The organism is Muriicola sp. (genome assembly GCF_049669965.1).
In the GTDB taxonomy this organism is placed as follows: Bacteria; Bacteroidota; Bacteroidia; order Flavobacteriales; family Flavobacteriaceae; genus Muriicola.
On the sequence record NZ_JBATLB010000083.1, the window covers coordinates 1 to 43,680 of the forward strand.

The 43,680-nt window shown below is 41.9% G+C and carries 38 protein-coding genes; 22 read left to right on the top strand and 16 right to left on the bottom strand.

Going from position 1 to position 43,680, the window contains the following annotated elements; all coding sequences use genetic code 11:
• From WBM49_RS04465 to abc-f, 4 genes are all read right to left on the bottom strand, one after another.
• A partial coding sequence (locus WBM49_RS04465; RefSeq protein WP_424370864.1) for an efflux RND transporter permease subunit occupies positions 1-2,894 on the bottom strand: 2,894 nt, incomplete at its 3' end.
• A 1-nt stretch (position 2,895) separates the two neighbouring features.
• Complete coding sequence (locus WBM49_RS04470) at positions 2,896-4,047, bottom strand: efflux RND transporter periplasmic adaptor subunit (protein ID WP_424370865.1); 1,152 nt, start codon at positions 4,045-4,047, stop codon at positions 2,896-2,898.
• 165 nt (positions 4,048-4,212) lie between these two features.
• Complete coding sequence (locus WBM49_RS04475; RefSeq protein ID WP_424370866.1) at positions 4,213-5,109, bottom strand: leucine-rich repeat domain-containing protein; 897 nt, start codon at positions 5,107-5,109, stop codon at positions 4,213-4,215.
• Positions 5,110-5,298: 189 nt separating this feature from the next.
• Positions 5,299-7,206, bottom strand: coding sequence for a ribosomal protection-like ABC-F family protein (gene abc-f / locus WBM49_RS04480; RefSeq protein WP_424370867.1), 1,908 nt, complete (start codon positions 7,204-7,206; stop codon positions 5,299-5,301).
• Positions 7,207-7,270: 64 nt separating this feature from the next.
• Between abc-f and WBM49_RS04485 the strand changes: the two genes are divergently transcribed.
• Positions 7,271-7,654: a DUF983 domain-containing protein gene (locus WBM49_RS04485; protein ID WP_424370868.1), complete on the top strand. Its 384-nt coding sequence runs from the start codon at positions 7,271-7,273 to the stop codon at positions 7,652-7,654.
• Here the strand turns inward: WBM49_RS04485 and WBM49_RS04490 are convergent.
• The 8 genes from WBM49_RS04490 to WBM49_RS04525 form a co-directional block, all read right to left on the bottom strand.
• Positions 7,651-8,706 (bottom strand): NAD(P)/FAD-dependent oxidoreductase, encoded by a 1,056-nt coding sequence (locus WBM49_RS04490; RefSeq protein ID WP_424370869.1) that lies wholly within the window; start codon positions 8,704-8,706, stop codon positions 7,651-7,653. The genes WBM49_RS04485 and WBM49_RS04490 overlap by 4 nt on opposite strands.
• Positions 8,707-8,784: 78 nt before the next feature.
• Positions 8,785-9,687: a gliding motility protein GldN gene (gldN, locus tag WBM49_RS04495; RefSeq protein WP_424370870.1), complete on the bottom strand. Its 903-nt coding sequence runs from the start codon at positions 9,685-9,687 to the stop codon at positions 8,785-8,787.
• Between the two features lie 24 nt (positions 9,688-9,711).
• A complete protein-coding gene (gene gldM, locus WBM49_RS04500; protein WP_424370871.1) occupies positions 9,712-11,280 on the bottom strand; it encodes a gliding motility protein GldM in 1,569 nt (522 codons plus the stop codon).
• Positions 11,281-11,336: 56 nt separating this feature from the next.
• The gene (gldL, locus tag WBM49_RS04505) at positions 11,337-11,981 is read right to left on the bottom strand and encodes a gliding motility protein GldL (RefSeq protein WP_424370872.1); all 645 of its coding nucleotides are present in this window, start codon (positions 11,979-11,981) and stop codon (positions 11,337-11,339) included.
• A gap of 67 nt (positions 11,982-12,048) precedes the next feature.
• Complete coding sequence (gene gldK, locus WBM49_RS04510; RefSeq protein WP_424370873.1) at positions 12,049-13,404, bottom strand: gliding motility lipoprotein GldK; 1,356 nt, start codon at positions 13,402-13,404, stop codon at positions 12,049-12,051.
• Between the two features lie 117 nt (positions 13,405-13,521).
• Complete coding sequence (locus tag WBM49_RS04515) at positions 13,522-14,679, bottom strand: formimidoylglutamase (RefSeq protein WP_424370874.1); 1,158 nt, start codon at positions 14,677-14,679, stop codon at positions 13,522-13,524.
• Positions 14,680-14,699: 20 nt separating this feature from the next.
• Complete coding sequence (gene topA, locus WBM49_RS04520) at positions 14,700-17,168, bottom strand: type I DNA topoisomerase (RefSeq protein ID WP_424370875.1); 2,469 nt, start codon at positions 17,166-17,168, stop codon at positions 14,700-14,702.
• Between the two features lie 119 nt (positions 17,169-17,287).
• On the bottom strand, positions 17,288-18,520 hold the full coding sequence (locus WBM49_RS04525; RefSeq protein WP_424370876.1) for an LVIVD repeat-containing protein: 1,233 nt from the start codon (positions 18,518-18,520) through the stop codon (positions 17,288-17,290).
• Between the two features lie 156 nt (positions 18,521-18,676).
• On the opposite strand from WBM49_RS04525, the gene miaB reads away from it, so the two are divergent.
• The 7 genes from miaB (at position 18,677) to groL (ending at position 25,316) form a co-directional block, all read left to right on the top strand.
• A complete protein-coding gene (miaB, locus tag WBM49_RS04530; protein ID WP_424370877.1) occupies positions 18,677-20,122 on the top strand; it encodes a tRNA (N6-isopentenyl adenosine(37)-C2)-methylthiotransferase MiaB in 1,446 nt (481 codons plus the stop codon).
• Positions 20,123-20,124: 2 nt separating this feature from the next.
• A complete protein-coding gene (locus tag WBM49_RS04535) occupies positions 20,125-21,387 on the top strand; it encodes a sigma-54 interaction domain-containing protein (protein ID WP_424370878.1) in 1,263 nt (420 codons plus the stop codon).
• Positions 21,387-21,908, top strand: coding sequence for an LPS assembly lipoprotein LptE (gene lptE, locus WBM49_RS04540; RefSeq protein WP_424370879.1), 522 nt, complete (start codon positions 21,387-21,389; stop codon positions 21,906-21,908). Before WBM49_RS04535 ends, lptE begins: the two co-directional genes overlap by 1 nt.
• Positions 21,886-22,842 carry a hypothetical protein gene (locus tag WBM49_RS04545; protein ID WP_424370880.1) on the top strand — a complete coding sequence of 319 codons (957 nt, stop codon included), beginning with the start codon at positions 21,886-21,888 and terminating at the stop codon, positions 22,840-22,842. The genes lptE and WBM49_RS04545 overlap by 23 nt, the downstream gene beginning before the upstream one ends.
• Position 22,843: 1 nt before the next feature.
• Entirely contained in the window at positions 22,844-23,200 is a 357-nt protein-coding gene (gene secG / locus WBM49_RS04550) for a preprotein translocase subunit SecG (protein ID WP_424370881.1), read from the top strand.
• Positions 23,201-23,339: 139 nt separating this feature from the next.
• Positions 23,340-23,618: a co-chaperone GroES gene (locus WBM49_RS04555; RefSeq protein WP_424370882.1), complete on the top strand. Its 279-nt coding sequence runs from the start codon at positions 23,340-23,342 to the stop codon at positions 23,616-23,618.
• 66 nt (positions 23,619-23,684) lie between these two features.
• Positions 23,685-25,316: a chaperonin GroEL gene (gene groL / locus WBM49_RS04560; RefSeq protein WP_424370883.1), complete on the top strand. Its 1,632-nt coding sequence runs from the start codon at positions 23,685-23,687 to the stop codon at positions 25,314-25,316.
• 80 nt (positions 25,317-25,396) lie between these two features.
• Here the strand turns inward: groL and WBM49_RS04565 are convergent, their stop codons facing one another.
• Positions 25,397-25,750 carry a heavy-metal-associated domain-containing protein gene (locus WBM49_RS04565; protein WP_424370884.1) on the bottom strand — a complete coding sequence of 118 codons (354 nt, stop codon included), beginning with the start codon at positions 25,748-25,750 and terminating at the stop codon, positions 25,397-25,399.
• Between the two features lie 31 nt (positions 25,751-25,781).
• Positions 25,782-28,031, bottom strand: a complete 2,250-nt coding sequence (locus WBM49_RS04570; protein WP_424370885.1) for a TonB-dependent receptor — start codon at positions 28,029-28,031, stop codon at positions 25,782-25,784.
• Positions 28,032-28,170: 139 nt separating this feature from the next.
• Between WBM49_RS04570 and WBM49_RS04575 the strand changes: the two genes are divergently transcribed.
• From WBM49_RS04575 to rodA, 7 genes are all read left to right on the top strand, one after another.
• A complete protein-coding gene (locus tag WBM49_RS04575) occupies positions 28,171-28,623 on the top strand; it encodes a GAF domain-containing protein (RefSeq protein WP_424370886.1) in 453 nt (150 codons plus the stop codon).
• Between the two features lie 91 nt (positions 28,624-28,714).
• Positions 28,715-30,247 (top strand): bifunctional phosphoribosylaminoimidazolecarboxamide formyltransferase/IMP cyclohydrolase, encoded by a 1,533-nt coding sequence (purH, locus tag WBM49_RS04580; protein ID WP_424370887.1) that lies wholly within the window; start codon positions 28,715-28,717, stop codon positions 30,245-30,247.
• 59 nt (positions 30,248-30,306) lie between these two features.
• Entirely contained in the window at positions 30,307-31,335 is a 1,029-nt protein-coding gene (locus WBM49_RS04585; RefSeq protein ID WP_424370888.1) for a rod shape-determining protein, read from the top strand.
• A gap of 76 nt (positions 31,336-31,411) precedes the next feature.
• A complete protein-coding gene (gene mreC, locus WBM49_RS04590; RefSeq protein ID WP_424370889.1) occupies positions 31,412-32,230 on the top strand; it encodes a rod shape-determining protein MreC in 819 nt (272 codons plus the stop codon).
• Positions 32,220-32,729 (top strand): rod shape-determining protein MreD, encoded by a 510-nt coding sequence (locus tag WBM49_RS04595; protein WP_424370890.1) that lies wholly within the window; start codon positions 32,220-32,222, stop codon positions 32,727-32,729. The genes mreC and WBM49_RS04595 overlap by 11 nt, the downstream gene beginning before the upstream one ends.
• Complete coding sequence (gene mrdA / locus WBM49_RS04600; protein ID WP_424370891.1) at positions 32,726-34,594, top strand: penicillin-binding protein 2; 1,869 nt, start codon at positions 32,726-32,728, stop codon at positions 34,592-34,594. The genes WBM49_RS04595 and mrdA overlap by 4 nt, the downstream gene beginning before the upstream one ends.
• Positions 34,584-35,870, top strand: a complete 1,287-nt coding sequence (gene rodA / locus WBM49_RS04605; protein ID WP_424370892.1) for a rod shape-determining protein RodA — start codon at positions 34,584-34,586, stop codon at positions 35,868-35,870. The genes mrdA and rodA overlap by 11 nt, the downstream gene beginning before the upstream one ends.
• On the opposite strand, the gene WBM49_RS04610 is transcribed toward rodA, so the two are convergent.
• Entirely contained in the window at positions 35,867-36,676 is an 810-nt protein-coding gene (locus WBM49_RS04610; RefSeq protein ID WP_424370893.1) for a DNA/RNA non-specific endonuclease, read from the bottom strand. The genes rodA and WBM49_RS04610 overlap by 4 nt on opposite strands.
• Positions 36,677-36,822: 146 nt before the next feature.
• On the opposite strand from WBM49_RS04610, the gene msrB reads away from it, so the two are divergent.
• Complete coding sequence (msrB, locus tag WBM49_RS04615) at positions 36,823-37,284, top strand: peptide-methionine (R)-S-oxide reductase MsrB (RefSeq protein ID WP_424370894.1); 462 nt, start codon at positions 36,823-36,825, stop codon at positions 37,282-37,284.
• Complete coding sequence (msrA, locus tag WBM49_RS04620; protein ID WP_424370895.1) at positions 37,277-37,822, top strand: peptide-methionine (S)-S-oxide reductase MsrA; 546 nt, start codon at positions 37,277-37,279, stop codon at positions 37,820-37,822. The genes msrB and msrA overlap by 8 nt, the downstream gene beginning before the upstream one ends.
• Before the next feature lie 67 nt (positions 37,823-37,889).
• Here the strand turns inward: msrA and WBM49_RS04625 are convergent, their stop codons facing one another.
• Entirely contained in the window at positions 37,890-40,019 is a 2,130-nt protein-coding gene (locus WBM49_RS04625; RefSeq protein WP_424370896.1) for a carboxy terminal-processing peptidase, read from the bottom strand.
• A 193-nt stretch (positions 40,020-40,212) separates the two neighbouring features.
• Between WBM49_RS04625 and surE the strand changes: the two genes are divergently transcribed.
• The 5 genes from surE to WBM49_RS04650 form a co-directional block, all read left to right on the top strand.
• Positions 40,213-40,995 (top strand): 5'/3'-nucleotidase SurE, encoded by a 783-nt coding sequence (gene surE / locus WBM49_RS04630; protein WP_424370897.1) that lies wholly within the window; start codon positions 40,213-40,215, stop codon positions 40,993-40,995.
• Positions 40,985-41,269 (top strand): hypothetical protein, encoded by a 285-nt coding sequence (locus WBM49_RS04635; RefSeq protein ID WP_424370898.1) that lies wholly within the window; start codon positions 40,985-40,987, stop codon positions 41,267-41,269. Before surE ends, WBM49_RS04635 begins: the two co-directional genes overlap by 11 nt.
• Position 41,270: 1 nt before the next feature.
• Complete coding sequence (lpxB, locus tag WBM49_RS04640) at positions 41,271-42,395, top strand: lipid-A-disaccharide synthase (RefSeq protein ID WP_424370899.1); 1,125 nt, start codon at positions 41,271-41,273, stop codon at positions 42,393-42,395.
• 118 nt (positions 42,396-42,513) lie between these two features.
• A complete protein-coding gene (locus WBM49_RS04645; RefSeq protein ID WP_424370900.1) occupies positions 42,514-43,089 on the top strand; it encodes a C40 family peptidase in 576 nt (191 codons plus the stop codon).
• Between the two features lies 1 nt (position 43,090).
• Positions 43,091-43,680 (top strand): DUF4131 domain-containing protein (locus WBM49_RS04650; protein ID WP_424370901.1); only part of this gene is annotated, 590 nt, incomplete at its 3' end.

The window sequence follows — 43,680 nt, forward strand, 5'->3', positions numbered from 1 at the left end:
AGTGCATCATCAAATTTCATCCCTTGCCTTAAATAGGAATTAAATTTCCCAATCAAAACCAATCCATCATTTACCATAATACCTATCAAGGCTATAATACCCAGTGCGGATAAGACGTTGATCGGAAATCCATGAATATAATGGCCCCACCCCACACCTATAATACTAAACGGAATCATAGACAGCAAGATCACAGGCTGGCTATACGATCTGAAGGTAAAGGCGATTACTGCGAATATCAGGAATAGTATTACCGGAAATACGGCGTTGGCGGATCTCGATAATTTCTGAGCTTCCCTGTTTTGGCCTTCATAAGAAACAGATAGGCTTGGATACTTGGCCAGCAGGTCCGGAATAAAATTGGTTTGTACATCCAGAAGAATATCGGTTGCACTTTCATTTGGATTTTCGAGATCTGCTTCAATCCGTATTTCTCGCTGCCCGTCCAGGTGGGAGATCGATTCATCTCCTCTTGCGATAGAATATGAAGCAATTTCAGAAAATGGCACCCGCTGTCCTGTGGGGGTTAGGATCCGCATGTCATCCAGGTCCGAAATAGAAGATCGGTTAGACTTATCATAACGCACCCAAACACGGATCTCATCTTGCCCGCGCTGAAAGCGTTGTGCCTGTGCACCAAAGAACCCGGCACGAACCTGACTCATTACCTGTTGCAAGTTGAGGCCAAGAGCATATGCATTCTCCTTGAGTTCAATATCCAGTTCCTTGATCCCTTCCGGATCTGTATCTGTTACATCGCGCAGTTTAGGATCGTTCTCTAAATAGGTTCTGAGTTCATCCTTTGCTTTTTCTAATTGCTCGTTGTCATTACCAAGCAGAGCAATAGAGACAGGACTACCCCCAAAGTTACCTCCAGAGCCAAATGTTAAACGTTCTACCCCATAGACTTCGCCTACTTCTGCTCTGATGGCGTTTGTAATATCCGGGGAAGGAAAATCGCGTTCCTCTCCAGGCAGTAAATTAACCCTAAGGGATGCTTTGTTATTCCCGGGACCCACTCTTTTAATGATATTTTGTACTACCTGTAAATTACCTGTTTGCCTGGCAGTGAAATCTTCATTTACTCTCCAGGCGGCAGCTTCTACCTTGGTGATCAATTCGTCCGTGATCTCGGGATTGGTCCCTTCCGGCATTAATAGTTCAATACTTACCTGATCACTGGCCACACTTGGGAAAATAGTTACACGCACAACCCCGGACATGATAGAGGCAATGGTGATCACTAAGAGTCCCGTAAATATTGAAAAGCTGATAAAACGATGATTAAGCACAAAATGAAGCGCCGGACTGTAAAGTCGATCTCTCAAATAGCTCATTACCTGGTCTCCAATCTTGTTGAACACCCTGAGTTTTGTCATAAATTTATCGATCCCCTTTTGCTTGTCTAATGATTCCTGATCCTGTCTTACCAAGGCCTTGGAGTGCGCTATATGCGCGGGCAGGATGATCAGGGCTTCAAAGAGGGATACCGTTAAGGTTAGGATCACCACTGTAGATACCTCTCCAAAAAATTCCCCTATTCTGCTATCAAGGAACAGGAAGGTAGAAAAGGCAAGAATTGTGGTGATAATGGCCGACAAAATTGGAGGGATCACCTCAATGGTTCCGTCAATGGCAGCCTGCACCGGCGATTTTCCCATTTCGTAGTGTTGGTAAATGTTTTCCGAGATCACAATCCCGTCATCTACCAGTATACCAATTACAATGATCATTCCGAAGAGTGAAAGGATATTGATGGTTACACCAAACATTCCAGCAAAAATGAACATCCCTAAAAAAGAGATTGGAAGCCCAAAGGCTACCCAAAAAGCTAATCGTGTGTTAAGAAAGAAAGAGAGGAACAAGAGGACCAGTAAGATCCCGATAGCGCCGTTCTCAATTAATAATGCAGTACGTTGTTTTAGAGAAATAGAAGCATCTGAGACTACATCTAGTTTTACATTGTTATGAGTTGCATTGTACTGCTCTACATATGCGTTTATCTTTTCCGCCGTTGGGATGAGGTCTTCGTTGTTTGTATTACTTACCTGTACATTTACCGATAGGTTCCCATTAAAGTAGGACACATTGGGGTTTTCAGAGAATCGATCTCTTACCTCTGCTATATCGCTCAACCGGATAATATTTCCGCTGGCATCTGATCGGACCACCAGGTTATTCAATTCATCGCCGTAGTAGGAGCGATTTTTTGCGCGAATAAGATAATCTTCCTGCTCCGTTTTAATCTCTCCTCCGGTGGTTAAAATATTTGTTTGCCCTACTGCTGTGGCCACTTCCTCAAAACTCAGATTGTATGCCAGGAGGTCGCGTTCTCTTACAGCAATCTCTATTTCTTCTTCCGGATAACCAGAGATCTCTATCTGTGAGATCCCTTCCATGGCCCGCAGGTCATATTCTATTTTCCGGGTAATCTGTTTTAAATTGGCCAGGGAAATTCCTTTTCCATTTACCGCAAAACTTATGGTAGGACGAATAGACTCTTGTTTGGCCACTACCAATGGTTCCATGCCCCCTGGAAAGTTCGGCACCCTGTCTACTGCATTTTTTACTTCAGTGATTAGCACATCTATATCCTCATCCGCATCAATCTCAACCGTAATACTGCCTCCGTTCTCCCTGGAAGTAGAGGTCACCCTTTCAATACCTACCAGGCCTTTTAGATTATCCTCAATCTTTAGGACCACGCCTTCCTCTATCTCTAACGGAGCCGCCCCTGGGTAATTTATACTTATAGTGATGATCTGGGAATCGATCAAGGGAAAGAACGAAGATCGCATCCTAAGGGCACCCAATATCCCAAAAACCACAAAGGCGAGGATGATCACATTCACTGCAACATCGAACCTTATAAAATAACCAATGATCTTTCGCATCTTATGGGAGTTGTTTTATATTGGTTGCTTCAGCAATATTGGTGGTATCTCTATAGGTTTTTACGGTCATCCCTGCGTAAGCTCCGGGAACCGGCCGTGCCAGTATTACGGTTCCGTCTGCAATACCTCTGATGACGGCTGTTTTATCTGAAAAGTATACGGGCCTAACACTCAATATATCTAAGACACTATCTCGAACGATAAAAAGTTCTTTCTGATCATTTAGGAGTTTACGAGATATCTCAAAAGCGTTTTCCTCACTTCTTCCTTCGATCTGTGCCTGGAGATACATCCCTTCCTTAACGCGTTCGTCCTGTACATCGATGAACACTGAAACGGTCTGGGATTGCTGGTTTACCGATGCATTGATCCTCGCGACCATCCCTGTAAATTCCTGAGTGCCTTCCAGGTTTTGGAGTTTTACGGCCTCCCCCACTTTTAGAAAATCACTGTACGACTTATTTACGGCTACTTCCAATTCATAGATGGAAGGATTGATGTATGCTCCTAATTTCTGACCGGGTCTAACCAGGCTGCCTTCGGTTACCAAAGCTTCCGTGAGTACGCCATTAAAAGGTGCCCTGATAACATATTTGTAAAGTCTTTGTTCCAGGTTCTTTACGTTGTAATAGGTGGTCACAATATTTCGGCCATTGATAAAATACCGTTCTTTTTCAGAGCTTATCTCAGGAAGCTCAGGAGTACTATTTTCTAGATCAAAATCTGTTAGGTAAGCCTGCCACTTAGGATACGCCTCGGGATAATCCAGGCGAAGGTCTGGCATGGCAGCGGTAATAAGATTATACAGACTGCTTTTGGCACTCTGAACAGAAGCGGCATATTCTGCGGCATCTATCCTCATAAGCACTTCACCTTTTCTAAATGCCTGTCCGGGTTTAAAAGGATGGCTGCTATATCTGAAGATTCCTTGGACCTCCGCATACACTTCAACCCGTTCTTTTGCTGCGAGATTTCCATTGGCTGGAATAATGATCGGGATGGTACTATTCATCACCGTGTCTATAAAAACTGTTTTGACTTCTTTGCGTGTCGCTGGTTTTTTTTGGTCTTCGGCAGTTACCAATAGGTAGGATACTACCACTGCTACCACCAAAATAATTACACCGAGGGTGTAAAGTATAATTTTTCTCATCCAGGAAGGGTTGACTCTATCATTGGTTAAGAGGCAAAACTATTAAATTGTTCATTTGGCGGGAGTTAAATAAAACATAAAGTGTTAAAACAAGCCTCAATACTGTTCAACAAAAAAGAGGATGTTTTCACATCCTCTTTTTATGACTAACCAACTTAAAAACATCTATTCATTATTTTTTTTGGGCATTTGTTCATCATCATCATACATTGTTTCTGCCACTCTAGTTTTCTTAAAGTCGAGCTCCTTGAAGTTCAATTTAAGATCTCCTTTGTCATAGTCGAATACCAAAAATTGTCTGGTATTCATGGTCTCCAGGTTTTTCAGGGAGTTGAATTTATTGTTTTGTATCTGTAGGATCTCCAGGCTTGCCAATTGACTAAATTCTGCCGGGATCTCTCCTCCTAACTGATTATTGGCTAAAATAAGTTCCTTTAACTGCACCAGTTTGCCGAATTCCTGAGGAATAGAGCCTTCCAGGGTATTCTCGAACAACCCCAGGCTTTCGAGTTCACTTAGTTTTCCCAATGCTACGGGGATGGTCCCTTTTAAATTATTGCTGGAAAGATTCAATGTCTTCAATTTTATTAACTGACCCATACTTTCAGGAATGCTACCTGAAAAGAAATTATTAAAGGCCGTAAGTTCTGTGAGATTAGACAATTCGCCAAAAGATGATGGCAATGCTCCTTTGAACCGATTCATCTCTATTTTTAGTACTTCGAGACTGGTCAATTGGGCGATAGACTCAGGCAATTCGCCTGTTAACCCATTAAACGCCAGGTTTAAAACCTTTAAATGAACTAGTTGTCCTATACTTGACGGCAAGACACCCTTTAAGTTATTCCTAAAGAGATTGATCTCTGTTACATGATCATTTTCAACCTTCACTCCATACCAATTTGAAACCGGTGCCTCCAGATCCCATGTCCGGACCCACTCTGCACCATTGGTACTTTCATAAAACTCCAGTAACGCCTTTTTTTCTGCCTTGCTTATCTTAGCAGAAACTAGCAACGTAGAGCTGAACAAAACGATGAAAAAGAACAGCGTGTTTCTCATAAGGTTACTATTAGTAGATGAAAAGGTCTATTTAAAATAATTCTTATAAATACCTAGGAATTACCTTACAAATATATCGAATTGTAGGGATTGGATGTCAATTTTTACGACGAATGGTTCATATTTGTTGTGAAACCAGGATATATTGTGGTGAAAAAAAAGTTGTACTACAAATATAGCTGCAGCCTTTTAACCCTCGAGCCTTAAAGTAAGGTCTTCCCACTGTTTCATCAACGATTCCAATCGTTTCTTCTTTTTTTGATATCCGTCAAAAAAATTCGGTTTTGCTATGGTCTGATCGTAATTCATCAGCAATTCGTGGTCTGTATCCGCAATCTCCTTTTCCAGAACCCCGATCTCACTTTCCAAATTACTGAGTTTGTTCTTAAGGCCCTTTATCTTTTTCTGATCGTGATAGGGTTTATCTGCCGTGGCCAATTGTTTTTTCTGTGCTGCTATACCCGACTTTCGTTCTATGGCCCTGAAATCATCGGCCTTGCGTTCGTCCAGGAAGTAATTGATATCCCCCAGGTATTCTTTGATCTTTTTGTCTTTGAACTCATAGACCTTATTGGTAAGGCCCTGAAGAAAATCACGATCGTGAGAGACAACGATCAAGGTGCCTTCAAAGTTTATCAGCGCCTGTTTTAAAACATTTTTGGAGGCAATATCTAAATGATTGGTGGGCTCATCCATTACAAGGACATTGAAAGGTTGCAACAGCATCTTAGCTAATGCCAGCCTGTTACGCTCACCCCCAGACAGCACTTTTACATACTTCTCTACATCTTCTCCGCTAAACAGAAAAGAGCCCAGTATGTCGCGCACCTTACTTCTGTTCTTTTCATTGGCCGCATCGATCATGGTATCCAGGACCGTTTTGTTGCCATTCAGATATTCGGCCTGATTCTGAGCAAAATATCCAATCTGAACATTATGGCCCAATTTAACGGAACCTTCAAAGGGTATTTCTCCCACAAGGATCTTGGCCAGGGTAGTTTTACCTTGCCCGTTCTGGCCTACAAAAGCCGTTTTACTATTGCGTTCCAATAAAAGGTCAATGTCTTTTAAAACCTCCTTGGAACCATAGTTTTTTGACAGATCTTCTACCTCCGCCACTACTTTTCCCGGCACTACAGAAACCGGAAACTTTACTTTTAGCACACTAGTATCGGACTGGTCAACCTCTATGCGGTCCATCCTATCCAGTTTTTTGATCAGCGATTGCGCCATAGATGCCTTGGAGGCTTTTGCCCTAAATTTTTCGATCAATCTTTCGGCCTGCTGTATCTCCCGTTCCTGATTTTTCAAGGCATTCATCTGCTGCTCCTTGATCTCTTGCCGCAGGATCAGAAACTGCGAATATGGCTTGTTATAATCGTAGATCCTTCCCAGGGATATTTCAATGGTTCGGTTGGTTACGTTGTCCAGGAACATCTTGTCGTGCGAAACAATCACGATGGCTCCTGTAAATCCGGTTAAGAATTGTTCCAGCCATAAAATAGATTCAATATCCAGGTGGTTGGTTGGCTCATCTAAGAGCAGCACATCATTTTTCTGAAGTAGTAATTTGGCCAATTCAATACGCATGCGCCACCCCCCTGAAAAAGTATCTGTTTTCTTATGAAAGTCCTCCCTTTTAAAACCTAGTCCCAGCAGTATTTTTTCTGTATCTCCCTGGTAGTTATAACCTCCATGGATCTCATATTGATGCGTGTAATCATTGAGATCTACCATTAGTTGATGATAGCCCTCGCTCTCATAATCTGTTCTCTCTGCAAGCTGTTCGTTGATATGGGCCAGTTTCCCTTCCATGTGCTGCAGTTCTTCAAAGGCCTTATAAGACTCTTCCAGCACTGTGTGGCCCTCATCGAAGTCTATATCCTGCCTGAGAAATCCTATACTGATTTCCTTATCTGAAGCTATTGTTCCCGTATCTGGGGCAACATCTTTGCTCAACAATTTTAAAAGGGTAGATTTCCCTGCACCGTTTTTACCAATGAGCCCAACCCTATCGCCGGGATTCAGACGAAAGCCAATCTCCTCAAATAAAAATTCGCCGGAGAAAGAAACGGAAAGATTGTGAACATTCAGCATTTTTGTTACCGTGATTACATTGAAGGACAGAGCAAACAAGTATCTTTGCCCAAAATTTTTGCAAATGTTAAAAAAAGGAAACAAACTCTACAGCATTTTAACAGGAAGTTGTCCTAAATGCCATTTAGAGAGCATGTATACCTATAAAAATCCATATAGGATGGGCTCTTTATTTGAGATGCAGGAACGTTGTTCACATTGCAAAACCAAGTACAAGATAGAGCCCTCTTTCTTCTACGGGGCCATGTACGTGAGCTATGCGGTGGGAATAGCTTTTGCAGTGGCGGCCTTTGTCATTTCCTTTTTACTGTTAAAAGCCAGCATAATCAGCGCATTTATCAGTATTGTTGTCACCCTGGTGGTCTTTCTACCGGTCATCATCCGTTTATCTAGAAATATCTGGATCAACATCTTTATAGGGTATGATCCAAAAGCTGCAGGGCGTTAACCATTCTTATAGCGCTTTTTGAATCTTAAAACGTCCATCTCGGAAGGAATTGGATCTCCCTTTTCGATAAAATTATAGAGCGCCCCGGAAGCAAAAGGGGCAATCATAACACCTCTGGAGCCAAATCCATTGAGGATATAAAGGCGATTGTGTTCCGGATGCTGCCCAACCAATGGTCTTCTGTCTGCCACCGTAGGTCGGATACCTGCCACATGTTCTATTAGCTCATACTCGCATCTCAGGAAGGTCCTTAACTTGGTTTCCAGTTCCTCCCTGGCTGCAGAAGTGGGTTCATTGGTCTTATCCTGCCATTTATAGGTTGCCCCAATACGATATATATCTTCTCCCAGTGGGATTATAAATATGGACGACTTAATAACGTTGACTTCTTTAAGATCCGGGGCTTTAATGGTCAGTAATTCTCCTTTGGTGCCGTTAAGGGGAAGGTAGTTAAAGTGTGGGTTTTGTTTGAGTCCGTACCCTGTGGCGAAGACCATATTTTTAGCTCTGAGCTCCTTATAAACCACTTCAGAATTGCTTATATGAAGCAGCTCCTGATCAAAAGATTCCGGGAGGAGCAACTCCTTGCCAACCAGATAGGCTTCATAAGCATTTACTAAGAGTGACGTATCAACACGCCCTGTACCCAGAACTTCTCCGTACCCATAAGGCGCATGTAGAGCATTGTTGGTGTTCTTGATTATCCTGGCCGACAATAAAGAACTCAATACCGGTTTATCTGAGGCTTCAAACCAGGCGTTTTGCTCTTCAATACTTGCAAATCTTCGCAAAATTCTAAGCGGATGATCTAGTGGGACTCCCAGTTTCTTTTCGAGTTTCGAATAAAAGGCCGGCAGAAGTTCTAATTGTTCATGAGCTTTCCAGACGGGTGTGAAGCGTTTTAGGATCACTGGGTTGTACAAACCGCCAGCCACCATGGAGGCCTGCTGTGAATGATCATTGATCACCCGAAAGGACCTTCCTTCTTCCTCAAGGATCTCACAAAAGGAAATACCTGCCAAACCAAGGCCTACTATAAGGTAATCTACCATGGTACAAAAATAAAAAACGCCGCTTCATAAAGAGCGGCGTTTCCATTTTATAATTGAATTGGAATAAAATTGAGCATTTTAATAGGCCCACATATCTTGTTCCCTGTCTCTGATCGCTTCTTTGATGCGATTAGACTCCAGTAGCTGGAACAAGGCATTATCGGCAACGTAGTCATCAATACTACGGTCTCCGTGAACGTTGTCTTCCCTGTAGATAATTGCGTTGAACCTTCTTGCATTCAATAACATATCGAACGTAATAGGTTGTGCAGAATTTCTCTGGTTAAAGACTTTGGCATCATGCAGGATCTTCCGTGCACTTGGGAACCATACCCAGAACAATTCTACTTTGTTATCTGCGGGATTCATGGATTCATCATCCACAAAGTTCACATCGGGAGCAACTGGTGCAATCCCCAGGAGGCGATACTTCAATTCTCCCTGGCGCTTGTCAAAATACCAAATACCCTTGATACGATACTCTTCAATATCTGCCGCAGTGATCTCTCTCCTGTTAACATATTCAGGCGAAAGTACTTCCCCGGCATTTATCTGCTCGTATCCCAGATCTGTAGTATCTACCCTTGTGAGGGTTGCTTTGAGGTCTTCGAACTTCCTTCTTTCAGTGAAATAGGAATCTACATAGACATCTTTCAGTTTACCGTTTTTGATGTTCTTTAAAAAAACATCATAAAGGGATCTTCTATCAGCTCCGATATCGACCGTATCTGTGGGATAATAGAGGGCGAAATTCACCCGCTCATCCAGATCGACCACTTCCCAGATGGTTTTGGACCAGAGAATATCTCTGTCATCTACATACCCGTAATCTAAGGGTGTGTCATTGTCCATAGCCAACTGATTCTCAGTCTTCTTCCCAATCTCCTCTGGTTTCTTAGCATTCAGGATATTTGCCTGAGCCAAGATGGATATTGGTAGCAAAGAAACGGCTCCAACGATTAAAACATTCTTCCAATTCATAAAATTCAATTTTACTAACTATTCTTAGTTTGTGATCTCCACAACAACCGGAGATACTCTTTTAAGCTTATACGTCTTGTTATTTGTAATATAGGCTTCAATATCAAAGACTTGTACAGCATCACCTCTTTTCGCTCTTTTCAGAGCAGATTTTGCTCTACTATCTAATTTGTTTCCTTTTACTACTACTGTAGGCTGGCCGGGAACCTTAAACTTAAATCCGCTTACTGCAAGATTCAGGTCAAAGTCAAAGTCTTCCAACATAGCTCCGATGGTGGCAATTTCCAGATTACGACTTGGCATCTGGGCACTACCGGATTCTCCTCTCACAGATCCTGCAGGTCTAGGTATATCCTTGATCCTGAAAGTTGCAGGTGTGGTGATACGCTTCCCGTCTGGCAATACACCAGAGGCATTGATAGTTACTTCTCTACCTGTTCCAGGATTCATAATGTATTTACTACCGCTTAACCTTTTAAGTCCGGTTGCGCTTGCAGATACCTTATTATCCGGAATACCAGGAATTGAAATGGTCATAGGGTTTGCTACCCCACGGTATACCACGTTCATCTTGTCTGCCGAAATTACAGCAGCATCTGGCTTGGAGATAGTAGAGAAGGAGTTCTTTACGGGAACTTCTGTTTCTACTCCATCCTGCATATAGATAAGAATACCAGCAATATCGTGATCTCCGGGACTTCCTGCTCCAATCAAGAGGTTTACGCCTCCTTCTTTGAGTTCGTAATCCTTTCCTTCGGTCATCTTCCGACCATCCAGGGTCAATTCAGCTCTTACTGGCTTAGCAGATCTGTCTGTCTTACCCAATACAATACTACCACTGAATTTCTCCCCTGAGTAGAAGGCAGATTTTTCAGAGAAAAGTTGAGTTTCGAAATTTGTCAATGAAACCTGACTGGTAAGCTCTCCTTGTAACATCGCCTTTAAAGCAGCTTCTTCAGTTGACTTAATATCGGTTTGAAGGGCGGTTAGTTTAGCCAAAGAGGCAATTAAAGGGAAACCTTCATAATGATAATTAATCCAGTCAATTTTAACCCCGTCTCTACGGGTAACCTTACCATTCTCATCTCCTGTTTTAAAGCGAGCTTCAACCTGTGATTTTACGTCAGGGTAATCCTCCCCGATGATAGAAATAACCTGTGAACTATAGTCTTTAATTCTCTTCATGAAATCCTTACCTCCTGCAGCCAAATTGTCTCCCTGAAAGAATTTCTGATCCAGATAATCGGCCTTGTCCATTACCTGATAATCCTTAGTATCTTCAACATCTTCGGTCATAGATTTCTTAAGATCCTCCAGGTACGTAAAGTACTCCTGTGATAACTGCTTAATTTTCTGAGCATCTTTGTAGAGCTCTGAATATTTAGCTGCATCTTCTGATGCTTTTGTCTCAAGACTTGCCAAGAAAGCCTGATTGCTTTCCGAAGCCTTTATATTAGAAGTTTCGAACTTTTCGTTCATTAGACCAAATGCGGCCAAAACTTCCTTGCTCATATTGAGCGCCAGCATTGCGATAAAGATCAAATACATTAAGTTGATCATCTTCTGACGCGGTGTTGCTTTTCCTGATGCCATGTTTTTCTAATTAGTTTTGATTAATAACTTGATTTGGGTTTATAATTCGCGACTAATTAGTTTTTGCTCATAGCAGACAACATACCACCATATACACCATTTAAGGATGAAAGGTTAGAGGCCAACGATTCCATTTGATCTTTAAGGGCACCAGCATTCTGAACTACTTCCTCGTTAATAGAGGCTTGTCTGCTAGCGCTGTCTAATTGAACTTTGTAAAGACTATTCAAGGATTCCATCTGGGCAGCTGCCTGAGACATTTCCTCAGAATATTTCTTGGTAGATTCCATAGCGTCTACTGAAGGAGCAATACCTTTGGCGGCACCTTCAAAATTACGGATGCTGTTACCAAGGCTATTCATCAATTCGGCATCGATATTTGCTTCTTTCAATAACTGATCTAATTTTTTAGATAATATGCCTTCCGCTTCTTTAGCATCCGATTTAGACTTCCCATTAGATTCTCCTCCGGCTAGTTCTGGGTATACCAAAGACCAATCGAATTCGTCGTCTACCGGTTCAAATGCACTGATAGCGAAAATAAGTGCTTCTGTTATAAGTCCTACTGCTAGAAGTAATCCACCTGTAAGTGGTCCAAATTCCCAGTGAAGGATCTTAAATAATGCTCCAATGATTACCACTGACGCACCCAGCCCGTAGGCCATGTTAAATAGTTTTTTTGTTGATTTTGACTGTGCCATAATTCTAGATTTAATTAAGTTTAATAATAAGTATTTGGTTTTTGTTTGATCTTTTTTTGGTATGCTTTTATTGTGTTGAATCTTCTTCTCCCATGTAATCCTGTACTGTTCTGAAGCCAATATAACTTCTGGCAGAATCTCTGTATTCGTAATCCCTGGTACTTACCTGCAAGAAGTAGGCAACATCTTTCCAGGAACCTCCCCTGATAACCTTACGGGCGTTCTCGCCAGAATCGGCATTAGGGTTCATGGTAGAGGCATATTCATATGAACCTGGGAAATAACTACTATTGGTCCATTCTGAAACGTTCCCTGCCATATTGTACAGGTTAAAATCATTGGGTTCGTACGACTTTGCTTCCACTGTATACAGAGCAGCATCTGCTGCGTAATCACCGCGTTGTGGTTTAAAGTTTGCCATAAAGCAGCCCGTATCACTAATTACATACGGTCCACCCCAAGGATATGTACCTCCTTCGATACCACCTCTTGCAGCGTACTCCCACTCAGCTTCCGTAGGTAAACGAAACTGATTGACAAATTGTGCTCCACGACTTTTCTGATCGTCATTCTTGAACTTTGTTCTCCAATGGCAGAAAGCCTTGGCCTGTTTCCAGGATACCCCTACTACAGGATAATCACTATAGGCGTCATGCCAGAAATAATCATTGTGCATGGGTTCATTATACGAGTACTCAAAGTCACGGATCCATACCGTAGTATCCGGATAGATCTCTAATTCTTCGGTCTTGATAAATTCCTTTCTTCGGGTATCCCTGGTCCTGGCCGCAGCCTCAATATCCATCCAGGTATACTTGTACTTTAATTTTGTAACGTCTATAATACGTTGCCCGTTGTATGATTCCTCTTCAGGGACATACAGAGAATCCATGACCTCCGAATAGTACTCATCCGGATAATCAGAAGTATCCCAGACGAGATCCTCCTCCGTATTAAGCTTATATCCCTCGTATCCTGTCTCTCCCATACCCGAATAATTATCGAGCATGTATTTATCATACACAGACATTCTGGTAGTATCGGCACTTTTAAAGGCGTATTCGCCAATTCCGCCGTCTTCCGGTCCTAATCCGAGTTCATCAGCAAGTTTTGCCAAATTGGTTCTGACTATAGAATCGCGAACCCATTCTACAAACTGCCGATATTCACTGTTAGTAATTTCCGTGTCGTCCATATAGAACGATCTAACAGTAACAGTTTTGGTAGGGGCATTGAGAACCTGCGCCATGTCTTCCTCGCTTTTACCCATGATAAATGCACCTCGTGGTATGAGCTCCATTCCGTAGGGTTTTTCGGGATACCATTTCTTACCTTGGACGCCCACTAGTTCTCCTTTTGTTTTTGAACCACAACTTGAGAGTAAAAAAACAAACGCTATAGATAACAACAATAGCTTCTTCATACTTTAGGTTAAATTTCGATTTAGACTTTAAACAGTAATCACAATTATTATTCTCTAAAACTACTTTTTGAATAAATTATTGTACACTACTGGCCTTCCTTATAAAAAAATTCACGTTTAATTCAGCCCTTTCTTATAGGCCTTAAACCACCGCTCAGGAATAATCTGATCGCACGCGTCTAAATAGTCCTGCTCAGTGCAAGGTAATAACGCAGGTGAATTTGATTTAGTATGTGAAGAAACAAAAGGCGGGACTTCTACCCACCACCTTTGGGTAAGTTGACTTTTAAAGAATACCAGTTCTTCGGTCTCAGTTGGGACTATAAACTTGGTAAAGTCTTTGTTGCTGGCGCTTGGCCTTTCTTTGATTCGGTAGTTAAAGCCTTCCATAAAGTACCAGATAATCTGGGCCACTAATTGATAGGCCTGGGGGGTGTTCTCTGATTCATAGATGCCAAATACGGCTACATTCTCACTGATTCCTGCGTATCTGGCGATCGCACAGATCTCTCTCCCGTCAAAACCATTTGGTGAGAAGTTAGAGGACAGGCCAATTTCACTAGCCTTAACGGCCCGCAAATCAAGACTTACCAAATGAGCATTCCTTAAAATGGGTTCTGCCAAAGCAATATCTGAGGTGATTTCCCCTAAGCGATAGGCGTCGAAGAACAGCCGTTCCATCAGATCTATCTCTTCCTGGGCATTGAAATAGCTCTGATAACCAATGTTGGAGAAATTAAAAAGATTGTTAGGTTTATCGGTAATGATCTTACTCATATAGGAACTGGAAGAAATAAGTTCCTCATCTGCACCAAAATCGAAACGGCTATCTACAGATACCAGATTGATAAGATTCTTTATCTTGTCGAAAGCCCGGTAGGTAGGATAGGTAATATCCTGAGTTGCACCTAATATAATAGGTATAACGTTCTCTTCTAATAATTCGGCTATGATCTCCTTTACCACAAAATACGTATCCTCTACCGTTTCCCCTTCTTCTACATTTCCAAGGTCCACGATGTTCACATTCCAATTCCCCATCATAAGTTTGTAGAGCTGAATTCTAATCTCTACAATGGCCAGTTTCTCTGGCTTTTTTTCAAAGGCATTACGGGATTCATGTACCCCCATAATGGCAAAGGAGGCGTTGGCAAGAACTGGCAGACCGTCTCTGTTGGTATGTTTGAAAACACTTTTTCCAATGGATTGTAGTGGCAGCAACTCACAGTGAGCCAGGGCCTTATCTTCTACCGGTACTAAAAAATCGAATGCCATAGGGTCACAGCAATGGAGAGTTACTTACTTTTTTTCTTGGGTTTTTTCTTTTCGAGCAGTCCCTGAGCATCTGCCAAACTAAAATTAGTGACATCTACTTCTTTCGCCAGTTCTGCCTTTAATTTACCTTTGATGATCTGATGCCTTCCCCAACGGGCCTTTTCTATCCGTATGCCTTCTTCCGGCCATTCCTTCACCACACGCTCAGATTCCTTTTTCTTCTTAGCCTCTATCAATTCCGCAATATCAGCTTCCGAGAGGTCATCAAAATCGTATTTCTTATTGACATTGATAAACATCCCATCCCATTTAATAAAAGGACCAAATCTTCCGGTTCCTTTGGTTACGTCCTTTTCTTCATAGGTAGTAATAGGGGCATCGGCCTTTTGCTTGGCCTTGATCAATTCAATAGCCTTATCCAGAACAATATCCATGGCACTATCGCCGCTTTCAAGGGAAACAAACTTCTTTCCGAAGCGTATATAGGGTCCGTATCTACCTACATTGGCTTCTACCTCTTCCCCCTCATAGACCCCTAATTTTCTAGGTAGTTTAAACAGGTCCATCGCGTCTTCAAATGTAACAGAGGCGATAGATTGATCCGGGAGTAAACTTGCAAACAAAGGCTTTTCCTCTTCTTCTACAGTTCCTATTTGAACCATAGGGCCAAAACGGCCTAAGCGAACTGAAACCTGCCTTTTTGTTTTTGGATCTGTCCCCAGGATACGTTCCCCGCTTGCGCGGTCAGCATTTTCCTCTACGTCTATTACCTTGGGGTGAAAATCCTTGTAGAAATCTTTCATCACCTTTTGCCAATCTTCTTCACCAGAGGCGATCTCATCAAATTCTTTTTCCACCTTGGCCGTGAAGTGGTAATCCAAAATATTGGCAAAATGAGCTACAAGGAAGTCATTCACAATAAGACCAATATCTGTAGGCACCATTTTACCCTTATCCGAACCTACCGTTTCGGTAAGTTGTTTTTCAAGGATGGTATCTTTTTCAAGGACCAATTGGGTATAGGCCCTTTCCGTACCATCTACTGTGCCTTTCTCTATATATCCCCTATTCTGAATGGTAGAGATCGTTGGAGCATAGGTAGAAGGTCTCCCAATGCCCAATTCCTCCAATTTCTTTACCAGGGTGGCTTCTGTGTATCTGTAAGGAGGCCTGGAAAAACGCTCTGTTGCTGTTATATAGGTATTGTATAAGGTATCCTTTTCCTTTAAGGCCGGGAGCATGCCTTCCTGCTCTTCTGCCAGATCTTCTTCATCTTTTCCTTCCAAATACACTTTTAGAAACCCATCAAACTTTATGACCTCCCCATTGGCCGTAAATTCCTCTGTATGGGTATTGGTCTTAATTTTAACATTGGTTCGTTCTAATTCGGCATCTGCCATTTGAGAAGCCAGGGTACGCATCCAGATCAGCTCGTACAACTTTGCCTGATCTCTTTCCACTTTAGGGGATTGAAGGGTCATATCCGTGGGCCGTATGGCCTCATGTGCCTCCTGAGCTCCCTTGCTTTTCCCTGTATAGTTGCGAATCTTGCTGTACTTTTCACCATAATTGGCAACAATAGCTTGTTTCGCCTCATTGATAGCTTCTTTTGAAAGGTTGACGCTATCTGTCCTCATATAGGTGATCAATCCTGCCTCATATAATCTTTGTGCCACCTGCATGGTCCTTGCCACAGAGAAATACAATTTCCGCGAGGCCTCTTGTTGTAGGGTGGAGGTTGTAAATGGAGCGGCTGGCGATTTTTTAGCGGGTTTCTTGTCTAGCGAGGCAACTGAAAAGTCGGCCTTTAGATTCTGCGTTAAAAATGCTTCAGCTTCTTTCTTGGTCGCAAAAGTCTTGGAGAGCTTGGCACCAAAGATCTCACCTTTTGCTGTTTTAAATTCTGCATTGATCCTAAATGACGCTTCCGGGGAAAAGGCTTCAATAGCCCTTTCTCTTTCTACTATAAGACGGACGGCAACAGACTGCACCCTCCCTGCTGAAAGGCCTGGTTTAATTTTTTTCCACAATACGGGAGAAAGTTCGTATCCCACCAACCTGTCTAGTACCCTACGTGCCTGTTGGGCATTGACCAGGTCATAATTGATGGCCCTTGGGTTCTCAATGGCTTTGAGTATGGCCGATTTGGTAATCGAATTAAATACGATCCTTTTGGTCTTGTTCTTATCCAATTGCAGGGTCTCTGCCAAATGCCAGGAAATGGCCTCTCCTTCACGATCCTCATCACTGGCCAACCAAATTGTTTCTGCTTTTTTGGCCAGATCCTTCAATTTTTTAACAAGCGCCTTTTTATCTTTATCAACGATGTATTTGGGTAGAAAATCATTCTCCACATCTACGCCGAGTTCCTTGGAGGGAAGATCGGCAATATGACCAAAACTCGATTCTACCTTAAAATCCTTTCCCAGAAATTTTTCAATAGTCTTCGCCTTGGCGGGTGATTCTACAATTACTAAATTCTTAGCCATTCATTGATTTTTGAAGTCACAAAAGTATAGCAAAATTTTGATTTGCTTCCTTTTATCCACAATGAGGCCCAAAATAGTGCCGGAGGTTCACCAATAAGATGGCCCTTTTAAGATGTGAATTAATTGAGAGACATGCTGCTAATTAGTTCCAGGCTCACATCATTATAAGAATACTGATAAAGGGTTTCCTCGCCCACCATTAGAAGGTGCTCCTGCAAAGGAATGACATCGAAGGTTGTGATATCCTCAAAGTGTTGTAAGGCAACCAAGTCCGGCACATTGGTGGTGTCGTAGACTCTTAAGCCAAAACTGCCGTCGCATACAAAAAGCTTGTTATCCCTGATGCCAAGGCCATAAGGCTCTTCCATAGGGTAGCTGGCCGTTAACGAAGGATTTGAAATATCTGAGATATCTACCAGGAACAAGCCGCTTTCTGTGGCACCGCAGCCATTGCCTCCCCGTAGCGTAATATAGGCATAGTCGCCATCAACCACTACCGGATCACAGGCAGTACCGTGTTGAAATTCAGAAATAAAGCTCGGATTAGAAGGTTCAGTTATATCATATATATACATCCCGCTTCTGCTGCCCAAAAATAACTGATCCCCTCTGTTAAAAATGGTCTCAATATCGAAGCCGGCATATACATCCTCCATGTCCACAGGATTCGCCAGATCTGAAATTTCAAAAATATTAATACTGTGACTGTCCACCGCATACAAATAATCTGCCACAATCTTAAAACGGGCAAGAGATCCTCCCTGGCCCACACTATTCTCCGCCGCGTTGGCCATCATCACATCTTCAAATCGCTGCGGTACCTCGTCTATCAATCTGCGTTCGGTGACAACTTCCCAGCCAATAAGCACATTATCGGGATTTCCCCAATCGTCGTATTCAAAAATATCTGCCTCGAGCGGCCATACCACATTATCTCGCAATACATTCTGCAGCCGGTTCACAATTTGAATGTTATTGATGTCCGAAATATCTAGTACTATCAGATCTGTAAGACTGTCTGCATACAGAAAGTTATTCTTGACAGAAATATCAACATTCCCTGCAATTTTTATAAAAGCGACCTTACGGGGAGAGGCAGGATTGGTATTGTCTATGACATGTACTCCCTTAAATTTATCATTTACGAAAATATAATCCTGATAGGCATAAATCTTCCCAGATTCAGCAATGGGCTTAGGACTTACCACCTCTACCCCATTTTTAAATTCCTGTAGGGTGATAGTTAAAGGTCGCGCCACCAAATAGTCTGCGTATTTGCCAGGATCATCTTCACTACAGGATAGAAATCCGAATACGATACAACAAGAGAAAAAGATCTTTATAGAATTCATGGCAATTGTATTAAAAGGTTAGGTATAGAATAGATACGTTATAAGAGGGCACGTTGCGTTCAATTTTATGAAAATATTAAACTGTCATATTGTCATAAAAAAGGATATTGTACTACCTTTGCGGTCCTTATGTAAGTGGTTATCGCAAGCAAGACTATGGAGAAATTAATAGATGAAAGTGTTCAGGGAGCTGCACTTCTCTTAGATAAATCGATCAAAAACAGCAGAAAGTTATACATTGAAAGCTACGGCTGTCAGATGAACTTTTCTGATAGTGAGATCGTGGCCTCTATTCTCGCTGCCGAAGGATTCAATACTACGGATCGTTTGGAGGAAGCAGACCTTGTTCTCGTAAATACCTGCTCCATTCGTGAAAAAGCGGAATTAAATGTTCGCAAAAGACTGGAAAAATTCAATGCCATCAAAAAGAACAAACCTCATTTAAAGGTGGGCGTTTTGGGATGCATGGCAGAACGATTAAAAAGTCAATTGTTGGAGGAGGAGAAGATCGTAGACATGGTAGTGGGCCCGGATGCTTATAAAGATCTTCCTAATCTTGTGCGTGAGATAGATGCCGGCAGAAATGCGGTGAACGTACTTCTTTCCAAAGAGGAAACCTATGGAGATATAGCCCCGATACGCCTACATTCTAATGGTGTAACTGCTTTTGTATCGATAACCAGAGGATGCGATAATATGTGCACCTTCTGTGTGGTGCCTTTTACCAGAGGAAGAGAGCGCAGCAGGGACCCACAGTCTATTGTCCAGGAAGTAAGGGAATTATGGAATAAGGGGTTTAAGGAAGTAACCCTACTGGGACAAAATGTAGATAGCTATCTCTGGTATGGTGGCGGTCTAAAAAAGGATTTTGATAAGGCTACTGAAATGCAAAAGGCCACTGCCGTGGATTTCTCAGACCTATTAAGACTGGTTGCAGAAGCACTGCCAAAAATGAGAATACGTTTTTCTACTTCTAATCCACAGGATATGACCTTAAAAGTGGTACATACCATGGCTGCATACCGAAATATTTGCAACCATATTCACCTGCCGGTGCAAAGTGGGAGCGATCGTATTTTGAAAGCCATGAACAGGTTGCATACCCGGGTAGAATACATGACATTAATTGAGAATATCAGAAATATCATCCCCAACTGTGGTATTAGTCAAGATATTATTGCGGGCTTCCCTACGGAAACCGAGGAGGACCACCAGGACACCTTATCTTTGATGGACCATGTAAAATACGACTTTGGTTTTATGTTCACCTATTCGGAACGGCCAGGAACCATGGCGGCCAGGAAATTGGTGGACGATGTACCCGAGGCCGTGAAGAAAAGAAGGTTAGAGGAGATCATAGCCTTACAAAGAAGGCACAGCCTATACAGAACCAAGAAATATCTTGGCAAAACAGAAGAGGTTCTTATTGAAAACTCCTCAAAAAAGTCGGATGCACAATGGATGGGCCGCACCTCAGCCAATACAGTGGTTGTGTTTCCTAAGGAGGGGTATGTCATAGGCGACTTTGTAAATGTAAAAATCATGGATTGTACCTCGGCAACCCTTTTAGGAAATGCCGTTGGATTATCAGAAAACAACTAATAATGGAAAGTGTACAAGCCATAAAACAGCGTTTTGGGATCATAGGAAATGATCCAAAACTAAATCGCGCCCTCGAAAAGGCCCTACAAGTGGCCCCTACAGATATTTCGGTACTGGTAACAGGAGAAAGTGGTGTTGGAAAAGAAGTGGTTCCAAAGATCATTCATTCCTTGTCTCACAGAAAGCATGCAAAATACATCGCCGTGAACTGTGGGGCAATCCCTGAAGGCACTATAGACAGTGAATTGTTTGGACATGAAAAAGGGTCGTTCACAGGCGCTACCCAAACCCGTAGCGGGTATTTCGAAGTGGCAGACGAGGGTACTATCTTCCTGGATGAAGTTGGTGAATTACCCCTTACCACCCAAGTGCGTTTACTGCGTATTTTGGAAAATGGCGAATTCCTGAAAGTAGGTTCCTCTCAGGTTCAGAAGACCAATGTTCGTATCGTGGCCGCCACGAATATGAATATGATAGACGCCATTAAAAAAGGAAAGTTCAGAGAAGATCTATACTATCGTTTAAGTACGGTAGACATCCATATCCCCCCTTTGCGAGACAGGAAAGAAGACATTCATCTGCTGTTCAGAAAATTTGCGTCAGACTTTGGGCAGAAATACAAAATGCCTACCATACGATTAGACGACGACGCGGTGCAACTGCTGGAAAAATATCGATGGCCGGGAAATATACGGCAATTGCGAAATGTAGCGGAACAAATCTCGGTCCTGGAAGAAAGCAGAGCGATCTCACTCTCAACGCTGAACGGATACCTGCCCAATGCCAATGATTCCAATTTACCTGCAGTGATTGAGCGCGAATCCAAAAAAGGAGATTTTAGCAACGAACGGGAAATATTGTACAAAGTCTTGTTCGACATGAAAGCAGATCTGAACGATCTGAAGAAATTGACCCTGGAAATGCTCAATACGGGTGATTCAGAAAAGGTACAGGAAGAAAATGAAAACCTGATTCGGAAAATTTACGGCTCCAACGGAGAAGAGACCGAAGAAGAAGCAAAACCCTTGGAATTATTGCCACCACATGACCACAGGTTAGAAAAACCCAAGGAGATTACGCAGGAAGACAAGTATCATTTTGCAGAAGAGATCCAAGAAGAAGAAACCTTATCTTTACAGGAAAAGGAGATTGAGCTCATTAAAAAATCCCTTGAGCGAAACCGCGGAAAAAGAAAAGCAGCCGCTTCAGAATTGGGAATCTCAGAACGGACCCTGTATCGAAAAATTAAACAGTACGATTTATAGTGAGATCTAAACACTACATTCTATTACTATCCATTTTTGTCGGCACCCTTTTTCAGGGTTGTGGTGTTTACAATTTTACAGGTGGAGACGTTGGAACAGCCAAGACCTTTACCGTTACTTATTTTCAAAACTATGCTTCTCAAAGTCCGGGATCTACTTTCGATCCGGGATTGGACAGAGAATACACTCTTTCCCTGCAGGATCTGATATTAAATCAAACCAGTCTCGATCTGGTATCCTCTAATGGTGACTTGCTCTATGAAGGTGAGATTGTAGAATACCGGGTATCTCCCATGTCTGCCACTGCTGAACAGAGGGCGGCACAAAACCGACTCACAATTTCTGTAAATGTTCGGTTTTTTAACAAGACCAAAGAAGGTGCCGAGTTTGAAAGGCGGTTCTCTTTCTTCTTTGACTATCCGTCAACCTCACAATTAGCTTCGGTAAGAGATGAAGCCCATCTGGTGATCTTTGAGAGGATAAATCAAGATATTTTTAATGAATCCTTGGCCGACTGGTAACTATATGAAAGTAACCGACTTTACATATTTGCTACAACATCCGGACAAGGTAGTAGAACCTATCCAAACCAGACAACTGGAAGAGGTCGTAAATGAGTATCCGTATTTCCAGGCGGCAAGGGCCCTTCAGCTTAAAGGCCTTAAGAATCTAAACAGCTTTAAATACAATAATGCCCTTAAGGTTACGGCGGCCTATACAGCAGACCGGGATGTATTGTTCGATCTGATCACCTCACCAGAATTCCTGCAAAATTCTATTGCCGATACCATCTCCGGAAAAATAATTCCTGTGAATGCACAGGAAATTGAAGCAGAAGAGATCTTGCCAAATCCAGAAACAGATACCACCCTTATTGCCGACTCCCTGGATGAGCCTTTACCAAGGACCACTAAGGACGCAGATAACATTCTTGATCCTGCACTTTTTGCATCCAAAGATCCGGAAATAGATAAGGCCATTGCCAGGGAAAAGAAACTTGCCCAGGAAGCCCTAGAACTTGGACAGCCCCTGGGCTTTACAAAAAAAGAAAAACACTCCTTTATGGAATGGCTGCAACTTAGTTCGGCCAAGCCTATTCACCAAAAGGCTGCAAAGAAGTCGGAAATTGCAAATATCCCGGCAGAAATGGAATTTCCCATAGAAGAAGATTCGGACAAGAAGAAGAAGTTCGCTATCATTGACCGCTTCCTGGAAGAAAATCCAAAGATAGTTCCGCAGGAACACGGTGTTGCTAAAGTAGACATTAGCGGCTCCATCAAACTCGACTCTGAGGAGCTGATGACCGAAACGCTGGCAAGGGTATATTTGGAACAAAAGAAATACAAAAAAGCCCTTCAGGCGTATAAAATTTTAAGTTTGAAATATCCGGAAAAAAGTAGTTTCTTTGCAAGCCGAATTAAAGCAGTAAAGGAATTACAAAAGGAAAACTCATAAGATGAGCACATTTACAATATTCTTGGTACTTATAATCGTAGTTTGTTTCCTCCTGGTATTGGTCGTAATGGTCCAAAATCCAAAAGGAGGCGGATTGTCTTCTTCTTTTGGAGGAGGTGGCACCCAGGTTGTGGGTGGCGTTAAAAAAACAGGTGATTTTCTTGATAAAAGCACCTGGACATTGGCTTCACTTCTGGTGGTTCTTATCTTGCTTTCTAATGTAGCCTTAAAAGGAAATTTTGGGGATGCAGATTCCAAATTATTACAAGGTGATGACATTGAGACCACAGTTCCGGAATCCGTTCCTGAAGAAGTAGTTCCAACAGACACTACCAGCCCTCTGGATACCATTCAATAAGAAATTATACGATAATGTCACAGTGAATGCCAGCCGAAATGACAAGCTGGCATTTTCATTTTACATTCTGTCAGTTTTTGGGGCTTGGCATAATTTCTGTCATCTAAAATCAGAATTTTAAAATCTAAATAATAGACATATGGCTAAACTTAGCATCAAACCACTAGCAGACAGGGTTCTTATAGAACCTATGGCAGCAGAAACAAAAACTGCCTCTGGCTTGTATATTCCGGATACTGCCAAAGAAAAACCTCAAAAAGGAAAAGTAGTGGCCGTTGGCCCTGGAACAAAGGATGAAAAAGTTACTGTGAAAGTAGGAGATACTGTTCTTTACGGAAAATATGCCGGGACAGAGTTGAAATTAGATGGCACCGATTATCTAATGATGCGTGAAAGTGACATTTTAGCGATCATTTAAATTAAACTTCAAGGATTCGCTTCGAACAGCGAATTTCCAAATTGAAAAATAAAAACAAACAGAATTATGGCAAAAGATATAAAGTTTGATATTGATGCAAGAGATGGTTTAAAGCGGGGAGTAGATGCCCTGGCTAATGCGGTAAAGGTTACCCTTGGACCAAAAGGAAGAAATGTTATCATTAGCAAGTCATTTGGTGCTCCGGTAGTAACTAAGGATGGTGTTACCGTCGCCAAGGAAATAGAGCTGGCAGATGCCCTTGAGAATATGGGCGCTCAAATGGTAAAGGAAGTAGCTTCCAAAACCAATGATCTTGCAGGAGACGGAACCACTACAGCCACCGTGCTGGCGCAATCTATTGTTAAAGAAGGATTGAAAAACGTTGCGGCAGGAGCTAATCCCATGGATTTAAAAAGAGGAATAGACAAGGCTGTAGAAGCTATTGTTGAAAACCTTGCTACACAGTCCAAAAAAGTAGGCGACTCTTCAGAAAAAATAAAGCAGGTTGCCACTATCTCTTCGAATAACGATGAGACTATTGGAGATCTTATAGCCCAGGCATTTAAGAAAGTTGGTAAAGAAGGAGTGATCACCGTAGAAGAAGCGAAAGGAACTGACACCTATGTGGATGTTGTAGAAGGTATGCAATTTGACAGAGGCTACCTCTCTCCTTATTTTGTGACGGATTCAGAAAAAATGATCGTAGACCTGGACAATCCTTATATCTTATTATACGATAAGAAGATATCCACCATGAAAGATCTGCTTCCTGTTCTAGAGCCTGTAGCTCAATCCGGAAAGCCTTTGTTGATCATATCTGAGGATGTAGACGGAGAGGCACTTGCCACGCTGGTTGTGAACAAACTACGTGGTTCTTTGAAGATAGCAGCAGTGAAAGCTCCAGGATTTGGAGATCGCAGAAAAGCAATGTTAGAGGATATTGCTATCCTTACCAAAGGAACTGTTATTTCTGAAGAGCGAGGATTCTCCATGGAGAATACTACGATAGACATGTTAGGTAGCTGTGAAAAGGTGACCATTGATAAAGACAATACCACCATTGTAAATGGAGCAGGAGCGGCAAAAGATATCAAGACCCGTGTTAGTCAGATAAAATCTCAGATAGAGACTACAACATCCGACTACGATAAGGAAAAATTACAAGAACGTTTGGCTAAGTTAGCAGGCGGGGTAGCTGTATTATATGTAGGTGCTGCCTCAGAGGTGGAAATGAAGGAGAAAAAAGACAGAGTTGATGATGCCTTGCACGCTACCAGAGCTGCTGTAGAAGAAGGAATTGTTGCCGGTGGAGGTGTAGCCTTTATACGTGCAAAATCTGTTTTGGCCAAAGTGAAGGTAGAGAATCCGGATGAAGAAACAGGTTTACAGATAGTAGCCAGAGCCATTGAATCTCCCTTGAGAACCATTGTTGAGAATGCCGGGGGCGAAGGCTCTGAAGTTGTTGCCAAGGTTTTTGACGGAAAAGGAGATTTCGGATACGATGCTAAAACCGAAACCTATGTGGATATGATGAAGGCCGGGATCATTGATCCTAAGAAGGTAACCAGAATTGCACTTGAAAACGCCGCTTCTGTGGCAGGTATGATACTTACCACAGCGTGTGCCCTTACAGACATCAAGGAAGATACGCCATCAGGCCCTCCAATGGGTGGTGGTGGAATGCCCGGAATGATGTAGGCCATCCTGCAATCCAAAAATATAAAAACCGCCTTATTCAGGCGGTTTTTTTGTTTAGATTTTCCAAAAAAGAAAAAGTCTCAATGCATTTCTTTAACTACGGTAGAATCCCTGTATCTGCAACAAGGGTGTACCTTGAGGTAGGCTTCTTCAGTGGCTTTTAATTCCTTAGTATCGTGTCCTACTTCTACCAGTGCGGTTTTAATGATCATTGAATTCGTCTTGCGTTCATCAATGATTAATGAAAGTTGATGAGAAGGAATATCCCATACCGCATATTTTACTCCTTTTACGCCTAGTGCAGCTTTTTCAATCCGCATTTTACACATCTCACAAATACCATCAACTTCAAAGGTTATTTTTTTATTTTTCTCTTGTGCAAAAGTGATTGAGGTCATCACACATAAGATACTTCCGATCAGAAACTTTTTCATACTATTTGAACTGTTTATTCTTTTTCTCAGATTACAAAAGGGTAAACCTGAATCCCGCATAATACATTCTTCCCATAATGGGTGCAAACACAATACTTGTATCAAAATACGCTCCAAAAGGGTCATCTGCGCTGACAATTGGATTATTTTGGGTAAAATTAGTGATATTTTCCAAACCCAGGTAAAGCTCCCATTGTCTTGAAAAAACCCTGGTTATCTGAGTATTCATTAGACTATAAGAGTTACTGAAGGCCGGCAATTGAAATTCTTCCGGACTTGTAGTGGTAGCAGGCAGCCTTTGACTACCTACTGTGTGCAGCGTATAATCGAAACGCCATTGGGCACCTTTATCACTTGGTGCACTAACATAACCCAGATTTGTGAAGAACCGATTCCTTGGCAGCAAAGGTCTTTGCAGCAGGCCCGTTTGGTATTGTGTTTTAACTTCATAATACTTATAAGCTGTCCTCAATTCAAGGTTCTTAAGAAGTGTATAATTGAATTCTAACTGAAAGCTGTTCGCATAGCTTTTGCCTTCAAGGTTGGAAAATGAAATCTCCAATGGATTTTCCCAGTCTACCACCACTTGCTCCCTGAAGGAGGTACGATAAAAGTCGGCCGATATATTTCCACTTCTGTTGGCAAGGGTAAAACCCTGTAATAAGCTAATCCCGTAATTCCAGGCATCTTCAGGTTCGAATCCATAAATTTCACCATTGGTGTTTACTAGTTGTAGTTGCCTTGCCGTTGCAAATAATTGCTGATTCTCTGCAAAAATATTTGCGGCTCTCCGGCCTCTGCCAAATGAGGTTCGGACACTGGCTTTTGGCCAGGGCGCGTATCTGAGATGAAATCTGGGAGTGATAAATGTGCCTAGCAGATTGTGCGCATCTACCCGCACGCCTGCTGTAAAACTTAAGGTTTCCAGGTCATCATAACTGTATTCAAAAAAAGAGCCCATAGACCTGTCTGTTCTATCAAACAGCAGCTGGTTTACCTGTTCATTATACCCATCATAAGAAGCATTTAAACCGGTCTTAAACTTGTGTTGTGTGTTTCCCAAAATAGAATTAAAAATAAGATTGACATACGCACTTTCATGCTCAATATCATAACTATTCAAACCAAAATAAGAATCCTGGTTATGGCTGCTGAATGCTACCTGAAATCCCAGGCTTTGAAAAGGTAATGCCGGAAATACGTATCCTAATTTTATGGATGAGTCAAAACGCTTGGTATCTATTTCACTTCCCCAGGAATTGGTTGTGAATCGATCTGTTTCCGGAATAAAGTTAGCTTGCCCTACTTGTTTTTCATCTTGCAGGAAACGCAGATTGATAAAACTAACCCATCCTTTTTCGGGATTCTGATATTGCCATCTGTTAAGGATGTTTATCTGATTTGCTAGTGGGGCATCTAAAAAACCATCTCCATTATCGTCTATCTTAGTATCCCTTCTATTTCCGTGCAGATAAAGGCCCGTACTCCATTTTTCTGATACTTTCTGATTTAGATGGGTGTTAAACTCCAAACGGCCATTTCTATTGGCATATGCATTTACAAATAGAACAGGGTCTGTATAGGGTTTCACCAGCTCTGTATTGATCTGGCCCGATATACTTTCAGAGCCGTTAATGACACTTCCTGCGCCTTTAGTGATCTGTATGCTCTCTATCCAGGTCCCCGGGGTAAATGTGAGTCCATATGCCTGGGAAGCACCTCTTACCATAGGGATATTTTCCTGGGTGATAAGCAGATACGGACTTGTTAAGCCCAACATCTGTATTTGCTTGGTGCCAGTTAGGGCATCGGAAAAATTAACGTCAATGGCCGGATTGGTCTCAAAACTTTCAGACAAATTACAGCAAGCTGCTTTCAATAATTCTGCACTATTAATAATAACAACATTCTGCGTATTAAGGAATGTTTTCTGCAGGGCATCCCTTTTTTTTACGACCTCAACTTCATTTAATTCATTAGAGGGTAATAGCGTATGCTCTAAATTGCCCGGAGCTGTAATTTTTAAAGTGTCCGAACGAAACCCGATATAACTGATGATCAGCGATGAGTAGGCTTTATCATATCGAATGGTAAAAGTGCCGTCTTCTATGGTTACAGTCCCAATTTGGGAGTCACTCCAGTAAACATTTGCCCCTTGAAGCGGCCTCAAATTTTGTTCGCTGTCTTGGGCATAAACAGTACCGGTCACTCTTTCCTGTGCTACAAGAACTAAAGAACATTGTATAAAAAGAAAAATAAATAAACGCCACTGATGCTTCATAGCCCAATTTTAAATCTGGAATTTTTAAAATTACGATTAATCTGATTCTCACTAAGAGATTCTTCAAAGATCCTTTTTTCACTGAAAAGAATAGGATGATTAGACTGGTTTCCTTTTATATCTTTGCAAAAAAATTAGTATGAATTCTTTATTAGAATCGAAGGTAATTGCCATTTTAAATAGAAAAGGACAGTCGGTCAATACTCGTCTTCAGGAAGTATGTGAGATGCTTAAGGCGGAAATTTCCTACTATGACTGGGTTGGGTTTTACTTCCGCAATGGAGATAAGGAAGAGTTAAAGTTAGGACCTTATGCGGGTGCTCCTACAGACCATACCATTATTCCGTTTGGAAAAGGCATCTGTGGGCAGGTGGCCGTTAGCAATGCCAATTTTGTTGTTCCCGATGTGTCTGCACAAGACAATTACATTGCCTGCAGTATTACCGTGAAGGCAGAGATTGTGGTTCCACTCTTTGTAAATGGAAAGAATATAGGTCAGATAGATATAGATTCTAATACTTCCGATCCTTTTACAGAAGCAGATGAAAGATTTCTTGAATTCGTAAACCTGGAGGTCTCCAAAATTCTTTAAAACTTTCCTTTTTTGTTGATAAGACCTGCCAATTCATAGCTGCTAAAAAAGTACCTTTGAATTCTTAATCTTTGCACTAAAATCTATTCGAATGGGCACCGCGAAAAAAGCTACTTCTGCACTTATTTCTGTCTTTCACAAAGACGGATTAGAACCAATCGTTAAAAAATTCCAGGAATTAGGTATTACCATGTATTCTACGGGAGGCACCGAAGCGTTTATAAGGTCACTAGGGCTCGATGTAGTACCCGTGGAGGAAGTAACCAGCTATCCTTCCATTCTGGGTGGCCGGGTTAAGACCCTGCACCCCAAAGTGTTTGGGGGCATCCTTAACAGACAGGACAACGACGGAGATATTGCCCAATTGGAGGAATTCAATATTCCGCAATTAGATATTGTGATCGTTGACCTATATCCCTTCGAAAAAACGGTGGCGTCCGGGGCTACGGAACAAGAGATCATCGAAAAGATAGACATTGGCGGAATATCGCTGATCAGGGCAGCGGCTAAAAACTTTAAAGACGTGCTTTGTGTTTCTTCCATGGAAGATTACAAGGACTTTCTAGACCTTCTCACAAAAGGGGCAGGAACAACTAACGCGGAACAACGAAGACATTATGCAGCAAAAGCCTTTAATGTTTCCTCACATTATGATACGGCCATTTTCAACTACTTTAATCAAGGACATGAATTGGCGGCCCTGAAGATTAGTGAGACCCAGGGCAAGGTTCTCCGATATGGGGAAAACCCACATCAAAAAGGATTCTTTTTCGGTGATTTTGATGCCATGTTCACCAAACTTCACGGAAAGGAATTGTCGTATAATAACCTGCTCGATGTAGATGCTGCCGTAAACCTCATGGGGGAATTTCAACATGATGATCCTACTTTTGCCATTCTGAAACACAACAATGCCTGTGGCCTGGCTACCAGAGATACGCTTCACCAGGCTTATGTGGATGCCCTTGCGGGCGACCCTGTTTCCGCCTTTGGAGGGATCCTTATTAGCAACCGGGAAATAGATGCCAAAACAGCCACAGAGATCCATCAGTTATTTTGTGAAGTGGTGATAGCCCCTTCCTATTCCAGGGAAGCGTTGGAGATCCTAAAGGGCAAGAAGAATCGAATTATCTTAGTACAAAAGGAGGTTGCACTACCCGAAACCATTGTGAGAACCTGTTTAAATGGTGTATTGGTCCAGGAAAAGGACCATGTGACAGATACCCGGGAAGCCTTGCAATATGTAACCAGTAAAAAGCCATCGGAACGCGAACTCCAGGATCTGATCTTTGCATCCAAGTTATGTAAGCATACAAAATCGAATACCATAGTCCTGGCCAAGAACCGCCAATTGTGTGCCAGTGGTACAGGGCAGACCTCCAGGGTAGACGCACTTAACCAGGCAATTCATAAGGCACAATCGTTTAAGTTCGATCTGAATGGTGCCGTAATGGCGAGTGACGCCTTCTTTCCCTTTCCCGATTGTGTAGAGATCGCACATACAAATGGAATTACCTCGGTGATACAACCGGGAGGGTCCATTAAGGATCAATTAAGCGTAGATTACTGCAATGAAAATGAAATTGCAATGGTAATGACAGGTACACGTCATTTTAAACATTAATTTTACTACTTTTGACGATGAAATACACCCGTTTATCTAAACCAAACTAAACAATCATAATGGGATTTTTTGATTTTTTAACTGAGGAGATTGCTATCGACCTTGGAACGGCTAATACCCTGATCATACATAATGATAAAGTGGTAGTAGATAGTCCTTCTATCGTTGCCAGAGACAGAATTACAGGAAAGATCATTGCAGTAGGGAGGGAAGCCAGCCAAATGCAGGGGAAAACACATGAAAATATAAAGACTATCCGCCCTTTAAAGGATGGGGTTATTGCTGATTTTGATGCCTCTGAAAAGATGATCAATATGTTCATCAAGAACATCCCGGCCTTAAAGAAAAAATGGTTCCCTCCTGCTTTGAGAATGGTGATCTGTATCCCCTCCGGAATTACAGAGGTGGAGATGCGTGCGGTAAAAGAGTCGGCAGAACGTGTAAACGGAAAAGAAGTCTATCTTATTCATGAACCTATGGCAGCAGCCATCGGGATAGGACTGGATATTATGCAGCCCAAGGGGAATATGATCGTAGATATTGGTGGTGGAACCACCGAGATCGCGGTGATTGCTCTGGGAGGAATTGTCTGCGACAAGTCGGTTAAAATCGCGGGTGATGTATTCACCAATGACATTATTTATTACATGCGTACCCAACACAATTTATATGTTGGGGAAACCACAGCAGAAAATATAAAGATCAAAATAGGTTCGGCTACGGAAGATTTACAATCGCCTCCGGACGACCTTTCTGTGCAGGGGAGAGACCTTCTTACAGGTAAGCCTAAACAAGTATCCATTTCGTTCAGAGAGATAGCCAAAGCTTTAGACAAGTCAATTTTACGTGTAGAAGATGCCGTCATGGAAACCTTGTCTCAAACTCCGCCCGAACTGGCGGCAGACATATACAACACCGGAATCTATTTGGCAGGTGGAGGGTCCATGTTAAGAGGCCTGGACAGAAGACTTTCTCAAAAAACAGACCTTCCTGTGTATATTGCAGAAGATCCTTTGAGAGCCGTTGTAAGGGGTACCGGTATAGCTCTTAAGAATTTAGAACGCTACAAAAGTATTCTCATCAAATAGTTCCTCAGTAGGTTCCCTTAAAGGCACTTACAGGTTCTTTTATGAAGGAGATGAGAGCATCCAATAGATAAAGTGAATGCAGCAGATTATCAACTTCATCCTTCGCAACAAGACCACGTTGCTTTATCTTTCCTTATTATTCTTAGGTCTGAGCCTAAGTATCCGCTCGCATTCCTATCACAGAGCCTTATTTTTTAATTCTTCCAATAGGATAACCGGTAGTATTTACAATACACAATCTAACATTTCTTCCTATTTCGATCTTAGGGAAGAAAATGAAAAACTGGTAGAAGAGAACACCCTTTTGCGTACACTGCTGTTCAATTCGGCAGAAAAAGAAGTACCCTCACTAAAAATAGATTCCTTTCCTTTTGAAGTGATCCCTGCTCAGATCATAAAAAATGATTTTGCACGCCGCAATAATTATATTACCATCAATAAAGGCTTGAGAGATGGAGTAGAGCAAGATATGGGGGTCATTACTTTCCAGGGTATTCTAGGGATTGTTGAGCAAACTTCTAGCAGATTTGCAGGGGTCCAAAGTATTTTAAACACAAAGTCGAACATCAACGCCAAGATTAAGAATACCAATAATTTTGGGTCCTTAAAGTGGGATACCAAGCGTTTTGATGTTGTACAATTGGAAGACATCCCCAGAATGGTACCCCTTAACATAGGCGATACCATTGTAACAGGTGCCATGTCTAGTATTTTTCCCGAAAACATCCCTATTGGGACCATCAAAAAGTTCGATCTGACTACTTCCCAAAGTTTTTACAATATTGATGTGGCCTTGTTTAACGACATGACCAACATTAAGCAGGTGTACATCATCAATAATAAAAATAGTGCCGAAATACGCAATTTGGAAGAAAGAATAAGCGATGACCAATAACGTATATCTTATAAATACCCTTAGGTTTTTGTTCCTGGTACTGGCGCAGGTATTGGTATTCAACAAATTGAATTTTATGGGATTCATCAATCCCATGATCTATATTTTGTTCTTGTATTGGTATCCTATAAAGCAACGCCGGGGCGTTTTTATCCTCATAAGTTTTTTACTTGGATTCTCCGTTGACGCTTTTTCCGACACCCTTGCCTTTCATACAACAGCTTGTATTACCATGGCGTATTTGAGACCTACCATTATGCGTTTTGTCTTTGGAGTAAACTATGAATTTCAAAGTTTTAAATTAACCAATAGCACTAAGGCACAACAAATTACATTTTTAGCGTTTCTTATAATAGGGCACCATACCATTTTCTTTTTGCTCGAAATTTTTAGTTTGGATCATTTGCTCTTACTTTTGAAAAAAATAGTATTTACCAGCGTAGGAACGCTCTTATTATGTGTTTTGATAACCTCGCTTTTTAGTGTAGAGAAAGAATGAAAAAGATATTACTTTCTTCCATCATTGTGATCATAGGGTTTACCTTTATAGGCAGGCTGTCCTATTTACAGATCTTTAGTTCTTCCTCCACACAGATCTTAGAAGACTCCGCAATCAAAGCCATTTACGATTATCCTGAACGAGGGTATATCTATGACAGAAACGGCGAGCTGCTGGTGGCCAACCAACCTGCCTACGATGTAATGGTTATTCCCAGGGAGGTACAACCCCTTGACACGCTTGAATTTTGTTCTCTCCTCGGTATTAACAAGACTGCGTTTACTGAAAAATTAAGGAAGGCCAGGGTATATTCTCCACGGCTACCCTCTGTATTGGTACCTCAGCTTTCCAAAGAAGACTACGCACGTCTTCAGGAAAAAATGAGGAAGTACGAAGGATTCTATATACAGAAGAGATCTCTTCGGTATTACGCCACGCATAGTGGTGCCAACGTCCTGGGCTATATTTCTGAAGTGAATGAGACCGATATCCAAAGGAATCCCTACTACAAACAAGGAGAACTTACAGGAAGGACCGGCATTGAAAAACAGTATGAAGACTACCTAAGAGGTACAAAGGGGGTAAAATACATTCAGAAAGACAGATTTAACCGAGCCATTGGCCCTTATAAGGACGGAAGCAAGGATACCCTGCCAGAACAGGGGAAGGAAATATACGTCACCCTGGACAAGGTCTTACAAGAGTATGGAGAACGACTAATGAATGGAAAACGAGGTGGTATAGTGGCCATTGAGCCCAACTCCGGAGAGATCCTGGCCTTAATCTCAGGACCTACCTATGACCCGGCCTTATTAGTGGGCAGGGAACGTTCTAAGAACTATAGCAAACTACATTACGATACCATCTCCAAACCTACCTGGGACAGGGCACTTCTCGCACAGCCATCTCCAGGCTCGCCTTTTAAAACACTCAATGCGCTTATCGCATTGCAGGAAGGGGTGATGACCCCACAGACCACCATACAGTGTTACAATGGTTTTTACGTAGGCAACAAGAAAAGAGGATGTCATTGCGGCGGCGGATTGAGAAACATGAATTCTGGGATCTACAAATCGTGTAACGCCTATTTTGCAGGGACGTTCAGAAAGATCTATGACAAATATCCCACCACTGATGAAGGGATGGATGTATGGGAGAAACATGTCAAAAGCTTCGGCTTAGGGGATTTTTTGGGATACGACCTCCCAACAGGACGAAAAGGCAGGGTACCCAATAAGGCCTATTACGACAGAGTATACGGAGATAACAGATGGGCTTCTTCCTATATTATATCTAATGCCATAGGACAAGGCGAGGTATCGGCTACGCCCATCCAGCTTGCAAACATGACCGCCGCCATCTCCAACAGAGGGTTTTATTATACGCCTCATATTATTAAAAAGATCTCCGGTGATCCTATAGATAATGAAAAATATACAACTCCGCATTATACTACTATTGAGAAACAGTACTTCGATCCAATTGTTGAGGGCATGGCTGATGTCTATACCAAAGGAACAGCCAAGTGGCTGCAGGTACCGGGTATAACGATCGCTGGTAAGACGGGAACAGTAGAAAATTTCACAAAGATCAACGGGGTACGAACCCAGCTGACAGATCATTCCGTATTTGTGGCCTTCGCCCCTGTAGATAATCCAAAAATTGCCCTTGCTGTATATATTGAACATGGGTATTATGGCGCCAGGTATGCAGGTCATATCGCTTCATTACTTATCGAAAAATACCTTAAAGGCGAGATTACACGCACGGATCTTGAAAAACGAATGCTCGATAAAACCCTGGAAGCAGAATATGCAAAACCTTACAGTGGGGAGGAGTTCAAGATAAACGAATATGTCTGGTAAAAGCGTTCTAAAAAGGGTAGACTGGTTAACCGTTTTTATCTTTTTAATGCTCATCTCCATTGGATGGCTCAACATCTATTCCAGCACATTTACCGAAGGGGGTTCTTCCTCAATTTTTGATTTTAGCGAACTGTACGGCAAGCAACTATTTTTTATGGGTGTTAGTTTAATCGCCGCTTTTATCTTCCTGTCTCTGGAGGCCCATTTTTATGAACGTTTCTCCAGTCTGCTTTACATTATAACCATGGTATTGCTCCTGGGACTCTTTCTTTTTGGAAAGACCATTGCCGGAGCTACCTCCTGGTATAATCTTGGATTTTTTAATTTACAACCTTCCGAACTTGCCAAGTTTACAACCGCCCTGGCCCTGGCCAAATACCTAAGTGATATACAGACCGATATTAAGCGCGTTAAAGATCAGCTTTTTGCCTTGTTGATCATCCTTATCCCGGCCTTGCTTATTATCCCTCAGCCAGATCCAGGAAGCGCCCTGGTTTTTATGGCCCTGGTATTTGTACTCTTTAGGGAAGGCTTTCCTTTGTTCTATTTAGGTATAGCCCTATTGGCTGTTTTGATCTTTATTACCACTCTCATGTTTGGGACCATTTGGATTAGTATCAGCCTTGCCCTGATCATTGCCACCTTTCTCTTGGTAAAGAAAGCCAGCTTTAAAGTGCCCCTTTTGCCCCTGAGCCTTTTCTTTATAATTGCCGTGGTATTTTCACTATCGGTTAATTTTGTTTTTGAAAATGTTTTTGAACAAAGGCATCGCGACCGTTTTAGTCTCTGGCTTCGACTTGAAAAAGATCCTGAGAAGTTAGATGAGATTAGAAAAACCATAGGCTATAACACCTACCAGTCTGAAAAGGCGATCGAATCCGGAGGAGGTTTTGGAAAGGGATTTTTAGAAGGGACAAGAACTAAAGGCGACTTTGTCCCGGAACAACATACCGATTATATTTTTAGCACCGTTGGGGAAGAATGGGGATTTGTAGGTACCGCAACCGTAGTAATACTATTTACCATCTTGCTGCTGCGACTGGTGCATCTTGCAGAACGACAGAAAAATGATTTTAGCAGGATGTATGGCTATGGTGTCATATCCATTTTACTGATCCATTATTTTATCAATGTAGGAATGGTTACCGGGATCCTTCCCACCATAGGAATCCCTTTGCCCTTTTTTAGCTACGGTGGCTCGGCCTTACTCGGCTTTACTGCCTTGCTTTTTATTTTCTTAAAGCTCGATGCGAACAGACTGAATGAATGGCATTAATACCGCCAACCCGATTGGTTAATTCCACTTTCTATTAAAACTTCCTCTTCATCGGCAAGGCTATAGAAAAAATCAATTCCCGTTTTTTCTTCGATAAGATCGATAGGAACCTCAAATTCACTCAATGACCTGTCTGTTTCCTGATGCGGTATCAGAAATGCAATGGTATCCAGATCCCCCGGGGTACCTCTGACGATTATCTTGTAAAACGTATCTGGGACACCTACCGACTCATACCCTATGGAAGGTAATCCCTTTTTTAAAACTCCCCCGGTGATCACATAAAGAGAATCATACTTTTTCGCCCATTGCCTAACCCGCATCTCCAGGCGGTTCCAAACACCGGCATTAAAATCTCGTTTCATAGTGCTAATATTGCTGGTGTAGAAAGTTTCGTTATAAGCCAATTCAGAAAACCTGCGATCCCCAGCCGGACATAGATGGCCTCTGTCATAGCCAGAATTCTTATAATTCCTCCAATCTGCAGAATGTGTAGCTATTTTGGGATCCTCAATAAAATAGGGTCGTTTACGATCGTCTGAGGTAAGTTGAGATCGCTTTAAGCCATAAACCACCCATTCTGCCTGTTCTTCATTTTCATTATAGGACAGCCCATAATACGTATGAAAAATCTGCGTATTCGTGGTTGAAGTTGGAAGAATATAGGAAGGGATTGTGCTTCCTACCTCACCTACCTCTGCCTTGGAATTCGTTGGCCAGAAGATATTTTCAATCCCCCAGAAAAGAATTATGGCCGTTATAAGCAAGACCAAATAAATTAGACGGTCTTTTTTTGCTGATCTCATAAGGTAGTTGCAGGGTGATTTTTGAATCTGCTAAAATACAGCAATTTTAAAGAGGATGTCCTACCTTTATGCTGTAAGGATAAAGGAAATAATACGACTACTCCTTGTATAGATTAACTAATAATTCAATAGAAAGAAAGAACAATATGCTCACTTGGAAAGATGTTATTCATTATGCGGTTAGTGGCAATCCTACTCCAGACAGGAGGGTTGAAAAAACAGAAGCCGAATGGAAGGAAATTTTAAGTCCGGAACAATATAGGATCACCCGGCAAAAAGGCACAGAATCTCCGCATTCCGGAGCGCTTTGCAGTATCTATGAGGCAGGAAAATACGCTTGTATCTGTTGTGGTACACCCCTTTTTGATTCAACCATAAAATTTGATTCGGGAACGGGTTGGCCCAGTTTTACACAGCCCATAGAAGCCAATGCCATTCAGTATAAGAAAGACGGCTCTTACGGAATGGTAAGGGTAGAGGTGATGTGCAATACCTGTGATGCCCATTTGGGTCATGTTTTCCCCGATGGTCCTGAACCTACAGGCTTGCGATATTGTATTAATTCTGAGTCGATGGAACTCCTAAAAGAAGTGAAGGTCAATGAGTAATCCTGCCTATAAAATTGCCACCGTTGGTGGCGGATGTTTCTGGTGTACAGAAGCAGTTTTTCAAGAAGTAAAGGGAATTATAAAAGTAGTTTCCGGTTATACCGGAGGAAGGGCACCTGGAAGACCTACCTACAGGGAAGTCTGTTCGGGTTTAACCGGGCATGCAGAGGTAGTACAGATCACTTTCGATCCGGCTTTGATCTCATACCGCGACTTGCTGGTTATCTTTATGACCACCCACGATCCTACCACTCTGAATCGTCAGGGAGGCGATGTGGGGACCCAATACAGATCAGTGATCTATTACCACAATGACGAACAGCGGCAAACGGCAGAGTTAGTCCTTGCAGAATTAAAAGATTCTTTTGACGCTCCGATTGTGACAGAGGTTAGTCCGCTATCTACTTTTTACGAAGCAGAAGAATACCATCAGGACTATTACAGGAACAATTCTTCCCAAGGATATTGTAGTTTTGTGATCTCTCCAAAACTCACTAAACTGCGGAAGCAGCATGCAGATAAACTCAACAGCGCTTAACAAGCGTATGATAACAATAAAAAAAGGCCCTATGATCATAGGGCCTTTTTTTATTTACTTATGTATTTTATCCCTTTACATGGGCCAATTTCTCATTTTTGATATTATTGAGCTTTAAATCCCTCAGCACATTGATAGCTTCTTCAATATAAACGTCCTTGGATAGGTTAATATGCCAGCGATTTCTTTTTTCTCTCAAGACAGAGTCCTTAGTGAACAACTCTTGCTCGTACTTTAAGGATTCGAATGTAAGTTTAGAATCGTATTCTGAAAGTTTTTTAAAGTAATCAGACTTCTCTCTGCTTTCTTTATCTCTTGCTTTGTAAAGATCATAGTTTAAAGGCATAGAGGTTTCATCTTGTTGTTCCTTTAACCATTTTGCGTTTTCTTCAATAAGCTCTATCTGCGGATTAGAGGCAATTCTTTTATTGCTTTCTTCCAGGGTCTTTTCAAAATCGATATACCCATCCCATACCTTGTAATTGGCAGCATCTATCTTATCCCAGTTCAGGGCATTGGCCTGGCCTTTTTCACCAAGAACGATATAGCGATATCGGTCTGGAATAACCACATCACTTTTTACACCCTCCAATTGGTTAGATTCTCCGTTGACGCGGTAGAACTTCTGAATGGTCACTTTAATGGCGCCAAGGTCTCCGTATTCGTTTACATGCACAACATTCTCCAAAGGATACATGGTTTGTACAGTTCCTTTACCAAAAGTTTGGTTGCTTCCAATTATAATGGCTCTTTTATAATCTTGCATGGCTGCAGCAAGGATCTCTGAGGCCGAGGCAGAAAATTCATTTACAAGTATTACTAAGGGGCCATCCCATTGGATGCGTTCATCCTTATCCTCATAGACCATTTTATCATTGTCTGAGGCACGTACCTGCACTACCGGCCCGTCCTTAATGAATAACCCGGCCATATCAATGGCGGTTCTCAGGGATCCTCCTCCATTATCACGAAGGTCAAGGATCAAACCTTCCATTCCTTCTTCTTTTAAACGCTCAATTTCTTTAGCTACATCACTGGCAGCATTTCTGTCTGCGTAATCTTTAAAGTCTGCGTAAAATCCTGGAAGGGAGATCAACCCAAATTTTTCATCTTTTTTGATCACTTTGGCCGATTTGGCATATGATTCTTCAATCTCTACCACGTCTCTTACAATGGCCACTTCCTCAATGGTGCCATCTACTTTACGCACTGTTAAGTTTACGGTGGTACCTTTAGGACCTTTAATTAGTTTTACTGCATCATCCAGCGGCATGCCCACAATGTTAACAGGAGTTTCATTGGCCTGCCCTACTTTGATGATCTCGTCTCCTACTTCCAATAATTGTCCGCGCCATACCGGGCCTCCGGAAATTATTTCAACGATTTTAGCTCCTTCGGGTTCTGGCTGAAGACGAGCTCCGATTCCTTCAAATCTACCGGATATCTGTCTGTCAAAATAGTCTTTATCCTCTGGTGCAAAATAGGCAGTATGGGGGTCGAACTTATCTACGATGGTATTGATGAATTGTACAAAACGATCCTTGCGCTCCAGGTTATCTACGAAGTCAAAAAATTCCTTTAAGGTATTGCGCGTAACATCTCTGGATTCTTTTTCTACCTGTGCCATGGAGAGCGAGGTATAATCAGGATCATCCTTTTTCTTTTCGATCTCATCCTTCAATTTAGTATCGAAGGTATTAAGGGTCCAGAATTTTAGTTGTTTTCTCCATCGTTCCTTGAGTTCTGCCTTGGAACTGGTAAAGGGCCTTTTATCGTAGTCAGAATTGATGCTTTCTTCTATTGTATAGTCAAAAGGCTCATCTAAGACTTCGTCTATAATCACTTTTACCTCATCCATACGCTGTATATAGCGCTCATGAACCAGGTTAAAGAAAGAAATATCAGTATTCTTTATCTGATCATCGATCTGAAATTTATATTGCTCAAAATCGCGTATATCTTCCGCCTGGAAATAACGTTTTGTCGGATCTAGTACATCTATAAAATCTTCAAAAACACTAACAGAAAAATCATCATTTATGTCTTTGGGAGCATAATGACCTTTTTCAAGTATATAAGTGATGATGTCTAATAATAATTTGTCCTTATCATTGTTCTCAAAGGTCTTATTGGTAAAACTACAAGACGCAACGGCAATAAGAACGGCTAAAAAGCCTAACACAAGATTCTTTTTCATGTATGTATTTTTTTCATTCGGGTCCAGACATCAACATGGAATGCCCTCAATACCAACTCTTCATTAATGTAATCAATTCCCTAAGATATAGAAAAAACCATGCCATAAAACCCCCTTGGCTATAATTTTTTGTTAAAGGCTATCCCGGCTAATCTTGAGTAAAAACGTATTTTTACGCTCAAAAGTATGTGGCATGAGCAAACCTTTGATCCTGGTAACCAATGATGATGGAATAACAGCTCCCGGCTTGCGCGCCCTTGTAAAGAGTATGCAGGAAATTGGAGAGGTAGTTGTGGTTGCCCCAGATAGCCCACAATCTGGTATGGGCCATGCTATTACCCTCGATAATACACTCTATTCTAAAAGAGTGGTTATCGATACTGCAGAAGACGCTGCCAAAGAATACAGCTGCAGTGGTACCCCGGCAGATTGTGTAAAACTGGCCCTGCAGGAGTTATTAGACAGAAGACCCGATATTTGCGTGAGTGGTATCAATCACGGATCTAATGCCTCTATTAATGTAATTTATTCGGGTACCATGAGTGCCGCCATTGAAGCAGGGATAGAGGGGATCCCCGCCATTGGATTTTCGCTTTGCGATTATTCATGGGAAGCCAATTTTGCTCCTGCCCAGGAAGCCATCAAAAAAATAGTGTCGGAAGCGCTTCAAAATGGCATTCCTAAAGGAGTTGTTCTCAATGTAAATATTCCCAAAACCACGCAGGGTGGTATACAGGGTATAAGGATATGCAGACAAGCACGCGCCAACTGGAAGGAAAAATTTGACAAACGCACCAATCCATCCGGGAAGGACTATTATTGGTTAACCGGCGAATTTCAGCTGCTGGATAAGGGAGAGGATACGGATGAATGGGCCTTATCCCAAGGGTATATTTCCGTGGTGCCTACACAATTTGATCTAACGGCACATCATGCCATACAAGATATTAATACCTGGAATTTAAATGAATACTAAAAAAGAAGTGATCACAGGGTTTGTTGTAGGAATAATTGCCAACGTCATTGGCACCCTGCTCTATATACTTTTATTTTCGGACATGGGGATAACTGAAACTTTTGAAGTAGCTCAATCTCAGGGATATATTGGTAGCTTACTGGCACTGGGAGCAATTCTCAATCTGCTTGCCTTTTTTGCCTTCTTACGGATTAGAAGAGACCAACGAGCAAAAGGAGTTTTGGTAGCAACCTTGCTCACGGCCCTGATCATATTGTACTACAAGGTATTTTAAGATGAAATATTACATCATAGCCGGGGAGGCATCTGGCGATCTACATGGGTCTAACCTTATCAAAGCACTTCGAAAAGAAGATGCTGAGGCCAACATACGTTGTTGGGGCGGAGATCTGATGGAAAAGGCTGGCGGAACGCTAGCGATGCACTATAAAGAACTTGCCTTTATGGGTTTTTTGGAAGTGGTAGTAAATCTTCGGAAGATCTTTAAAAACATAGCCTTTTGTAAGGACGATATAGCCCTTTTTAAGCCAGATGTAGTACTATTCATTGATTTCTCTGGTTTTAATCTGCGGATAGCCGCCTGGGCCAAACAAAAGGGTTATCGCACCAATTACTATATCTCCCCTCAGGTTTGGGCCTCAAGGGAAGGAAGGATCCACAAGATCAAAGCTTCTATAGATAGCATGTATGTGATCCTACCCTTTGAAAAGCAATTCTATGAGGAGAAACACAATTTTCCCGTGAATTTTGTGGGCCACCCATTACTGGATGCCATTGAATCTAAAGCACCCGTAGAAGCTGCTGAGTTTAGAAAAGAACACGGCCTGGATCCCCATAAGAAGATCATTGCTTTGTTACCCGGAAGCCGCAAACAGGAAGTAGAAAAGATGTTGGCAGTAATGCTTTCCGTAACCCCTTCATTTCCGGAATATCAGTTTGTCATCGCCGGAGCCCCAAGTTTGGACAATTCTTTTTACGATCATTTTCTGAAAAATGCGCAAGTTCATTACGTAACTAACCAAACCTATGCGTTGTTGAGTTGCGCCCATGCGGCATTAGTTACCAGTGGCACCGCCACCCTCGAAACGGCCCTTTTTAAAGTGCCACAAGTAGTTTGTTATAAAGGAAGCTGGGTATCTTACCAAATAGCGAAACGAATTATTACCCTTACATATATTTCGTTAGTGAACCTTATTATGGACAGAGAAGTGGTCGTAGAACTAATTCAAGATAAGCTCACTACAAAAGCACTTAAAGAGGAATTAAACGCTATTCTTTCCGGTCCAAAACGAGAGACAATTATAAAAGATTACAAGATCCTGGAGCAAAAATTAGGCGGGACCGGAGCCAGCGAAACTGCCGCAAAAATGATCGTGGCGTCCTTAAAAAGCACCAAATAGTAAACGGATTTCCTATCTAAGCATGATACGAGCTACCCGGCACCTTCATTGTTGGTGCAAGCCAACTTCAGAAATAATCCTTAATTTTGATGAAAGGACGCTCCTATCTTCCTGACCTATGACGAATAAAATCCTTATGGCTGCCCTTTGTTTCAGCATCCTTTCTTGCGGAGTGGTTAAGAAAAAGACTTCTTACGGAAGTCAGCGTAAAATCACGGTAGAAGCTGAGGATAATTCAACCCACGAGGGAGAAGAAGCTGATGAAGAAGAACATCTCAGTGGTGAAATTGCGGAGGAGTTTACCATTCTGGAAAAGTCAGAGGATATTATTGATACCGCACTTAGTTTTTCAGGGGTACGATATAAATATGGCGGAACTTCACGCAAAGGGATCGATTGTTCTGGTTTATTGTACGTTTCTTTTTTGGAGCACGACATCTATCTGCCACGGATATCTTTCTACATGGCAAATGAAGGAAAGCGCATTGATCTTACCGAAGTTACCAAAGGGGACCTGTTATTCTTTACCACCTCAAAACGCAGGAAAAGAATAAATCACGTGGGTCTTGTAGTGGACATTGAGGGAGAAGATATCAAATTTATACATGCCACCACCTCCAGGGGGGTGATTGTCTCTTCTCTGAATGAAGGGTATTGGAATTATGCTTTTGTAAAAGCCACACGGGTCTTATGAGATGAAACCTTTTGATTTTATCTCGGTAAAACTTTGTAGTGCCTTAATTCTTGGCATTCTTATAGGGCGCCTGCTCGAAATTTCAATTTTCTCCGCCTTTCTTATTTTAATTGTTTTCCTGTTCATACTATTATTGTTCTTGTTGTATGAACCCTATAGAACCGGGATCTACTTTGGCATATCTGCCTTCCTGGCCGCAAGTGTACTTGGCGTTTTAGTGGTGGCGCTTTCGCAACCAAGACTTTGGACAGATCATTATTCCAATACTCTTCTTAAGGAGGAACCATTATGGGAGTTGCGAGTAAGCAGAATGCTGAAATCTAATAGCTTTTCAGATCGGTTTTTATTGGATGTACGTACAGTGAATGGGAAGGCTTCCTCCGGCACCTTACTGGCCCGTATACGCAAAGACACCCATCTTATAACCTGTGAAGTAGATGACATACTCCTTTATAAGGGGCGTATTCATCCTATTTCTCCTCCAGCAAATCCGCATCAGTTTGCCTATGATACGTACATGGAAACCCTTGGGGTTTATCATCAGATAGAACTTACGGAAGACACCATTTTAAAAAGATTAAAGGGCAAACA

Excerpts from the sequence above, each read along its gene's own strand:
- msrB (WP_424370894.1), top strand. The coding sequence starts at position 36,823 with ATGCTCACTTGGAAAGATGTTATTCATTATGCGGTTAGTGGCAATCCT.
- WBM49_RS04525 (WP_424370876.1), bottom strand. The coding sequence starts at position 18,520 with ATGAATTCTATAAAGATCTTTTTCTCTTGTTGTATCGTATTCGGATTT.
- WBM49_RS04565 (WP_424370884.1), bottom strand. The coding sequence starts at position 25,750 with ATGAAAAAGTTTCTGATCGGAAGTATCTTATGTGTGATGACCTCAATC.
- WBM49_RS04570 (WP_424370885.1), bottom strand. The coding sequence starts at position 28,031 with ATGAAGCATCAGTGGCGTTTATTTATTTTTCTTTTTATACAATGTTCT.
- WBM49_RS04595 (WP_424370890.1), top strand. The coding sequence starts at position 32,220 with ATGACCAATAACGTATATCTTATAAATACCCTTAGGTTTTTGTTCCTG.
- WBM49_RS04585 (WP_424370888.1), top strand. The coding sequence starts at position 30,307 with ATGGGATTTTTTGATTTTTTAACTGAGGAGATTGCTATCGACCTTGGA.
- gldM (WP_424370871.1), bottom strand. The coding sequence starts at position 11,280 with ATGGCATCAGGAAAAGCAACACCGCGTCAGAAGATGATCAACTTAATG.
- surE (WP_424370897.1), top strand. The coding sequence starts at position 40,213 with ATGAGCAAACCTTTGATCCTGGTAACCAATGATGATGGAATAACAGCT.
- gldN (WP_424370870.1), bottom strand. The coding sequence starts at position 9,687 with ATGAATTGGAAGAATGTTTTAATCGTTGGAGCCGTTTCTTTGCTACCA.
- WBM49_RS04575 (WP_424370886.1), top strand. The coding sequence starts at position 28,171 with ATGAATTCTTTATTAGAATCGAAGGTAATTGCCATTTTAAATAGAAAA.
- WBM49_RS04535 (WP_424370878.1), top strand. The coding sequence starts at position 20,125 with ATGGAAAGTGTACAAGCCATAAAACAGCGTTTTGGGATCATAGGAAAT.
- rodA (WP_424370892.1), top strand. The coding sequence starts at position 34,584 with ATGTCTGGTAAAAGCGTTCTAAAAAGGGTAGACTGGTTAACCGTTTTT.
- mreC (WP_424370889.1), top strand. The coding sequence starts at position 31,412 with ATGCAGCAGATTATCAACTTCATCCTTCGCAACAAGACCACGTTGCTT.
- miaB (WP_424370877.1), top strand. The coding sequence starts at position 18,677 with ATGGAGAAATTAATAGATGAAAGTGTTCAGGGAGCTGCACTTCTCTTA.
- secG (WP_424370881.1), top strand. The coding sequence starts at position 22,844 with ATGAGCACATTTACAATATTCTTGGTACTTATAATCGTAGTTTGTTTC.
- groL (WP_424370883.1), top strand. The coding sequence starts at position 23,685 with ATGGCAAAAGATATAAAGTTTGATATTGATGCAAGAGATGGTTTAAAG.
- mrdA (WP_424370891.1), top strand. The coding sequence starts at position 32,726 with ATGAAAAAGATATTACTTTCTTCCATCATTGTGATCATAGGGTTTACC.
- WBM49_RS04475 (WP_424370866.1), bottom strand. The coding sequence starts at position 5,109 with ATGAGAAACACGCTGTTCTTTTTCATCGTTTTGTTCAGCTCTACGTTG.
- WBM49_RS04625 (WP_424370896.1), bottom strand. The coding sequence starts at position 40,019 with ATGAAAAAGAATCTTGTGTTAGGCTTTTTAGCCGTTCTTATTGCCGTT.
- WBM49_RS04485 (WP_424370868.1), top strand. The coding sequence starts at position 7,271 with ATGTTAAAAAAAGGAAACAAACTCTACAGCATTTTAACAGGAAGTTGT.
- WBM49_RS04515 (WP_424370874.1), bottom strand. The coding sequence starts at position 14,679 with ATGGCATTCGATTTTTTAGTACCGGTAGAAGATAAGGCCCTGGCTCAC.
- purH (WP_424370887.1), top strand. The coding sequence starts at position 28,715 with ATGGGCACCGCGAAAAAAGCTACTTCTGCACTTATTTCTGTCTTTCAC.
- topA (WP_424370875.1), bottom strand. The coding sequence starts at position 17,168 with ATGGCTAAGAATTTAGTAATTGTAGAATCACCCGCCAAGGCGAAGACT.
- msrA (WP_424370895.1), top strand. The coding sequence starts at position 37,277 with ATGAGTAATCCTGCCTATAAAATTGCCACCGTTGGTGGCGGATGTTTC.
- WBM49_RS04490 (WP_424370869.1), bottom strand. The coding sequence starts at position 8,706 with ATGGTAGATTACCTTATAGTAGGCCTTGGTTTGGCAGGTATTTCCTTT.
- gldL (WP_424370872.1), bottom strand. The coding sequence starts at position 11,981 with ATGGCACAGTCAAAATCAACAAAAAAACTATTTAACATGGCCTACGGG.
- WBM49_RS04610 (WP_424370893.1), bottom strand. The coding sequence starts at position 36,676 with ATGAGATCAGCAAAAAAAGACCGTCTAATTTATTTGGTCTTGCTTATA.
- abc-f (WP_424370867.1), bottom strand. The coding sequence starts at position 7,206 with ATGCTGAATGTTCACAATCTTTCCGTTTCTTTCTCCGGCGAATTTTTA.
- WBM49_RS04555 (WP_424370882.1), top strand. The coding sequence starts at position 23,340 with ATGGCTAAACTTAGCATCAAACCACTAGCAGACAGGGTTCTTATAGAA.
- WBM49_RS04545 (WP_424370880.1), top strand. The coding sequence starts at position 21,886 with ATGAATCCTTGGCCGACTGGTAACTATATGAAAGTAACCGACTTTACA.
- WBM49_RS04635 (WP_424370898.1), top strand. The coding sequence starts at position 40,985 with ATGAATACTAAAAAAGAAGTGATCACAGGGTTTGTTGTAGGAATAATT.
- WBM49_RS04470 (WP_424370865.1), bottom strand. The coding sequence starts at position 4,047 with ATGAGAAAAATTATACTTTACACCCTCGGTGTAATTATTTTGGTGGTA.
- lpxB (WP_424370899.1), top strand. The coding sequence starts at position 41,271 with ATGAAATATTACATCATAGCCGGGGAGGCATCTGGCGATCTACATGGG.
- WBM49_RS04645 (WP_424370900.1), top strand. The coding sequence starts at position 42,514 with ATGACGAATAAAATCCTTATGGCTGCCCTTTGTTTCAGCATCCTTTCT.
- gldK (WP_424370873.1), bottom strand. The coding sequence starts at position 13,404 with ATGAAGAAGCTATTGTTGTTATCTATAGCGTTTGTTTTTTTACTCTCA.